Origin of the sequence: Devosia yakushimensis (genome assembly GCF_030159855.1) — a bacterium.
GTDB lineage: Bacteria > Pseudomonadota > Alphaproteobacteria > Rhizobiales > Devosiaceae > Devosia > Devosia yakushimensis.
Genome location: NZ_BSNG01000001.1, coordinates 799,903 through 856,759, shown reverse-complemented (window position 1 = coordinate 856,759; position 56,857 = coordinate 799,903). Strand labels below are relative to the sequence as shown.

The window sequence follows — 56,857 nt, the reverse complement described above, 5'->3', positions numbered from 1 at the left end:
GGCGCAAGCGGCGAATGGCCCTCGGGTCGAGCCCGAGGGAGGCGATTGTGGGTGGGAGAAATTTTCCCGCCTCGCAACTACCCCTGCCGTCCCGGCCACCTACGATCGATACCGCAGCGCCTCGACCAGGGCGGCCAGGGCGGGCGTTCGCTGTCGCCTTGCCGGATAATAGAGGTGATAGCCCGGTGAGGGCGGGCACCAGTCCTCAAGGCACCGGATCAGCCGGCCGCTGCGCAAATGCTGCTCCACCTGGTCCTCGAACATATAGGCCAGCCCCTGGCCGGCCAGCGCTGCTTGCTCGACAACAATGCCGTCATTGACCGTCAGCGCGCCATCGACCTTAACATCGAGCGGCTGGCCGTTTTCCCAGAAGCGCCAGCGGAAAATATTGCCCGCGCTGGCCATGCGAAAATTGATGCAATCGTGCTGGACCAGATCGCGCGGGTTCTTCGGCTTGGGATAGCGGTCGAAATAGTCCGGCGTGGCCACCACGGCGGCGCGCGATGGCGGGCCGATGGGCACGGCGACCATATCTTTTTCGACTTGCTCGCCGAACCGGATGCCTGCATCAAACCCGCCGGCGACAATATCGACAAAGGCATGGTCGACGAAAATCTCCACCCTGACGCGCGGATAGGCCAGGCGGAAGCCAGTCAGCGCCGGCAACAGCATGGCCAGGGCCGGATGGAGAATCGTGGTGAGGCGGATGGAGCCCGATGGCGTATCGCTTGTTTCGGCAAGCATGCGCATTTCGGCGTCGATATCGGCAAAGGCCGGTTGCAGCTTGTCCAGCAGGCGCTGCCCCGCTTCCGTGGTCCGCACGCTCCGCGTGGTGCGCGCGAGCAGTTTATAGCCCAGGCGCTGCTCGAAATTGCTGATCGTCTGGCTGAGCGTTGCCTGCGACAGACCGAGCCGGATCGCTCCACGCGTAAAGCTCTGCTCCTCGGCTACCGCGAGGAATGCCGCCAGGTCGCTCAGGTCATCGCGCCGCATTCATAGATCCTGCCTATAAGCCAAATCACATTATTCAGTCTAATGGAAAACCGGGCCGCCTCCTATCTCCCTTTCATCATCGTTAGGAGAGCTGACATGCCCAATCGCACCCCTTCCACCGCGCTTATCACCGGCGCGTCCTCCGGCATCGGCGCTGCCTATGCCCGGCGCCTGGCCGCCCGCGGCTATGATCTTGTTCTCGTCGCCCGCCGTGCCGACCGGCTTGAAACCCTGGCGGTCGAGCTGACCAAGGAATTTGGCATAGAGGTTCGGCCTGTTATCGCCGATCTGGCTACCCATGCCGGCACCGCCCAGGTCGCAGAAATCCTCGCCTCGGATACATCGATCGACATGCTGGTCAATAATGCGGGCATCTCGCGCCTCGGCGCGACCATGGACCTGTCCCCCGCGGCCCTTGATGACATGGTCGCCCTCAACATCACCGCCCTTACCCGGCTGTCTCGCGCCGCCCTGCCCGGCTTTGTCGCGCGCAATCGCGGCACCATCGTCAATATCGGGTCGGTTCTGGCGTTTCGCGCCATGCCCATCGCGTCGGTCTATAGCGGCACCAAGTCCTATGTCCTGCTGTTCACAAGCGGGTTGCAGGAGGAGCTGAAGGACACCGCTATCCGGGTACAGGCCGTGCTGCCTGCCGGTGTCGCCACCGAAATCTACGACGGCACAATCCTGCCGCTCGACCAGATTCCACCCGAACTGGTGATGCAGGTCGATGCAATGGTCGATGCCGCCCTTGCCGGACTCGATAGCGGGGAACTCGTCACCCTGCCCTCGGTGAGCGACCTTGAGCTGCTGTCGCGCTACACGTCCGCCCAGGCCGACCTCTTCTCAGCCAGCCAAACCGGACGGCCCGCAGCGCGCTATGGCGTTTGAAGAGGCGCCTTGGCTCAATATCCGTATGGATCGGCGGTGAGGGCCCAGCTCAGCAGCCAATGGTCTTCGCTGCCCATGGAGGCGACGTCGTCGACCAGCCAATTGCCGTCCTGACGCACCATGGCGATGCTGAGCAGGCGCGGGTGATCGAAATTATGGTAGCTGACATTGATGACGGAGCGGTCGTCGAGCGTCGCCGGCTCACCGATCGAGAGATCGAACAACAGGGCGCTGGCATCGGGCAGGAAGGGATTGAACACCGCAGCGGGCGTGAATTCCTGCCCCGCCATGGCCTGGTCATTGCTGAAAACCTTGTTTTCGACGGCCTGATCGAACAGCAACTTGAGGCGCGGCGAATAATATGCGGTCGGATCGCCGGCCTGCTGGCCGGGGCCATAGCCGGCGAAAATAGCAGTGACCAGCGCCTTTGGGTCGCTGAACGTATCCGCTGCCTGCCCTGCCGCCATGGGTAGCAGCAGCCCCAATGCCAGAACACCAATCGCCAACCGCATCGTCTTTGCCTCTTCGTCTCGATGTTCCAGGGCTAGCGGCCGGTCGCGGCGCAGTCGTGATCGAGCCGTGGCCGATTTGCGGCGGCGAGATTAACTTTTGGCAAGGCGCGCAACCCGATTAATCGCCCTAGTTGGCGATGCTCGCCGCTTCGGTGAAAATTTCGCTCAGGCGGTATTGGTTTTCCGGATTGGTGGAAACGACATCGTCGATCCGCCAGCCGCCATTTTCGAACACCAGATCATAGACCAGGTGCTGGGGCTGATCGAAATTGCGGAAATTAACGTCGACAATGGCAGTGTCGCCATCGATCTGCGGTTCGCTGAATGTGAGGTCGGTCAGGTCGAAATCCTGGCCATCGATATAGGGATCAAAGCTGAGCGCGCCCATCTCCCCGGCCGGCGTCGAGGCGGCGTCGGCATCGTAGAGCGCCTGCAGCGCCGAGGAGCGGAACGAAGACTCGTCCTCATAGAATTCGCCCGAAAAATAGGGCTCGTAGAACGCCTCGAGCAAATCCTGTGGCGTGTCATAGGTCTGCGCGGCAGCCAGGCTGCCGAGGGCGAGGAAAAGGCTCGCGGCCAAGGGGACAAGACGCATGAACATTCTCCGGGGGCTCAGTTGAACCAGAAGGCATAGTTGAACCAATTGGTGCCCAGCACGCGATTGGCCTCCGCAAAGCTCGCGGCATCGGCAATCGGCCCCTCCTTGAGATAGGGCAAGGCGCCCGAACCGGTGAGGATCATGACCAGGTCGGTGCGCGTCGCCGTCTCAAAATAGGCTTTGACATCAAAGCCCTGCTTGAAACGCCAATGGGGCACCAGCAGCTTGCCGTCGAGCACTTCGTCCACGGTGTCGAGCGTGGCCATCCAGGCATCGACAACCTCCTGGGTGACAGGCATGCCGGGGAACAGCGAGGTTTGCTTGGGCGACGGAACCAGTTCGCGATTGTCGTCGGTCTCGGCCAGGATCGCCTCCCAATTCTTGCGGGAGAGCGCGGTGATGGATTTGAGCCGGACCAGCACGCCCGCCAGGCGCTCGACATCGGTCACCGGGAAGTTCAGCGTGTGGATGGCGGCGATGATATCGGCAATGCCGGTATCGCTTTCCGGGTCCATGAACAGCATGCCGCCGCTCGAATAATCCTGCATGGGCAGGCCGGATTTGGGGAAGACGCGGTGCAGGTAGGCGTTAAAGAAGTCAGAGAAATCATGGGCCAGCAGCAAATCCACCGGCGCCGCCACGACCTGCGAATAGCCGGCGAACCAGATGGCGTCGGCGTGATCGAACCCGATCGTGGTATCGAGGGGTGCCGGCGCATCGCCCTTGGTCTTGCCGCCGGGCGGCGGGCCATCGGGGGCAGGAATATCGGTGAATTCGCCCATCGAGCCGATCAGCGCACCGAGCGTCTCACCCTCGCCGGCTTGTCCGTCGCCGTTGAAATCGATCCGCACCTTGAACGGGTCGATGGCGATGACATAGTCGCCTTCCCCGCCGGCGAGTTCGAAAGCGGTTCGCGCTCGATCGAGATCATCCAGGAAATCGGTAAGGACGGTGCGCAGCCCCTCATAGGTCAGCGGCTCGGGGTTGGGATTGGCCGGGATGCTTTCGACGCCCATGTTCAACCCGAGCAGCATGGCTGCGGGAGAGGTGCCGGGCGTGGTCGCGCCATACCGATAGAGATCCTGCGCCAGACCTTCATAAGCCGTGACGAATTTCAGCAGGCCAAGCGCGAAACACCCCTCCTGATCGGGGGCATCGCAGGCGCGGCCCGCATCGGCGAGACCTTCGGCCGCCGTGCCGGCATAGAGATGCTCGATCAGCGCATCGCCCGCTTCCCCCGCCACGGCCGGAGCAGCCAGGGCCAATAGTGCAACTGCCGCCAGAATATTGCGCTTCATCGTCTCTCCCTTCGATGAGCCGCGCTATCTGGCGACCCGCTCGAACCACTCGTCTTCGCTGATCACCTCGACGCCCAGCTCTTCAGCTTTCTTGAGCTTGGAGCCGGCGCCGGGACCGGCCACCAGAATATCGGTCTGCGCCGATATCGACCCGGCAACCTTGGCGCCCAGCCGTTCGGCCATAGCCTTGGCTTCCGATCGTGTCATTTTTTCGAGAGAGCCGGTGAACACCACCGTCTTGCCGGCAATGACACTGTCGGCCGATACGTTCACCACATAGGGCTTGGGATGAACCTGGCGCAAAAGCGCCTCGATCACATCGTCATTGCGCTCATTGCCGAAGAAATCGACCAGCGCCTCGATGACCGTGCCCCCGATGCCGTCAACCGAAGGAAAGACGCTGTGCGGGTCGGCGGCCGCTGCCGTTTCCTTGCCGACCCGGATCAGTTCCTCCATCGTCGAAAACGTCCGCGCCAGCACGGCCGCGGTGGTTTCTCCGATATGGCGGATGCCCAGGGCGAAGATGAAGCGATCGAGTTCGGGCTCGCGCCGCGCATCGATCGCGGCAAAGAGTTTGTCGAGCCCCTCATAATTGCGGTCCTCGACGCCGCGGACATTCTTGCGCGTCTTGCCCGAAGCCGCCTCGCGCTGGCGCGCCTGTTCCTCGCGGCGCGCGGCCAGCGCGCGCTGCACATCGCTCCGGCGGTCCTTGAGGGTGAAGATATCGGCGGCGGTCTTGACCAGCCCGGCATTGAAGAACAGGTCAATATTCTCGGCGCCCAGCCCCTCGATATCCATGGCGCCACGCGACACGAAATGGCGAAGCCGTTCCACGGCCTGTGCCGGGCAGATCAGCTCTCCGGTACAGCGCCGACGCGAATCTTCCTTGCCGGTCTTTTCGTTGATTTCCCGCGTGGCGGGCGAACCGCAGACCGGGCATTCGTGCGGGAATTCATAGGGAACCGCGTCGGCGGGCCGCTTTTCCCGCACCACGCGAACGATCTGGGGAATAACGTCCCCTGCCCGCTGGATGACGACGGTATCGCCAATGCGGATATCGATGCCTTCGCGGATCGGCAGCCCATTGCTGTCGAAGCCCTTGATATAATCTTCGTTGTGCAGCGTGACGTTTTCCACCACCACGCCGCCCACCGTTACCGGCTCCAGCCGCGCCACGGGCGCCAGCGTGCCGGTGCGGCCGACCTGGATGTCGATCTTCTTGACCACGGTGCTGGCCTGTTCGGCCGGGAATTTGTGGGCTACCGCCCAACGCGGCTCGCCGGTCACGAAGCCCCAGCGGCGCTGCAATTCGAGCTGGTCGACCTTGTAGACCACCCCGTCAATGTCATAGCCCAGTGACGACCGCTGCTCCTCGATAAGGCGATACTGCGCGATAAGCTCGTCCACCGATTTGGCGCGCACCATCAGCGGGCTGACCTTGAACCCCCATTCGGCGAATTTCTGCACGGCATCATACTGGGTCGGCGCCGGGTCCTGGGTGGTGGCGCCCCAGGCATAGGCGAAGAACTTGAGATTGCGGCTGGCGGTAACCGAGGCATCCTTCTGGCGCAGCGAGCCGGCAGCGGTATTGCGCGGATTGACATAATCCTGCCCGCCCGCAGCCGCCGAGCGCGCCTTGAGCGCCTGGAACTCGGCATAGGTCATGTAGACCTCGCCGCGAATTTCGATGCTTTGCGGCCAATCCGAGCCGTTGAGCTTTTGCGGAATATCCGAAATGGTCTTGAGATTGGCGGTAATATCCTCACCCACAGCGCCATCGCCGCGGGTCGCGCCCTGCACGAACACGCCATCCTCGTAGCGCAGCGAAGCCGAGAGGCCATCGATCTTGGGCTCGGCGGTGAAGGCGATTTCCAGACCCTCGTCGCGCTGGAAGAACCGGCGGCCCCGCTCCAGAAAATCGACCACATCCTCGTCCGTATAGGCCTTGGCCAGGCTCAGCATCGGCACGGCATGGCGCACCTTGGCAAACCCCTCGGCGGGCGGCGCGCCGACCGACATGGAAGGGCTGTCCTCACGCACCAGATGGGGAAAGGCTTCCTCGATGGCGTCATTGCGCCGGCGCATCGCATCATAATCGGCGTCGGTGATCTCCGGCGCGTCCTTCTGGTGATAGGCGATGTCGGCTTGGGCAATAGCCGCGGCAAGGCGAGCCAGCTCGGCATCGGCCTCCGGCTCGGTGAGTTCGTCGACGGGTTTGATGGACAGGTCGGTCATAGCATCACTCAGAATACACGGCACCACTACTTTAGCGCGGAGTCATTCCCGCGAAAGCGGGAACCTCCGTTTTACAGCAGCAAGAAACAGAGGTTCCCGCTTTCGCGGGAATGACACTGTGGGAAACAACTCTCAGCAGCCGGGAGGAAGCGGATCCCTACCCCACTTCGCTCAACAGTTTGCTGGCGGCAGCTCTGGCTTCGTCGGTAATGCTGGCGCCGGCCAGCATGCGGGCGACTTCTTCCTTGCGGGCGGGTGTGTCGAGCGGTTTGACATGGGTGCGCACGAAAGCGCCCTCCTCCACGGCCTGCTTTTCGATGAGCAGATGACGCTGGGCGCGGGCGGCAACCTGGGGAGCGTGGGTGACGGCCAGCACCTGCACCTTGCCGGCAAGACGCGAGAGGCGCCGGCCGATGGCATCGGCAACGGCGCCACCAACGCCCGTGTCGATTTCGTCGAAGATCAGGACAGGGGCGGAACCGCGATCGGCAAGCACCACCTTGAGGGCCAACAGGAACCGGCTGAGTTCGCCACCCGAGGCCACCTTGAGCAAGGGACCGGCGGCGGTGCCGGGATTGGTCTGCACATGGAAGGCGATCTGATCGAACCCGGCGGCTGCGATGCGGTGCTTGTCGACCTGGTGATCGACAATGAATTTGGCCGAACCCAGCTTGAGATCGGGCAATTCGGCGCCGACCGCCTTGCCCAGCGCCGTGGCGGCCTTGGTGCGCCCCGCGCTCAGCGTTTCGGCGGCCTTGCGATAGGCTTCCATCGCCTTGGCCTCGGCCGCCGTCAGGGCCACTAGCTTGGCCTCGCCATTCTGCAGGGTTTCAAGATCGGCAGTGTATTTGGCCAGCACGTCGACCAGCCCTTCAGGCGTCGTCTGGTGCTTGCGGGCGGCGGCGCGCAGGGAGAACAGGCGCTCCTCCACGGCCTCAAGCTCGCCCGGATCATAGGCCATTTCGCGCTTGAGCTCTTCAAGCGCCTCCCCGGTGCGGTCCAACGCGATCAGCGATTGATCGAGGGCATCGACAATGGGCTGGAACTGGGCCGCGCCGCCATCGATCTTGCGCAGGAGCCGGCGCATCAGGGCCGCCAGAGCCGGCGCCGGGGCCGAGGGCCCATTGAGGATTTCATCGGTCTCGGTGACGTCGGCAGCCGACTTCTCGGCCTGCTGCAATTGCTGGCGGCGCTCGGCCAGCTCATCTTCCTCGCCGGCCACCAGCTTGAGCTTGCTCAATTCGTCGACCGTGTGACGGGCATATTCCTCGGCGGCGAGGGCTTCGGCCACCAGAGCCTTCTGTTCGGCAACGGCTTCCTGGGCCTCGGTCAGCGCCTGCCAGGCGTCGCGAACGGCCATAACCGGCCTTTCCAGCTCGCCAAAGGCATCGAGGGCCGCACGATGGGTCGCCACATCGACCAGCGCCCGGTCGTCATGCTGGCCATGGATTTCAACAATCTGGCTACCCACGCGCTGCAGCAGCGCGGCCGACACCGGCTGGTCGTTGATGAAGGCGCGAGTGCGGCCATCGGCAAATTGCACGCGGCGCAGGATGATGTCTTCATCATCGGGGATGGCATTGTCGCGCAGGGCGGCGCGGGCCGGATGATCCTGCGCCAATTGCAGCACGGCCACCACCTGCCCGCTCTCGCAACCGGTGCGGACCAGGGACGCATCGCCACGCCCACCCAGGGCCAGGGTCAGCGAATCGAGGAGAATGGACTTGCCGGCGCCGGTCTCGCCGGTCAGCACGGTCATGCCGCCATCCAACGCGAGATCGAGCTGATCGATCAGGACGATGTTGCGAACCGAAAGCGCGTTCAGCATGCGCGGGACTTCCCAAAGTGCACATCGGTCGGGCGCCCGGTGGACAACCCCGTCTAGTTTACTCCCGCCACATCGTTCCCGCGAAGGCGCGAATCCCTGTTTCACACAGGAAGCAGAACGAGGCAGTGGATATTTGCCACGTGTTCGACGTCACAAATAGAACGGGGCGCACCTTAGCGCGCCCCGGAACAAAATAGCAACATCTATTGTCTAGCGGCGGGCAGCGGCCAGCCAGCTACCAGTGTTCATCTCGGGCGCAAGGCCCTGTTTGCCCAGCAGCGCGAAGGCTTCCTTATACCAGGAACTGGTCGGGTAATTGTGGCCCAGAACCGCAGCGGCCGTCTTGGCTTCGTTGACCAGGCCCAGCAGCAGATAGCCCTCGGTCAGGCGGTACAGCGCCTCTTCGATATGGGTCGAGGTCTGATACTGCTCGACAACCGTGCGGAAGCGATTGATGCCGGCCAGATACTGGCCATTGCCGAGATAGTAGCGGCCGACCGACATTTCCTTGCCGGCGAGCTGATCGAAGGCAACCAGCAGCTTTTCCTTGGCGTCCTGGGCATATTCGGACTTGGGATAGTTCGAGATGATCAGGTTGTAGGTGTCGATGGCGTCACGCGACAATTGCTGGTCGCGGGTGATGTCCTTGATCTGGCCGAAATAGGAATTGCCCTTGAGATAGAGCACATAGGCCACGTCCTTGCCGTTCGGATAGACGGCCAGGAACCGGTCGGCGGCCAGAATGGCTTCCGAGAAGCGGCCGATTCGGTAATTGGCATAGACCTGCATCAGCTTGCCCTTCTCGCTCAGGGCGGAAGTGGGATGCTGACGCTCCAGCTTTTCGAGATGGCCGATGGCCGTGACGTAGCGCTGCTGGTCCATGTTATCCAGCGCCTGCTGATAGAGCGCCTCGGCCGGAATGATCGGCTCTTCCCGGTTCTTGGGCGGCCCGAACAGGTTAAAGCCCGAACAGCCGGCCAGCACCAGGACCAGAAAGCCAACCGTCAGGAACCGCGCGGCCCGGCTGGTGAAACCACCAATAGCATCAACTGTCACGAACTGCCCCGTCTCTCTCAGGTAACCGCTGTCTGCGGCGTAGTTAGCAAATGGTTCAAAACTGTGGCGCGCGCCAGAACCCGGCAGGGATCAGCGCACGGACCGCAGGTAATGATTGATCTCTAACCCATCGGGCTGGTCGTCGAAAGCCTCGAATTCGAGCGGAAGATCTTCCGCATTGACGATTTCATAATTGGCTTCGCTGGAAAACAGCCCTGTCAACACATGTGCGTTAAGCGCGTGGCCGCCCTTATAGGAGCGGAAACGGCCCCAGATCGGCAGGCCGCCCAGCGACAGATCGCCGATGGCATCGAGCAGCTTGTGGCGCACGAACTCGTCTTCGTAGCGCAGCCCGCCCGGATTGAGGATGCGATCCTCATGCAGGGTGATGGAATTATCGAGGCTGGAGCCAAGGGCATAGCCGGCCTGGCGCAGGATCTTGGCATCGCGCACGAAACCGAAAGTGCGGGCGCGCGAAATATCCTCGTAATAGCGGCGCGGCGTCCAATCGAAGATCATCCGCTGGCGGCCGATGACCTTGGAGTCGAAATCGATCTCGAGGTCGAACGAGCGGCCATTATAGGGCTCGAGCGCGGCAAAGGCATCATTATTGCGCACGGTGACGGCGCGCATGATCTTGAGGAATTTGCGCTGTGCCGGCTGGATTTCGAGCCCGACCCGCAGGATCGCCTCGGCAAAGGGGCGCGCGCTGCCATCGAGAATGGGGCATTCCCCCCCATCCAGCGTGATGAGTGCATTGTCGACGCCCATGCCCGACAGGGCCGAGGTGACGTGTTCGATGGTCGCAACGCTGAGGCTGTCGCCCAGATCGAGCGTGGTGCAGAGCGTGGTGCGGGCCACGCGCGAAAAATGCACCGGAACGGGGGGCGTGGTGCGGCCTTCGCCAAGCTCGCGGCAGATCAGCAAGCCGCTATCGGCCGCAGCCGGGCTCAGCGTCAATGTGACGGGCTGGGCGCTGTGAACGCCGTAGCCCGCGAACGAGATCGGCGCCGCTAGGGTACGCTGGCGCGTCGTTAGTTTTTGCATACTAGAAATTACTCCGACCCCAGCCCGGGACGACCGGCGACACCATTATCCAAAAAAAACTCGGTGCGGAAGCCGCACCGAGTCACGTTTCACAAATCCGTCAGCAGGGCATTAACCGTGCTTGCGAAGGAATGCTGGAATCTCAAGATGTTCTTTTTGAGGCGCCGGGGCCGGCTGGCGGCCATGCAGGTCGAGATTGCCCTGGGCTCCACCAGCCTGGGGCGCAACCCGCGAAGTCCTTGCCGGACCGGCCTCAATCGCGCTGCGAGCCGCGGCATCGTCGGCGTTGGAATAGGCCGGCTCGTCGCGTTCGGCAGGCTGGGACTGGCCCAGATTAAGCCCGACATTGGAGGCCAGGCGCTTGAACAGGGCCCGGGCATTGCGCGGCTCGGCATCCGGACGTTCCTGCTCCTGCTGTGACCGGCGAGCAACAACCGGAAGCTCCTCGGTGCGCGGCATGCGGCGCTGTCCATCAGGACGGGCGGCATGGGACGGCACGTAAACGCTGGGCACGGGCTCGTCCTGAACCATGGACGGCTCATCGGCATCGTGGATCGAGTCGGCGGCCGGGATATAGGGCTCGACGAAGACACCGTCGTCTTCATGGCCATAGCTCGGGGCAGGATTGTCGAAGGTGATGGCTTCGGCAACGGCGGCCTCGACCTGATGCTCGATAGCCTGGCTCACGGCCGGGGTGGCAATGGCAGCGCGCTCGGCGGCAGTGCGGGTCGGCTCAACAGGCACATGGCGGCGCACTTCGAGCGGTGTGCGCGAAGCATGCGGCTTGGCCGGCTCAAGCGCCTGAACCATGGTGGCATCGGTGCCGGTGGCAACCACCGAGACGCGGATCGTGCCGGTCAGGCCCGGATCATAGGTCGCGCCCAGGATGATGTTGCAATCGGGATCGACTTCCTCGCGGATGCGGCTGGCTGCTTCATCGACTTCATAAAGGGTCAGGTCCGGGCCGCCGGTGATGGAGATCAGCAGGCCACGGGCGCCTTGCATCGAGACATCGTCAAGCAGCGGATTGGCAATGGCGGCCTCGGCGGCGTGGCGGGCACGATCTTCGCCCGAAGCTTCGCCCGTCCCCATCATCGCCTTGCCCATGCCGCGCATCACGGCGCGCACGTCGGCGAAGTCGAGGTTGATCAGGCCTTCCTTGACCATCAGATCGGTGATGCAGGCAACGCCCGAGAACAGCACCTGGTCGGCCATGGAGAAGGCGTCGGCAAACGTCGTCTTTTCATTGGCGACGCGGAACAGGTTCTGGTTGGGGATGACGATCAGCGTATCGACATGGCGATGCAGCTCATCAATGCCATCTTCGGCCAGGCGAGCGCGGCGATTGCCTTCGAAATTGAACGGCTTGGTGACCACGCCAACGGTGAGAATACCCTGCTCGCGAGCAGCGCGGGCCACGACGGGGGCAGCGCCGGTGCCAGTACCACCACCCATGCCGGCGGTGATGAACACCATATGGGAGCCGGAGAGGTGATCGTTGATCTCGTCCCAGCTTTCCTCGGCCGCAGCGCGACCGACTTCCGGGTGCGAACCGGCGCCGAGGCCCTCGGTAACACCGACGCCGAGCTGAATGATGCGCTGCGCCTTGGAGAGCGCGAGAGCCTGCGCATCGGTATTGGCGACCACGAAGTCCACACCATCGAGGCCGGATTCGATCATATTGTTAACGGCGTTACCGCCGGCGCCACCGCAACCGAATACGGTGATGCGGGGCTTGAGTTCCTGAATATCCGGGATGGTGAGGTTGATGGTCATGAATGGCCCCATACTGGCTTGATTGGTTAAGGTTTACCCCCCAATTCGTTAACCGCGTCCTAACAATTGTCTCACCGGTGTTAACGTGAACGCAAAATGCGACACCAACCAAACCGGCATTGGCGGGTTGTTAACCAAGCCGGCTGCGCGGCCGGTTGACATATATAACCAAACACGCTTATAACAAAATGGTTATGCAAAACCGAGGAGACCTGACATGACTTCCATTATGCCCTGCCTATGGTTCGACAACCGCATCGACGAGGCCATCGAATTCTACACGACCACCTTCAAGTCGGCCAAAGTGCACGAGGTAACCCACCAGGACCCCAATGGCCCTGCCTTCACCGCCGTCATCGAGCTTGAGGGGCATAAATTCATGCTGCTCAACGGCGGACCGGAATTCAAGTTTACCGAAGCGGTATCCTTCATGATCGATTGCGCCGACCAGGCCGAAGTGGACTATTTCTGGAACCGGTTCACTGCCGATGGCGGCGCGGAAAGCCAATGCGGCTGGTGCAAGGACAAGTTTGGCCTGTCCTGGCAGGTTGTGCCCAAGCAGATTTACGAGACGGTGATGGGCAAGGACCCGGCGGGCTCGCAACGGGCAATGCAGGCCATGCTCAAGATGGGCAAGCTGGTGGTCGCCGATCTGCAGAAGGCCTATGCGGGCTAGGTTTGCAGTGTCGTCTCGTCCAGCGGCTCCCACCCACGATGTCATTCCCGCGCAGGCGGGAATCCATGCTTTCTTCTGCAACGGTTGAAGAGTGGATTCCCGCCTGCGCGGGAATGACGTTGTGGGTGGATGGCAGGCAGGCCGATTGATCCTAGCTGCTTTCCGCTCGATATGGTTCTCTCCCGCCAGCAAGGGAGAGGAATATGGACCAGCACGAGCTGATTGCCGCTGTCAAAGAGAAAATGGCAAACAAGGAAGCCGTTCGCGGCCTCTTTTTAGCAGGCAGCTTCGGCCGCGGGACGGACGACGAATGGAGCGACGTCGATCTGGTCGCCCTGGCCGCACCAGAGGATCATGCGGCCATCGCTGCCGATTGGCGGCAGACGCTGGACAGCATTATCCCCATCGTCTTCTGGCAGGAGTTGAACCGCGGCGGCACACTGCTCAACGCGGTTTCGGAAGACTGGCTGCGTTGCGACCTCAACATCGTCACGCCTGAAAATTTCGGCCGCCGCGCGAGGAACACGGTCAAGCCACTGGTGGATCGCGATGGGGTCTACGAGACCTTGCCCGATACACTGCCGTCCCGGCAGCCCGACAAGGGCACGGTCAGCTATCTCATTCACGAATTCATCCGCATGCTGGGATTGATGCCCGTAGCACTGGGGCGCCAGGAATATGTCACCATGGTCCTGGGCGTCGCCATGTTGCGCGGACATCTCGAAACTCTGCTGATGCAGGATGTGAGCAATCCCGATCCCGGCGGGATACTGCATCAGTCCAAGCTTCTGCCGCCCGAGCAGATGGATTTGCTCCGCTCCCTGCCCTATCCCGGACCGGAACGCGAAGCCCTGATTGCAGCCAACTTCGCCATTGCCCGCGAATTCATGCCGCGCGCCCGCGCCATGGCTCAGCGGCTTGATATTGTCTGGCCAGAGGTGTTTGAGGCGGCGACGCGGAAGCGTTTGGCGGCGATGCTGGGTGAAGAGGCCGGCCGGGCCTGGTGAGCGACATAAAGCAAAGCGCCAGGCGCTGATGGAGGAGACTATGCTGCAAGCATTCTTTATTGCCTGGCTCGGCGTCTGCGCGGCGCAGGCCTCCCCCGGGCCTAATTTGATGGCCGTTGCCGACGCGGCTCTAGGCCAGGGACGGCGACCGGCTTTGCTCGTTGTCACGGGCATCGCCACGGGGTGCCTAGCCTGGTCGTTGCTTACGGCACTGGGCCTTGGCGCTCTGTTCGAGGCCTATCCTTTCCTGCTGACCGTACTGAAATTCGCCGGTGGCGGCTATCTGCTCTATATGGGCATCCGCGCCTTGTGGTCGATCCGCAAGGGCCAGGGCATGACGATAACGACAGGCGCCGGCCAGCTTTCCAGCCTTGCGGCATGGCGGCGCGGCTTTGTAGTGGTGATGACCAATCCCAAGGCCGCGCTGATGTGGTCGGCAATCGCCACATTCCTGCTTGGTGCGGGCCTGTCGCAATGGCAGGTGCTGGCCTTCGGCCCCGTTGTCGCCATCACGGCGCTGACCATCTACGGCACCTACGGATTGCTGTTTTCGACCGGCATGGCGATGAGCGCCTATAATCGCTTCGCCCGCATCATCCAGGGCGTGTTCGGCCTGGCATTCGGCGCGCTGGGCGGCACGCTGGTATGGTCGGGCCTGCGCGATTTGCGGAGCTAGAGAGGGGCGGCAGCAGACCCGCCCCTCAGTCGTGCTAGGCGGCACGCGCCGTTCGCAGGGCCCGCGACCACCAGACGATATCGTCGAGAACCGGACCCGCCGTCTGGTCGAGATAGGGGAAATCGGCAAAGGTCTTGCCGTGCATGAGAAAGCCCATCATCTCGGTCATGCCGATATGGACCGCCTGCTTGAGCGTCGCCACATGCAATTCGGCCAATATGCCGCGCAGATGCTCCACGGCTCGTGAACCGCCCGTTGCGCCATAGCCGACAAAGCTCGCTGGCTTGCGGCCGAACTCGGGATAGATGGAGTCGAGCGCATTCTTGAGCGCGGCCGATATGCTGTGGTTATATTCGGCGGTCACGAAGATATAGCCGTCGAGGCTGGCGATCTTGTCGGACCAGCGCCGCACTTCCGGGTTTTCGGATGGGGCGAAGATCGGCGAGCGGTCTTCGGCGAATAGCGGCAAATCATAGTCCCGCAGGTCCACGATTTCAAAATCGGCGTCGTCGCGCTGGCGGGCGATATCGTAAAACCATTGGGCCGGCTTGTGGCCAAAACGCGCCGGGCGCGTCGTCCCGATAATGATCCCGATCCGGGGCTTGTCAGTCATGTCCATCCACTTTCATTCAAGACCTGGACGAGCGCCAGGACAGGTGAACGAAAGATAGGGACGTGCCTAAACCACGGACAAGGCGGCACATTTTGTAGCCAAGCGAACAAATTTGTTCGCCAGGCCGGCCTATTCGGCGGCGTCGAACCGCTGCCGCGACCGCTCGATGTCTTCGTGGTTCTTGAACCCCCAGCTGGCGAAATCCTTGACGGCCAGCAAGAGACTGCGACCGCGCTCGGTCAGCTCATATTCCACGCGCGGCGGCACGGCGGGATAGATTTCGCGCTGCACCAGCCCATCCCGCTCCAGCCGCCGCAGCGTCAAGGTCAGCATGCGCTGCGACAGAGCAGGCAAGGCCTTCTCGATGTCACTGAAGCGTTGCCGCCCGTCGCGCGAGAGGGTGCCCAATACGGGGCCGGTCCACTTGTCGCCCAGCGTGAACAAAATGTCCCAGCCCGGCCGGCAATTATCCGGCAGATGCGCGCCGCTACGCTTGTAGATCTGCTTGCTCATGCCACCAATGTAGGGCGAACAATCCGGTTTTAGAAGCTGGTGCGCAGCCAATTGCCGACGCGGGCAAAATAGCCGTCGGTGCCGGTCAGCCGGCCGCGGCCGCGGGGCTCGGCATATTCCTGGGCGCAAACCTGCGGATAGATCAGCATACCGGCGACGGTGGCGAAGGCGGCGCCCTTGGCCATCTCAGGCAGGCCGGCGATACCCATGGGGCGGCCATTGCGCACATTGCGCGCCAGCGTGCGGCGGGCGACTTCGGGCAGGCCGGTCATTTCGCTGGCGCCACCGGTGAGTACGAAGCGGCGGCCACAGACATCCATCATGCCGGTCGCCTGCATGCGGTCACGAATGGCGGTGAGAATTTCCTCGATGCGGGGACGCATGATGCGGGTGAGCACCGAACGGGCCACCTGCCCCGGCGCCTCGTCATGGGTGGCGCCCACGGGCTGGATGGCGATCATGTCGCGCTCGTCGGCCTGGCCGGGCAGCACCGAGCCATAGAAGGTCTTGAGGCGCTCGGCATCGGCCACGCTGACCGAAAGCTGGCGGGCGATATCGAGCGTCAGGTGATGGCCGCCAATGGCGATGGCGTCGGCATAGACCAGATGGCCGTCGTTGAAGACGGAAACCGTGGTGGTCGCGCCGCCAAAATCGATGCAGGCGACGCCAAGCTGGGCTTCGTCATCGACCAGGGTAGCAAGACCCGACGCATAGGGCGTGGCGATAAGGGCTTCGATCTGCAGGTGGCAGCGATGCAGCACCAGTTCGAGATTGCGCATGGCCAGCGTCTCGGAGCTGATCACGGCGACGTCGACGCCCAGCTTTTCGCCCACCATGCCCTTGGGATCGCGGATGCCCTTCTGGCCATCCAATGCGTAACCGATGGGTAACGCATGAATGATCGAGCGTTCCGGGCGAACCGAGCGTTCATTGACGGCGCGCAGCACGCGATGAATGTCGGCCTTTTCGACTTCCAGGCCATCGAGCGAGACCGCAGCGGAGAAGGTTTCCGAACCCAGGCGGCCGGCGGTGACATTGACGATGACGCTTTCGAGCGTCAGGCCTGCCGCACGCTCGGCCATGCCGACCACGGAGCGAATGGCATGCTCGGCCTTTTCGATATCGGTGACGACGCCGCTCTTGACCCCGGTCGAGGGGCCATAGCCGAAGCCGATGACTTCGGCCTGGTGCGAGCGGCCGCGCAGAGCCTTGCCCTCGGCGCGAGGGGTGAGGCGGGCAATGACACAGCAAATTTTGGTCGAGCCGATATCGAGGACCGCAACCAGAGTGGTTTTGCCGGGCTGGACGGGGCGCAGCCGAGAGGTCATGGCGTCGGTCATCATCGCGTTTTGGTTTCTTCTACGGCAGGTTTGGTCGGGCGCAGCGCAACGAGATTGTCGACGCGCAGATCGATCACGGTGATATCGCGATCCAGGAGGCGATAGTCCGCCTCATACATGGCGAGCTTGCGCAGCGCCTGGGCCACGCCCAGCTCGGGCAATTGCACGCGCAGGCCCGTGTCATAGATCATGTCCCAGCGGCGGTCGGCGATGCGCGACAGGGCCAGAAGGCCATTCTTGAGGCCGGGAAACTGTTCGAGCGCCCGGATCATCACCAAGGCATCGTCGGCCGCGCCATCGCCGATGACCAGCGGCAGGTCGCTATAGGCGCCCTGGTCTTCCCCGATCTGCTCGCCCTGCCCGTCAACGACGAAGGTCACGCCATCGATGCGCCAGCGGGCAATGGGGGTCTTCTCGGTGATGGTAACAAGCACGTCGCCGGGATAATTCTTGCGCACATTGACCGTCTCGACCGAAGCCAGCTCGGCAATGCGCTGGCGGGCGGCCTCGACATCGAAGCTGACCGTGGAGGTCTTGGGCTGAATGCCCAGCGCGTCGAAAATATCCTGCTCGCTGGTCAGCGACTGGCCGGTGATGGAGATTTCGCCAATGGCAAAGCCGGCATCGGCGAATTCGCCCTGCGCGATGCCACCAAGGGCGGAGAGGCCCGCGCCCAGTGGTTCACGGACCTGATAGACGACGCCGACAACGGCGAGAAGGGCAATGACCGAACAGGTGCGCACGATGGCCTTGCGGTGCAGCACCCAGGCCCGGCCGACATTATTGATGAGTTTGCGCCGCGGGGAGCGGACAGGAACAGGCAATGCACGGGGATTTACGATCCGCGCGCCAGCGAGAAATGCCTCGCTTTTTACCTGTTGCAACTCGCGTCCTCCACCATCCAGGAGACAAGATCTTCGTAGCTATGGCCCGCGTGAGCCGCCTGCTCGGGCGCCAGGGAAACCGCAGTCATTCCCGGCTGGGTATTGATTTCGAGGCAGACCAGTTCACCATCCTCGCCCACCGCGTCGTTGTAGCGGAAATCGCACCGCGTCACGCCCCGGCAACCAAGAGCCGCATGCGCGGCCAGACTCAGTTTTTGCACTTTGTCGTAAATTTTAGGTTGAAGCGGTGCGGGAAGGAGATGGCGCGCACCGCCTTTGGTGTATTTGGCTTCATAGTTGAAGAAGGTGAGATCGGTGACCACCTCGGTCACACCCAGCGCCACATCGCCCATGACGGCGCAGGTGAGTTCGCGGCCGGGCACGTAACGCTCCACCATCACCTCTTCGCCCGAAGTCCAGTCCTCACGCAAAATCTCCTGTGGCGGATGGCTGGTGCCGGCCTTGACGATGAAAACCCCTAAACTCGAGCCGTCCGCGATGGGCTTGATGACATAGGGGGGCGGCATGACATGGGCCCGCGCGGCTTCGGCGCGGGAGACGATGACGTGATCGGTCACCGGCACACCGGCCGCCTTGAACATGATCTTGGCCTGGTGCTTGTTCATGGCCAGCGCCGAGGCCAGTACGCCCGAATGAGTATAGGGAATCTGCATCAATTCGAGCAGGCCCTGGATCATGCCGCTTTCGCCGAACATGCCGTGCAGGGCATTGAACGCCACATCGGGCTTCAGCTCGGCCAGGACATTGGCAATGTCGCGGCCGACATCGACCTCGCTCACCTTGTAGCCGGCATTGCGCAAAGCGGCGGCGCAACCGGCGCCCGACATGAGCGACACCGGCCGCTCATTGGACCAGCCACCCATCAGGACGGCGACGTGTTTGGTCATGGCGTGATCCCTTACTGTACTTCTTTGCCCAGCAGCGCGGCCAGTTCGCCTGGCAAGGCGGCGGCCCATTGGGTGATATTGCCGGCGCCCAGGCACACGACATAGTCGCCATCCTCGGCCCGCCCGGCAATCAGCGCGGCCAGGTCTTCGGGGCGATCGAGCACGCGGGCGTCGCGATGGCCACGGGCGCGGATGCGGTTGACCAGCTCTTCATTGGTCACGCCCGCGATCGGCTGCTCGCCGGCGGCATAGACCGGGGAGACGATGACGGTGTCGGCATCGTTGAAGCAGGCTGCGAAATCGTCGAACAGATCATGCAGCCGGCTATAGCGATGCGGCTGCACCACGGCGATCACGTCGCGCCTGGTGGACTGGCGGGCAGCGCGCAGCACGGCGGCGATCTCGACCGGGTGATGGCCGTAATCGTCGATGACGGTGATGCCGCCAACGGTGCCGGTGCGGGTAAAGCGACGCTTGACGCCGGTAAAGCCCTTGAGCCCCTTGCGGATGGCCTCGGCCGGAACATGCAGCTGATCGGCCACGGCAATGGCGGCGGTGGCGTTGAGCGCATTGTGGACGCCCGGCATGGGCAATTCGAGCCCATCGATGCGCAATTGCGTCATGCGGATGCGGTCGCGGATCTCGACGGCGAAATGACTGACGCCATCGACGGTTTCGAGATCGACCAGGCGCACATCGGCCTGCGGATTGCGGCCATAGGTGATGACACGGCGATCGCGGATTTCGCCCACCAGGGCCTGCACTTCGGGGTGATCGAGACACATCACGGCAAAGCCGTAGAAGGGCACGTTCTCGACGAATTGGTGGAAGGCGCGCTTGACCCCCTCGAAGTCTCGATAGTGATCGAGATGCTCGGGATCGATATTGGTGACGACAGCCACATCGGCCGGCAACTTGACAAAGGTGCCATCGCTTTCGTCGGCCTCGGCCACCATCCATTCGCCGCTGCCCAGCCGCGCATTGGTGCCATAGGCATTGATGATGCCGCCATTGATGACGGTGGGATCGAGATCGCCGGCATCGAGCAGGGTCGCGACCAGGGTGGTGGTCGTGGTCTTGCCATGCGTGCCGCCAATGGCGATGGCATTCTTGAACCGCATGATCTCGGCCAGCATTTCGGCGCGGCGCACCACGGGAAGCGCCCGGGCGCGAGCGGCGACCAGCTCGGGATTATCCTTCTTGATGGCCGAGGAAACGACGACAACAGCCGCTTCGCCAAGATTTTCGGCCTTCTGGCCGATCTCGATGCGAATACCCATGTCGCGCAGGCGCTGCACATTGGGATTGGCAGCGGCATCGGACCCCTGCACCACATAGCCCTGATTGTGCAGGATTTCGGCAATGCCGCTCATGCCGATGCCACCAATGCCCACGAAGTGAACGGGGCCGATATTGTGGGGCATTTTCATGAGTTGCGTTCCATTTCGGTAGTGCCCTTCCCGGCAAGCCGCTCGGCTATGTCGGCCAGCTTCTCGACGGCGCGGGGCTGGCCCAGCGCGCGGGCAGCGGCGGCGGCCTTGGTCAGCGTCGCCGGGTCGGTGATGAGGTCAGTAAGGCGAGTGCCTAGCGATTGCGGCGACAGCGTGGCTTGCTCGGCGATCCAGCCGGCGCCCGCTGTATCGACCACCAGGGCATTGTTCTTCTGGTCGGCATCGAGCGCGCCGGGCAGCGGCACCAGGATCGATGGCCGGCCGATGACGCAGAGTTCGGTAATGGTGGAGGCGCCGGAGCGGCCGATGACCAGATGGCTCCGGGAGATCTTTTCCGGCAGGTCGGTGAAGAAGGGAGCCAGCTCAACATTGACCTTGGCACGGCGATAGACCTCGGCCACGCGGTCCAGGTCCTCGGCGCGGCATTGCTGAACGATGCGCAGGCGCTGCCGCAAATGCTCGGGAATGAGCGCGACGGCCTCGGGCACGATGTCGGAAAGCGCCTTGGCGCCCTGGCTGCCGCCGAACACTACCAGATTCACCGGACTATCGGCCTCGAGCGGCGGATAGGGCATGCCGGCCAGCACCCGCACACGATCGCGCACGGGATTGCCGGTAACGACTTTTTCGATTCTGAGGCCGTCGGCAAATTTGGTTTCGGCAAAGCTCATGGCCAGCACATCGGCAAAGCGGCCCAGCGCCCGGTTGGCGCGGCCCATCACCGCATTCTGCTCATGCAGGATGCCGGGAATACCCAATAGGCTGGCCGCGACGAAAGGCGGGAATGTGGGATAGCCGCCAAAGCCGATCACCGCATCGGGCTTGCTCTGGCGGAGCTTGCCGAAAGCGACGCCGATGCCGCCCAATATCTTGAGCCCGCCTGCGACGAATTTGAGCGGATTGCTGAGCGATGGCGTGGCCGAGGGCACGATATGGATTTGCGTGGCCGGAAAGTCCGAGCCGTAGCTTTCCACGCGATGATCGGTCATCAGCTCGACCAGATGACCGCGCCGCACCAATTCCTGGGCCAGCGACATGGCCGGGAAGAGATGCCCCCCCGTGCCACCCGCCATGAGGATGAACTTCTTCATTCAGCTGGTGCCAATGCGCTCTTGTAGGTGGGAATACCGGTGACCATGCGTTCCTCGGGCTTGGTGCGTGTCAGGGCCAGCATCAGCCCCATGCCGAAGGCAATCGCGATCATCGAGGTACCGCCATAGCTGACGAATGGCAATGTCATGCCCTTGGGCGGAACCAGGTTGAGATTGACCGCCAGGTTGATGCCCGATTGCACGGCAAACTGGATGGCCAGGGTAGAGGCAGCCAGCCGGGCGAAGAGGCTGGTCTGGCGCTGCGCACCCATCATGGCGCGGATGACGATGAAGGCGATGAGCGCCACCAGCACCATGCAGAAAATGATGCCGAATTCCCCGGCGGCAGCCGAAAACACATAGTCGGCATGCGCATCGGGGATGAGCTTTTTGGCGATGGATTCACCCGGGCCCCGGCCGAACCAGCCGCCTTCGAGCAGGGACTGCAAGGCGCGGTCGATCTGATAGGTATTGCCGCCCCCTTCGGGGTTGAGGAAGGTATCGATGCGGCGGGACACGTGCGGGAACATCAGATAGGCCCCGGCAATCAGCCCGCCGGCAGCACCGGCCAGCCCGAAAATGATCCACCACGAAATGCCCGAGATGAACAGCATGGTCGCCCAGGTGGCGAGCACCAGCGCGGTCTGCCCGATATCGGGTTGCAGCAACAGCGCGCCAACAATGGAGAACATGATCAGCGTAGCAATGATTTTGCCGGGCACATTCCTGTGCACCATGGATTCCGAGAACAGCCAGGCGCCCAGCACGGCAAAGGCCGGCTTGACGAATTCGGATGGCTGCACCGACTGCCCCAGAAAGGAAATCCAGCGGCGTGCGCCCTTGACCTCGGTGCCGAAGCGCAGCGTTGCCCAGAGCAGGGCAAGGCTGACAACCAGCGTGACCAGCGCCGCGACGCGCGCCTGGCGGTGGTTCATCAATGACGCGCCGATCAACACCGGCAGCGCCAAGAGGCAGAACAGGGCGTGGCGGATGATAAAAAACCAGGGCGAGAGCCCGATGCGCTCGGCCACCGGAGGGCTTGCCGCAAAGCTGAGCACCATGCCGCAGGTCATCAGCAGGATCAGTGCACCGAGCAGCTCACGGTCGATCGACCACCACCATTCGGCCAAGGGTGTCTTTTCTGCGCGGGAAAACATCATGGGCGAGCCGGTTCAGCCGGCCTCCTGACAGATAAAATTCGTTTCGAATTGTATCTCGTCGATGGTTACCGATTTCCCACCGGGTTTGCGTTTTGCGAATCGAATAGCAGAAGGCCAGGGCGACGCCCCGGCCTTCTCTCGTCATCCCGAATTACTGCAGGATCGCGATATCGCTCAGCGAGCCCTCGACACCTTCAATGGCGCCAACTGACGTAGCGGCGCCGGTTTCGAGATCGACGGTGTAGAGCGTGTTGTCCACCGCGAGATAGGCGGTGTTGACCAGGTCTGCCGTCGCGGCAATGTCGAAGGCGTAGCTTGTACCGCCTTCGATACCGAGCTTGCCGATTGCGGCCAGGGTGCCATCATTGGGCTTGGTCTGCTGGATCAGCGCAACAATGGTCGCGTCGATATCGAACATCTTGGTGGCTTCGGGCTTGCCGACCGAATTGGTATAGGCGGCAGCAACAATTGCCGGGGTTTCACCGGCATGCATATCGGCGTCTTCATAGGCGAGCTTGCCATCAACCGTCACCACGCCATCGTCCGGATTGACGCGGAAATTGGTGCCGTCAGCGCCCATCAGGCGCAGGCGATCCGCCATCGGGTTGAAGTCGACAATGGCGCCCTCAAAGCTTGGCAGCTTTTCCGACAGCGCGAAGGTGACGGTGGCAGCGCCCGATGCAGGATCGATGGTGACGATCTCGCCAGCGCTTGAAACGCCATAGAGCTTCTTGTCGGCGGGGCGAACATCGATGCCTGCCAATCCGTCGACGCCGGTGACAGCTACGGTGCCGCTGACGGCCAGGGTCTCGGTGTCGAAGGCCACCAGCGTCTTGCCACCGACAAGGCCAATAGCGGGGGCAGCGGCAACAGCGGCGGCAGATGCGGTCAATAGAGCGGCGGCAAGCAGGCTGCGCAGGAAAATCTGGGACAGTACGGTCATGGGGACGTCTCCTCGTTTCTGGGCGCTCTGTGCGCCGGTTACGAAGGGCCTACCCGCCGGGAGACGCATCTGGATGCACCGGCACGAAATTTTCTTTGCCCGCATCCAAATGGATGTCCCGCGTGTAATCGACTTGGAAGGGGAATTCCCCCATGTTGCTGCTCATGGCCGATGTGACCAACACAGATGATCTGATGCGCCGGATCGCCAATGGCGACAAGGCAGCTCTGGCTGAACTGTTCGCCGCCGAATCCGGCCGGCTGATCGGCATCGCCTTGCGCATCCTGCGGCGGCGGGACCTGGCCGAAGAAGCCGTACAGGAAAGCTTTATCGCGGCGTGGCGGCGGGCCAACCAGTTCGACCCGGCACGCGGCTCGGCGCAAGGCTGGCTCACCACCATCACCCGCAACCGCGCGCTCAACATGCTGCGCGATGGCTCGCGTATGGAATATCACGATGGCGACGTATTGGCCGATATGGGTGACCGCAGTGGGGACGCCATGTCGGCATTTGAGGCGCTAGCCGACCGTGACGCGCTCAAGCATTGCCTGGGCCAACTCGACGAGCCCAAGCGCAAGGCGATCCTGTTGTGCTACGTCACCGGCCTCAACCATGGCGAGGCTGCCGCGACCATGAAGGCGCCGCTGGGCACGATCAAAGCCTGGATACGCCGGGGCACAATCGCCTTGCAGGAGTGCCTGTCATGACCCAGGACCAGATGGCCCAGGCTGGCCAATATGTGCTGGGGCTGCTCGAAGGCGCCGAATTGGCGGCGTTCGAGGCCGAGCTGGCGCAGGATGCAGAATTGCGGGCGGCCGTGGACCGGCTGCAAGGCAGTTTCCACACACTTGACGACACGGCTAGACCCGAAGTGGCGAGTGCCGGGCTCTGGTCGGCAATCGACCAGCGGCTGGATGAACCAGCGGCCGACAATGTCACACCCCTGCCCTTGCGCACCACGCGACCACCAATCGCTCAGTGGATGAGCATGGCCGCCGGCGTCGTGGTGGCCTTGGGGCTGGGATATTTTGCCGGCAATCTGGGATCGCGCCAGCCGCAACCTGTGGTGGTGGCAGTGTTGGTCAACCAGACCGATGCTGCGCCGGGGGCAATCGTCGAAGCCTTTGCCGATGACAGCGTGCGACTGGTGCCGCTCGAGGACTTCATGGTGGGCGACAATCAGGTCTTGCAGGTCTGGACCCTGCCGGACCCGGCAACCGGGCCGGTCTCACTGGGCACCTTCACCGATCCGCACACGATCTGGTTGACCGGACCGCAATTGCCCATACCCAAGGCCGGGCAGCTCTATGAGATCACGCTGGAACCGGCACCGGGCTCGCCCACCGGCAAGCCAACGGGGCCGATTTTGGTCAAGGGATTTGCCAAGACGCCGGTTTAGCGCAGCTTGAGCGAGCTCAGCCCGATCAGGGCGAGGACGAAGGAGATGATCCAGAAGCGGATCACCACCTGGCTTTCGGTCCAGCCGAGATGCTCGAAATGGTGGTGGATCGGCGCCATGCGGAACACGCGCTTGCCGGTAAGCCGGAACGAAGCGACCTGCACGATCACCGAAACGGTTTCGAGCACGAAGAGCCCGCCAATGATCGCCAACACGATTTCGTGCTTGGTGGCGACGGCGATGGAGCCGAGCGCGCCACCCAGGGCGAGCGAACCGGTATCGCCCATGAAGATCTGTGCCGGCGGAGCGTTGAACCAGAGGAAGCCCAGGCCCGCGCCGATCAGCGCGCCGCAGACCACCGAGAGCTCGCCGGTGCCCGGGACATAGTTCAGCAGCAGATAATCGGAGAAATTCACGCTACCGACCAGATAGGCAATCAACGCGAAACAGGCGGCGGCGACCATGACGGGGACGATGGCGAGACCATCGAGGCCATCGGTGAGGTTCACCGAATTGCCGGCCGCCATGATGACGAAGCCGCCGAACAGAATGAAGAAATAGCCCAGATCGACCGCCAGCCCTTTGACGAAGGGGAAAAGGAGCGAACTGGCATAGGGCTCGGGGCCAAGCTGGGAAATGGCGTAGCAGGCAATGGCGCCGATCAGGGCTTCAAGGGCCAGGCGCTGCTTGCCGCCAAACCCCTTGTGGCTCATGCGCTTGACCTTGAGATAGTCGTCGTAAAAGCCGATGGCGCCGAAGCCCACGGTGACGAACAGCACCACCCAGACATAGCCATTGGTGAGATTGGACCAGAGCAGGGTCGAAAACACCGCGCCCGAAAGGATCATCAGCCCGCCCATGGTGGGCGTGCCCTTTTTGGTCAGGAGGTGCCCCTGCGGCCCATCTTCGCGGATCGGCTGGCCCTTGCCCTGGCGCAGGCGCAGCCCGTTGATCATGGCCGGGCCAAACAGGAAGACGAAGAACAGCGCGGTGACCACCGCCCCCGCCGTGCGGAAGGTGATGTAGCGGAAGACGTTGAAGGCCGAGACCGCGTCACCCAGCTGACCAAGAAAATAGAGCATGAAGGAAGGGTCCTTGTTGGCTGGGTTTACGTTCCGGAGAACTTGCTGCGGATCTTTTCCACGATGCCCGACAGCCCCACGCCGTTGGACCCTTTGACCATAACCGCGTCGCCATAGGCAAGATCGTTGAGCACGATGTCCGCGATATCCGCAGTGGTTTTTGCGTGGGCGGCAACCCGGTCCGCACCCAGCGCCTCGGCCAGGGCCGTCATATTGCCGCCGACAAGATAGATGCGTTCGGCGCCGGAGCTGATCACGGCGTTCTTGAGGCTGGCATGAAGGGCCGGCCCCTGTTCGCCCAGCTCGAGCATATCGCCCAGGATCAGCACCTTGCGGCCGCCCGGGGCGGTTTGCATGGCAAAGACATCGAGGGCCGCGGTCATGGCTGCCGTATTGGCATTGTAGCTTTCATCGGTCAGCACCAGCGGCTTCTCGGAGGGGCCCAGCACGAGGCGCTGCCCCCTGCCCGGCTGGGCGCCAAAGCCGGCCAGGGCGCGCAGCGCCACAGCGGGCTCGACGCCGGCGATATAGCCCACGGCCATGGCTGCAACGGCATTGGCCAGCATGTGCCGGCCAGGCACGTTGAGCACCAGCGCATGGCGCTGGCCGCCATGCAGCACCGTGGCAAAGCTGTGATCGGCGGTCGATTGCACATCGATGATCTGCCAATCGCAGCCCCGCCCGAACCCATAGGTGACGATATTGGCGACACCCGCCGCTGCCGCATCGAGCAGGAACTGGGTCTGGGGATGATCGGCATTGAGGACGGCCGTGCCGCCCGGCTCCAGCCCCTCGAAAATCTCGGCCTTGGCGGCGGCAATGCCGTCAAGCGAGCCGAAGGCCTCGAGATGGGCGGCCGCGATCGTGGTGATGACGGCGATATGGGGCCGCACCAATTGGCTGAGCGGGCGGATTTCGTCGGGGGCGTTCATGCCCATTTCGAACACGCCGAACTGCGTCGCCTCGGGCATGCGGGCCAGCATCAGCGGCACGCCCCAGTGATTGTTGAAGCTCTTGATCGAGGCATGGGTCTGTCCGGCCGCTTCGAACACGGTGCGAATGGCTTCCTTGGTCGTGGTCTTGCCGACGCTGCCGGTGACACCCACGATCACCGCGCGGCTGCGTTCGCGGCTGGCAATGGCGATATCGCACAGGCCCTCCAGGGCATCGGGCACGATAATGCGGCCGGGGCCCTCGCCTTTCCCCTCGGAGACCAGCGCGGCGACCGCGCCATTGGCCAGCGCGGTTTCGACGAAGTCATGGCCATCGAACCGGTCGCCCTTGATGGCGACGAAGAGCGCGTCCGGGCCAAGCTCCCGGGAGTCGATGGAGATCGAGCCAATGGCCTCTCCGGTCACCGCTTCGGCGCGGCCGCCCGTGGCGGCCAGCAGGGCCTGGACCGAAAAGAGATGTGCCATCAGAGCCCCTTGATTGCCTCCGCCACCACTTCATGGTCGGAAAAATGATGCTTGGTCGTGCCGACGATCTGGTAGTCCTCGTGGCCCTTGCCCGCAACCAGCAGAACATCACCCGGCTGCAGCGATTTGACGGCAGCGATAATGGCTTCCCTGCGGTCGCCGATTTCCCGCGCCCCTTTTGCGGCGGCCATGATTTCCGAACGGATGGTCGCCGGGTCCTCGGTGCGCGGATTGTCGTCGGTGACAATGACATCATCGGCCATGCGCTGGGCGACCTCGCCCATCATCGGCCGCTTGCCCTTGTCCCGGTCGCCGCCGGCCCCGAAGACCACGCGCAACTTTCCCTTGGCATAGGGCCGAAGCGAGGCAAGCGCAGATTCCAGCGCTCCCGGCTTGTGGGAATAATCGACAAACACCGCCGCGCCATTGTGCTCGGCAACCAGTTCGAGCCGCCCCTTGGCGCCGACCAGTTCGGACAGCGCCGGGAAGGCCTGGGCCTTGTCGACGCCGCTCGACATGGCCAGGGCAGCCGCAATCAGGGCATTGGACACCTGGAACTCGCCGGTCAGCGGCAGGTGGAAGCTCAGCTTCTCCCCGACATGGCGCACTTGCACGCGCTGGCCATAGCCCTCCGGCTCGATGGAGAGGATTTCGATATAGGCGCCCTCGCGCCCGACCGTCAGCAGCGTCGCGCTGGCGCTGAGCGCGGCGAACATGAAGGGCTCGTGCTCGGGATCGTCGACATTGACCACGGCCGGGCCGCTATCGACCAGAAGGTCGGTAAAGAGACGCAGCTTGGCGTTGCGGTATTCGTCCATATCGGCGTGATAGTCGAGATGGTCGCGGCTGAGATTGGTGAAGGCCACGGCCTCGAAATGAATGCCATCGAGCCGGCGCTGGTCGAGCCCATGGCTGGAGGCTTCCAGCGCCACATGGTTGATGCCTTGCGCCTTGAGGGCCCGCATGGATTGATGCAGCGTGCGGGAATCGGGGGTGGTGAGGCCCCCCTCGATCAGACGATTGGCTGTTTCAACGCCGATCGTGCCGATGCTGGCGCCAGGAATGCCGGCATAGGTCCAGATCTGCCGCACGAAGGAAGCGACCGATGTCTTGCCATTGGTGCCGGTGACAGCGACGGTGATTTCCGGCTGCGGCTCGAAAATGCGCGAGGCGGCGCGGGCATAGGCGGCACGCACATCCTTGACCAGCACCACCGGCACGCCGGGATCGCCCACCGGGGCGATATCGCTGATAATGGCGAGCGCACCGCGCCGCACGGCTTCCTCGACATGGTCATTGCCATGCGAATGGGTGCCCGGCAGGGCAAAGAAGATATCGCCCGGTTCGATCCGCCGGCTATCGGAATTGAGACCGAAAACGGCGCCCAGGCCCTTTTTGGGGCGGGCGCCGGAGCCTTCAAGCAGCTGTGTTACGCTAAGCGACAAGCGATGAACCCTTCTGGATTTCAGCGATAAGCGGTAGGGACGAAGTCGTCGATGATCGGAGAGAAATCGGGCGCAATTCCGAGCATTGGCGCAACGCGCTGCACAATGCGGCCGGTAACGGTGCCGGCGTTCCAGCCCGCCGTTGTGCCCGATTGCGGATTTTCCGCCTTGGGCTCATCGACCATGATGACCATGGCATATTGCGGATTATCCAGCGGGAAGGCCGAGGCGAAAAAGTTGGTGACCTTGCTGGAAGAATAACGCCCGTCAACGACCTTTTCGGCCGTGCCGGTCTTGCCGCCGACGCGATAGCCGAGGGCCGCCTTATTCATCTGCGAACCCGAACCGCCCTGACCGATCGCGTTAAGGCGCATGAGGGCGCGGATATTGGCGCTGGTTTCGGGCTGGATCACCCGGCGATAGAGCAGTTCGGCTTCGGCTTCGCTGCGCTTGTACAGCGTGGGCGCGATGTAATTGCCGCCATTGACGAAGGCGGAATAGGCCGTGACCATGTGCAGCGGGGATACCGACAGACCATGCCCGAACGAGGCTGTGGCGGCACCGACTTCCGAGAAATCCTTGGGCACGCTAGGGAGCCGCATTTCGGGCAGTTCGAACGACACGCGCTGGTCGAACCCCATCCTGCTGAGAAAGGCCCGGAAGTTTTCCTTGCCCATGGCCTGCATAACGCGGATCGTGCCGATATTGGACGAGAATTTATAGACTTCCGGCAAGGCGAGAATGCGGTGCTTGCCGTGAAAATCGTCGATGGTGAAGCGGCCGAAGCGAACGCCGAAGCGAGCATCGAACTGGTCGGTCATCTTGACCGCGCCGCTGTCGAGCGCGCCGGCCATGGTGACAGTTTTGAAAATCGAGCCCGGCTCGAAAATGCCGGAGGTGATGCGGTTGAACGTGTCCTTGACCAGCGCGGTCTTGGGATCGTTGGGGTTGAAATCGGGCAACGAGGCCAGGGCGATGATTTCGCCGGTATGGATATCGACCATGACCCCGGCGGCAGCGATGGCCTGGTAGCGCGACATGGCATCCACCAATTGCTCATGCATGACATGCTGCACCCGCATGTCGACCGAGAGTTCGACCGGCGCAAGGGCATTGCCGCGGGCCAGGCCCAGCTCCTGCAACAGGGCAACGTTCTCGTCGTCCATATGTTTTTCGATGCCGGAAATGCCCTGATTGTCGATATTGGTCGATCCCAGAATATGGGAGGCCTCGGTCATGCCGGGGTAGAAACGCTTGGATTCGGTGAGGAATTCCACGCCCGGAATGCCCAGGCGCATGATGCGTTCCTGAATGGCAGGAGAAAGCTCGCGCTGCACCCAGACGAAGCCCTTGTCTCCGGTGAGACGATTGCGCAGCCAGGCCTCGTTGAGATTGGGCAGCACGCTGCGGATCTTGGTGACGGCCTCTTCGACATCGATAATGCGGCGCGGCTCGGCATAGAGCGAGGGCACGCGGATATCGACGGCCATTTCGAGACCGTTGCGATCAAGGATCGGCGGGCGGGTCGCGGTGATGACATCGCGCGCCTGTCCTTCAATGGTGGAATCGGGAACCACCATGCCCAATTGCACCAGCCGCCCGCCGACCGCGCCAAAGCCCAGCACCAGCGCCAGCACCATCCAGCGGATGCGCGCCTGGGTTAGGTTGCCGCGGATCTTGCGGCCGCCATCAAGGGCAATGGTTGGGGAAAGGTCTTCGGCGGTAACGGCCATTATTCGATCCCTTCAAGCTCAAGGATGGCATCGATGGGGTCGATGCCCGCTTCGAGCGACTGGAACAGAGCGTCCATCTCGGCATTGTTCGGCTTGACGGGGCGCATGGGAATATCCTGGAAAGCACCGAACTGCTTCTGCTGCACCGGCCCGATGGCCAGCGCCACCTGATGGCGCTTGACGATGGGATCGATGTGGCCGGGCTGGTTGAGCACCGCCCAATCAGCCTTGAGCAGGGACAGATCGCCCTCCTGGCTTTCGATCTGCGCGGCAAGGGCGGTGCGCTCGCTGGCGGTGTGCTCGATGGAGAATTTGAGCGTGTAGACGCCGGCCAGCATGATGACGCTGGTGAAAATCAGGATGATATTGAGATTGCGGATCATGCCGCGCCCCTCACCACCGGCACACCAAGGCCGGTGAATTTGACGGCGCGCGCGGGCGCATCGGAACGGGTGCCGGCGCGCAGAATGGACGAACGGGCGCGCGGATTGCGGCTCAGCTCGGCCTCGCCCGGCTTTCTGGCCTTGGCGACATCAATCCAGCGCAAGGCTTCGCCCTGGGTCTGCGGCAGATGACGCGATTGCGCCGGGCCGCCCTTTTCGGGATCGAAAAAGCGTTTGACGATGCGGTCTTCCAGCGAATGAAAGGTGATGACAGCAAGCCGCCCCCCCTCGCCCAGCAGGCGCTCGGCGGCGAACAGCCCCTCGACCAATTGGTCGAACTCGGCATTGACCGCAATGCGCAGCGCCTGGAAGGAGCGGGTCGCGGGGTGCGCATCACCGGGCTTGCGGCCAATGGCCTTTTCGATGATGCGGGCCAGTTCCAGTGTCGTCTCAATCGGTGCAGTTTCGCGCGCGGCGACGATGAACTGGGCGATGCGGCGCGATTTGCGCTCTTCGCCAAAAGCATAAAGCAGATTGGCCAGCGCCTCGGCCTCCAGCCCATTGACCAGATCGGCGGCGCTTTCGCCCTCCCCGCTCATCCGCATGTCGAGCGGCCCCTCGCGCATGAAGGAAAAGCCGCGCTCGGCTTCGTCCAGCTGCATGGAGGAAACGCCGATATCGAGCACGACGCCATCGATCGAGCCATGCTCGGCGGTCAGCGCATCCAGCTCGGAAAACGTACCAGCAACAAAGGTGAAGCGGCCGGAAAACTCGGCCAGCAGCGCATCGGCAAAGGGTTTGACGCTGGGGTCGCGATCGATGGCGATGACAGAGGCACCGGCCTGGAGCAGAGCGCGCGAATAGCCACCAGCCCCGAATGTGCCATCGACAATGCGCTTGCCCTCCAGCGGCGCGAAGGCAGCCAGCACCTCGTCCAACAGGACGGGGATATGCGGGCCAGCATTTGGGCTGGTTTCGGGCACGGAACGCTTGCCCATAAAGGCCACTACTCCACTGCCGGCCGGGACCGGTTCGTAAACTTCCCGCCACTTTGACCAAGGACGTTTAAGATTCTGTTTCCCATTTCGGGATGGCGGGAAATTTACCGGCATTTGGTGCCGGGATGACATGGTGCGTGAGGAAGCTCAAAACCTTGCCCATCACCATCGCCTCCCTCGGGCTCGACCCGAGGGTCACTCCTGGCAAGCACATGCGTTAGTGCGGAGGAGAATGGCCCTCGGGTCGAGCCCGAGGGAGGCGATTGTGGGGAGCTGGGATGGAGGCAAACGCTACCGCCACCCGGCGCGAGCGCGCATGTACGGCATTGGAGAGGTAAACGCCAGTTGACCTATAAGCCGGGTTCTGTAGGGCCGCGTTGCCGCGGCGTGGTGACCATTCATCTGCGACGCCTGTTGCCAGACGCCTGCTGCAACCAACCCGGATGATCTGGCCTCAAAACAGGCTGGGGCCGAAGCCCCGCGTCATCCCTATTTGGTCTTGCTCCCGGTGGGGTTTACCGTGCGGCTTCCATTGCTGGTCGCCCGGTGCGCTCTTACCGCACCCTTTCACCCTTACCCTGGCATGCCAGAGCGGTTTGCTTTCTGTGGCACTTTCCCTGAGGTCGCCCTCGCCGGACGTTATCCGGCACCGTGTTTCGAAGGAGCCCGGACTTTCCTCCAACGGACAGTTACCCGTCCGCCAGCGGTCACCCGGTCAACTGGCTGGCGCGTTTGTGATGGAGAGACGGGGTGCCGTCAAGCCAGCAAGGGCGCGGGCCTCGGTTTGATGATGGCCTGATAGGCAAGATTGATCGAGGCCATGCGCGCCGTCGCCACGTCGATCAGCTCCTCGGGAACGCCCTTGGCGATCAACCGGTCGGGGTGATGCTCGGACACCAGCAGGCGATAGACCCGACGCACTTCCTCGGGCGGCGCATTGGGCGCGAGGCCCAGCACGACATAGGGATCAACCCCTTCGGCCAACACGACATGCTGGCTGGCCATCTGCTCGAACCGCACATCGTCGAAGCCGAAAATGTCGCTCACCGACTTGAGGTAATCAAGCTCGGCCTCATGCACCATGCCATCGGCAGTGGCGATGAAGAACAGGCTATCGAGCACATGCTCAAGCGTGTCGGGGCTGCCGGAAAAAAAGCGTGCGATCTTGCGCGCATAGCTCTCGTAGCCGGCAACATCCTGCTTGGCGAGGTTGAACAGCCGCTCGACCTGCGATTCCTGGCCCTGAGCGACCTCGACAGTCGCATTGAAGGCGCGCATTTCCGAAGCAGTCACAATGCCGTCAGCCACCGCCATTTTTGCCGACAGCGCAATGAGGGCGAGCGTAAAGGCCGCATCCCGTCCACCCGGCAACCAGGTATCGGGATCAAGTATATTGGCGATGGAGCCGACCAGACCCGTTCTTTGGCTGAACGAGCCCAGGAACTGGGACAGCTTCTGGCAGATGTCTCGATTGTCTTCAGCTTTGCGCACGCAGCACAGCATGGTGACGTCTTTCACGAAGCGACCACCAATGGGGGAATCCAAGGGTGATATGCTGGACCAGCATATCCTCCCCATCGCGTCCGGTCCATTGCCGGGCGCGCATACCAGCTTACATCAATTGGTGAACGGCAGGAAAATCGGTTCGTCGATCGGACCGACATAACGGTCATAGGCCTGCGGCACCGGGACCTGGTCTAGAAAAAACCCACCCGGACGATAATCATCGCGCTGGACCCCGCCCTGTTGCTGGCGACGCTCCAGGAATTCGGACAGCGGGCCGCTTTCCCAATCTTCGAGATCGCGCGCTGTGACCGCGACAGGCGGCGCGGGCTGGCTGACGGAAGGTGGAATAATGACCTGCTCAGATGGTGAGGGGGCACGAGCGGCCATCGGCTTCGGCCGCATGGAAAGCGGCATGGGCACGGGCGCGATCTTCCCGGGCGGCAGGGACGCAACCTCTATCGGATCGGTCGCGACCGGTGCAGGAGCGGTGACCGGGGGACCCGCGGGCTCGGTAGCGGCCGTCGCAGGCGCGGGCGTTGCGGCCGGGGCCGTTTCCGCAGGCGCATCAGAAATATAGCTGGGCAGCTTGCGGCCCGATTGCACATAGGCATTGAGCGGGTCGGACGCGTTGGGAGCGGGCTTGGCGGCGGCTTCCGCCACCTGCACGGGCTTGGCCGGCGCTGTCTCAGCCACCTGCTCGGGACGCTGGGAAGCCGGCGCGGGAACCGGCGCAACCGGCTCGATGACGGCAACCTGCGCGGCCGTTTCCCGGCCGCCAAGCAATTGAGCAGACAACAAATCCGCTACCGGAATTCCGACGACGAGAAGGGCACCGGCCCAGGCCAGGCCATTGGTAATGCGGCGATCGATCTGCATGGTCTTCAACGTCCCGATTTGCTTCGCCCTCCGCAGAGGGAAAGAGCCGGAATTGATGGCGGTTTTATGGAACTGCCCGGCTCCGTCTCATTGCTACCCGCTGGCTGAATGGGACCTGAACGACGCTTTTTTCAGGCCACCGACACTCGGGCGGCGACCTGATGGCACCAGATCATGGTAAATGCAAGGTTAATCCGGCCGCCGGCCCAGAATGCGCGCCAGCGCCAAAGCCAGGTTCGAGCGGTTCATCGTATAGATGTGAAATTCGGTGACGCCCTCATCAAGCAGCTCGACAACCTGCTCCGCCGCGACGGCCGAAGCGACCAGCGCATGGGTCTCCGGATCCTCGTCGAGCCCGGCAAAACGCTCGGCCAGCCAATCGGGAATCGAGGCGCCGCAACGGGATGCGAAGTTCGAAATCTGCTTGAAGCTGTGGATCGGCTGGATGCCGGGCACGATCGGGGCATCAATGCCGGCCGCCCGGGCGCGCTCGACATAGCGGAGATAGTCGGCATTGGAGAAGAACATCTGCGTGATGGCGCGGCTGGCGCCGGCATCGAGCTTGCGCTTCAGATTGTCGATATCGGTCTGCCAATCCGCGCTTTGCGGGTGCTTTTCGGGATAGGCGGCAACCGAAATGTCGAAATCACCGATGCGACGGATGCCGGCAACGAGGTCGGCCGCGTTCTGGTAGCCTTCCGGATGCGGGGTGAAGGGCTGGCCAACCCCCTCCGGCGGATCGCCGCGCAGCGCCACGATGCGGTTGATACCGGCTTCGGCATAGCCGCGCACGACGGCGTCCACCTCGTCACGCGTGGCCCCGACACAGGTCAGATGCGCCGCGGCGTCGACACCGGTATCTCTTTTAACCGAGGACACCATGCGCAGGGTGCGCTCACGGGTCGAGCCGCCCGCACCATAGGTTACCGAGACGAAGCGCGGCTGCAGGGGCGCCAGCTTGTGGATGGAGTCCCAGAACCGCTCCTCCATGGCATCGGTCTTGGGCGGGAAGAATTCGAAGGAAAGCTGCAGGTCCGGGCGCTGCCCTGCGATTTTCCGGCTGGCACGCGCATTATCGTCGATCATCGTCATATCCGTTCAAGTCTTGTCGCTGAGGCGCCAGAGGCAGACCGTCAAGCCGTTGTCACCATTCTCGCCGGGAAACTCGCGAACCGCCTCGACCGAAAGGCCGGCAGCAGCGGCCCAGCCGCTCATTTGCGCCTGCGACAGGCCAAGCCGCCTATGGGCATGCTCGGTGCGCAGGAATTCCAGGTTATGCGGGGCAAAATCCACGATCAGCATTTCGCCACCCGCTTTCAGCAGGCGCCGCGCCTGCGCCAGCATTCGGCCCGGATCGTCGAAATAATGCAGCACCTGATGGATCACGATCACATCGGCCGAACCGGTTGCGGTATCGAGATCGGCAATATCGCCCAACCGCACCTGAGCATGACCAAGGCCGGCGGCGGCAAGGCGCGAGCGGGCCACGGCCAGCATTTCCCGGCTGGAATCGATGCCGATACCGCGCTTGTAGAAATCGGCGAGCAGCTCGAGCATGCGGCCAGTGCCCGTGCCCAGATCGATCAGCAGCCCTACCGAGCGCCCCGCCAATGCCTCGACAATGGCGGCCTCAATAGCTTCCTCGGGCACATGCAGCGTCTTGAGCAAGTCCCAGCTGCCCGCGACCTTCGCGAAATACTCGGCCGCCTGCGCCTGCTGGGCGGCACGCACCGCAGCCTGCCGCTCAATATCGCGGCGGCGCTCCGGATCGGCGCCATCGAGACGCTCGATGACCCATTGCGCCAGCGCCGAACCATCACCCGATTGCGCCAGACCATAATAGGCCCAGGCCCCCTCGGCATTGCGCTCGATCAGCCCGGCATCGGCAAGCAGCTTGAGATGGCGTGAGACACGGGGCTGGCTTTGCCGGAGAATTTCCGTCAAATCCTTGACCGAATGGTCGCCATCGGCCAGCAATGCCAACAGGCGCAACCGGGTCCCCTCACCCGCCGCCTTCAGCACCCCCACCAATGTCGCCAGCTCCGCCATCGCACCTCACGAGATATAAAGATGTCTTTATATCTATTTTGGAGCGGTGGTCTAGTGACTCATGGTGTTGGAGTATGAAAGTGGCTCTGCATTGATTATGTAGAGCAATAGGACTACATATGTATCATACAAAATATACATCAGGTGGCGTCATGGCATTGAACGTCAACAACAAGCAGGCGGACGAGCTGACGCGCAAATTTGCACAGATCGAAGGCGTGGGCTTGACCGAGGCAATCGTTATCGCAATGCGCGAGGCCATTGCCCGGCGACGGACGAACGAAACGCCGCGCCAGACGGTGCAGCGGGTGCTATCCAAGCACGGTATTTCTAACGACGCCGAGGCGCGTCGACCCCTGCCGAAATCGGCCTATGACGAGATGTGGGGCGATGGGGACGGCAAATGACCCTGTTCGTCGATGCTTCCGCGCTCGTCGCGTTGCTTTCCGAGGAGCCGGAGGCCGAGCGCGTCAGCAATGCCATTGCCGAGGCCGAAGCGCCATTCACCTCAGCTTTGGTCATTCTGGAAACGGCGTTGGCGCTATCACGGCCTGACAAGTGGAACCTGCCCATCGAGCAGGTGGAAGTCGTCGTGCTGGAGGTGTTGGAGGAGCGCGGTATCGTCCTCAAAGACCTGCCGGAACCACTTATAGCCACCCAGCTTTCAATCAATGCTGCCGCACGATTTCGCAGGGGCCGCCATGGTCTGAACCTAGCGGATTGCCTGCACTATGCTTGTGCCAAGCATTATGACGTACCGGTGCTTGCGACGGATGACGAGTTTCGTCAAACGGACTTGCAAGTAGCACCCTAGGTCCATGGATCACGGGCGCCGCGTGCAGAGCGCCCTAGAACCCTAAGCCACGTTGGCGCGGTCGTCGCCGGCGGTGCGCTTGCGGAAGGAGTGGGCGCGCCAGAGTTCGAAAATGCCGGAGGCTTCGTCTTTTTCGAGGGCTTCGAAGCGGCTTCTCACCATGGTCTTGTCGGCCTGGGACGGCAGGTCGCGCCAGGGCAAGGTAGCAACAATGGCCTCGAACAATTCCGGCGTCAGGCCAGCAGCCCGCAGGGCCACGGTGATCGCCACATAGTCCTGGCTGGCCAGCCATTTGACGAAAACCTCGGGGCTGACGCGCAGCACGACCGTCAATGCGGCGGCGGCGTGGTGGCCATAGCCGAAGCGGGCAAAGCGGGCCAGTGCACGGTCATCGAGCTGCTTGCGGTCGCTGAGTGCCTTGACCTGGTTATAGGCCACTTTCCACTCATTGGCCGAGAAGCCGGCGCGGTTGCGCATGCGGTTGTAAACGACGGCATTGACCTTGCCGGCGGCGACCGGATCGAGCGACTTGTCCTCGTCCAGGGTCTCGAGCACTTTGCTCGCAACGCTATCGATCTCGCCGCGCAGGGAACCCCAATCGATCTCGGGGCGGCCGCGCAGATCGGCGGCGATTTCAGCGTCGGCAGTGGCGCGGGCCACCAGCTTTTCCAGCGTGGCCTTGTCGAACTCGGCATTGGAATTGCGCACCAGCCGGGTGATCGAAGAGGCTTCGCCATGTTCGACAATGGCCTCGCCGACACGCTCGGCCACGCTGCTGCGGCCGGCAATGGCGATACGATGCTGTTCACCCTGCCGGGCGATGATGTCGATCAGATCGTCATCGGAAAGGACATTGGAGAATTCGAGCAGGGGCTTGGCCACCTCGATATCGTCATTGGCCAGCTTGACCACGACCGTACCCGGCGCGCGTTCCAGCGGCGCAAGAAGCTTGGCGACGTGAATGCGGGCCTCGACCTCGACGAGTTCTGCGAGCTGGCACAGCACTTCATCATATTGGGCGACCTGTTCGTCGTCGCAGCGGTCCGACACATAGCTGAAAAGCTGCGCCATATTGCGGAAGAGCTGTTCGCGTTCGCCGCGATCGTTCTCGCCATTGAGCACTCGAAAGCTCGAAAACGCGCGCTGGCCCTGGTCAAGTTCGGTCATCAAGTCCCCCGGCTCCTGCCGCGTAAAATCCCATCAGCGGCAAAGTGGACTGCCACCTTCTTGCACGGGCTGAAGGGAGCAGGCCGGATTTGATTCAAATTTTATGAGACGACGATACCAGGCGGTCACTTGCCCGTTACCGCTGCCGGTGCTTGGATCAAGAACCCCATTAATGGAGGATTTTCATGCGTATCATTGCTCTGACGACAATATTTGCCGCATTCAGCATCGCCCCGGTTCTGGCGGACGATGTTCCCGCCAACCTACATGGTCACTGGGCCATTGACGGCGCCTGCGAAAAGGCGGACGATTCCATCCACATCGAAGGCAATACACTGAGCCTGGGCGCGGCGGCCGCCGCCGATGTCGAGTTCTTCCCCGACGACAGCCCCGCGGGCAATGGCGCCATCCATTGGAGCGAGGAAGGCAATGTCGACAATTTCGAATATGCCCCCGATAGCGACGAGCTGCTCTACAATGGCGAAGGCTATGGCATGGGCGTAGCGGCCGTCGTCTACAAGCGCTGCAAGAGCTAATAGACAAAGGCCGGTCACAAGGACCGGCCTTTCTTCACTGTGTGGCGGCTTATTCGGCCGCCGCGCTTTCCTGATCGGAAATGCTGTCCTTGGCCTGCCCGGCCAGCGCCGCGCGGGCCGCCCTTATGCCCTGGGCATAGGCGGGGTCGATCAGATGGAAATGGGCCAGCTGGCGCTCGATGATCTCGTCGGGCACGCCATCCATTGCGGCGGCGAGATTGTCGAAGAGCCGCCCCTTCTGGGCATCGTCGAAGAGGTTGAACAGCGCCCGCGGCTGGCCGTAATCGTCATTGCCATCGCGATGGTTGTACCGGTCGGCATCGCCCACGATGCGCAGCGGTGGCTCCTTGACCGACTTGTCTTCTACCGGCCCGCCAAAGGAGTTGGGCTCGTAATAGGCGTCCGAATTGCCGGTTTTGATGCCGCCATAGACATTCATCTGGCCATCGCGGTGATAGTGCTGCACGGCAACCTTGGGCTGGTTGACCGGGATCGATTCATAATGCGTGCCCAGCCGGTAGCGATGGGCATCGGCATAGGAGAACACGCGGGCCTGCAGCATCTTGTCGGGCGAATAGCCGATGCCGGGAACCTTGTTGGACGGCGAAAAGGCCGCCTGTTCGATTTCGGCAAAGTAATTGTCGGCATTGCGGTTGAGCTCGACGACACCGACCTCGATCACCGGATAGTCGGCATGCGGCCAGACCTTGGTCAGATCGAAGGGATTGTACGGCGTCTTGTCCGCATCGGCCTCGGGCATGATCTGCACTTCCAGGCGCCAGCGCGGGAATTCGCCGCGGTCGATCGTACCGAAAAGATGGGCCTGATAGCTCTCGCGATCCTGGCCGATGATCTTCTCGGCCTCGGCATTGGTGTAATGCTTGTGGCCCTGCAGGGTCTTGAAGTGGAACTTGACCCAGAAGCGCTCGCCCTTTTCGTTCCAGAACGAATAGGTGTGGCTGCCATAGCCATTCATATACATCGGGGCGACCGGCAGGCCGCGATCGGAAAACAGCGTCGTGATCTGGTGCAGCGATTCCGGGCTCTGGCTCCAGAAATCCCACATGGCGGTCTTGGAGCGCATATTGGTGCGCGGATGACGCTTCTGGGTATGGATGAAATCGGGGAATTTCAGCGGATCGCGCACGAAGAAGACCGGGGTATTGTTGCCCACCAGGTCCCAATTGCCTTCATCGGTATAGAACTTGATGGCAAAGCCGCGCACGTCGCGCTCGGCATCGGCCGCGCCCATTTCGCCGGCGACGGTGGAGAAACGGATCAGCAGATCGGTCTTCTTGCCCACTGCGCCGAAGAGCTTGGCGATAGTGTATTGGGAAAGGTCCTTGGTGATGGTCAGTGTTCCATAGGCACCCCAGCCCTTGGCATGGACGACACGCTCGGGAATGCGCTCGCGATTCTGGTGCGCGAGCTTTTCGAGCAGCTGATAGTCCTGCAGCAGAACCGGGCCGCGGGCCCCGGCCGTCTCGCTATTCTGATTGTCCGATACCGGCGCGCCGGCGCTGGTTGTGAGGCGGGGTTTGTCGATCATTGCTGCAATCTCCCTGGAATAATTCCAAACTAACTTCGTTTTGCCTCTTCGCCCGCCATTAGGCAAATTGATTGATCCTCTTATTGTGATAGGCTGAGCCTATCATGAGCTTTACCCTCAAGCAGTTGCGCTATGCCATCGCAGTGGCCGAAGCCGGCCATTTCGGCCGGGCCGCGACGGCATCGAATATCAGCCAGCCCGCACTGAGCCAGCAGATCCAGGCGATCGAGGATTATTGCGGCACCCCGCTCTTTGACCGCCTGACGCGCGCCGTGCGGCCCACCCCGTTCGGGCGCGAATTCATCGAGCGGGCCCGGCGCGTGGTGGATGGCGCCGAGGCGCTGGCCGCCTTTGCCATGGGCCAGGCCGGTAACCCCGAAAGGCCGATCCGCTTTGGGCTTATCCCCACGGTCGCGCCCTATCTGCTGCCCGAGATTTTTCCGGCGCTGACCAAGGGCCTGCCGGGGCTGGATTTTGCAGTGAGCGAGAATCGCACCGAAGCCCTGATCGCCGGACTGGTCGATGGCAGCCTCGATATCGCGCTGATCGGCACCGACCCGCCGGACCAGGGCCCCAAGCTGACGCGCGCCCAATTGTTCGACGATCCCTTTGTGCTGGCCACCAGCCGCGACGAGGAGACCGCCGAGCCGGTGGCGCTATCGACCCTGTCGCCGGAGCGCATTCTGCTGCTCGACGAGGGTCATTGCTTCCGCGACCAGACCATTGCGGCCTGCCGGCTGGACAGCGACCCGTCCGCCCGCACCTTCGCGGCGACCTCGCTATCGACCATTGTGGAATTCGTGGCCAATGGACAGGGGGTGACGCTGCTGCCCCAGATTGCACTGCGCAAGGAGGCGACCGACCCGCGGATCGCCATTCACCAATTGGTATCGCCCGGGGCGGGGCGGCGCCTGTCGCTGGTGTGGCGCGAAGCGACACCCTTTGCCGACACCTTTGCGGAAATCGCGGCGATCATCCGCCACACAAGGCGCAAGTCCGGCTAGCTGCGCCCGCGCCTGCGGAAGCTGTCATAGCTGAACACGGCCAGCGACACCCAGATCAGCGCAAAGCTGAAAAGCCGCACCGCATTGAGATGTTCGTGGAACACGATGATAGCCACGAGGAATTGCAGCGACGGCGCCAGATACTGGAACATGCCGATCGTGGTGAGCCGCAGCCGGCGGATGGCATAGGCAAAGAGCAATAGCGGCACGGCCGTCGCCGGGCCGCTGAAGATCAGCAATAGCATGGTCTGCGGATCGGCATGGGCCCCTACCCCATTGCTGGTGAGATCGTAGATCACATAGGCCAGCGCGAAAGGCGCGATCATCAGCGTTTCGGCGAAGAGGCCCGCAGCGGGGCCAAGCGCGGCAGTCTTGCGGATGAAGCCGTAAAAGCCGAACGAAAACGCCAGCCCCAGCGCCACGAGGGGCACCCCGCCCAGCCCTGCCGCCTGAATGGCTATGGCAATGACGGCAATGAGGATCGCGATGGCCTGCATCCGGTTTTGCCGCTCGCCTAGGAAAATCATGCCGATGGCGACATTGACCAGCGGGTTGATGAAATAGCCGAAGCTGATTTCGAGCACCTGGCCGGTCTCGACCGCCCAGACGAAAAGCAGCCAATTGCCGGCCAGCAAGGCGGCCGAGAGCAGTAACGTTCCGGTCTTGCGCCAATCGGTCAACAGGGCCATGACCTCGCCCAGCTTGCCCATGACACCCAGGATCACGGCCATCAGCACCAGCGACCACAGCGTTCGCTCGGCCACGATCATGACGGAGCCGACGCCGCTGAGCAGCCCGAACAGGATGGGCAGGAAGCCCCAGAGCACATAGGCACCCAGGGCGGCGAAGACGCCATTGCGGGTTTCGCTGGCAGGTGAAATTGCCGCGCCAGGCGCAGCTTGAGGCAGGGACATCGGATACTCCACGCCTTTGGGGAGGCGTCTATATCCCGGTGTTAGCAGCCGATCGCCGCGGAAACCAATGACAGTTTGTGATCGCCAGCCAGCGCTTTGCTGATGGACGGGCAAACCTTTTTGGCTGCGGGGCGTTCTGAAAGACGGGCGGTCGTCGGGCTGCTCCGTTTCGATGCCACCCACAATAGGAGCAGACCATGAAGAAGACCGTCACCTGGATTCTGATCGCTGACGGCACGCAAGCGCGCGTGCTGGAGAACACGGGACCGGGCAAGGGACTGCGCCAGGTGGATGGGCTGGATTTTGCCATCGATCCGCTCATGGCGCAGGATATCGTGACCGACAAGCCGGGCCGCGGCCAATCGTCAGCCGGCGGCGGCCGCAGCGCCATGGAGCCCCGCACCGACCCCGTCGAACACCGCGAAATGGTCTTCGTCAAATCGCTGGCGCATATGCTCGACCGCAAGCAGCAGGAGGGCGAATTCGACCGCCTGGTGATCGCGGCATCGCCAATTGCGCTCGGGGAAATCCGGCGGGCCATGTCGCCGGCCGTGAAGAAGACCATCCTGGCCGAACTGGACAAGGACCTGACCAACCTGCCGACGCCGCAGCTCGACCGGCATCTCGATGGCATTATTGCCGTTTGAGATCAAAAGGTTGCGGATGCATGCGGAATCAGGCTGACAGCAGGCGGATTCCAGATGTGAGCGCGATGAATCACTGCATGAGGTGGCCGGGTTATCGCCCGGCCATCTTGATTCAAGGGATTAGGAAATCGTCCCAGCACCATCGCTGCGTAACACTCGCAGGGTCATTCCCGCGAAAGCGGGAAGATGAATCTCTCGGCGAAGAGGTCGTGGCACCCAACCTCGTAGTTCGACAGGCTCACTCCTCCTCATCTTCCTCATCATTCCCTTCCCCACCAATGGCATCGAGAAATTCCAGCAGCATGGAATTGACCAGTTCGGGCCGCTCGATACTGGGGATATGGGCGACGCCTTCCAGCACGGCGGCGAAGGCATTGGGCATTTCTTCGGACAGGTGTTCGTGCCGTTCGATCAGCGCCGTGAAGTCCTCGTCACCCACCAGCAGCAGGGTCGGCGCATTGACCTCGGCCACCCGGCGCCAGGCGTCCGGGCGCTCCTCTTCCTGGGTCAGCACGGGCTTGCTGAGGGCCAGCGCGTTCATGTCGAGAAAGAGCTCGCGCGCCGCGCCACCGACCCGTCCGCTCTGCACCCTTGGACCATCGAGCCATTCATGCGCCTGCACGCGGTTGAGCATCTCCCAATCGTGGCGCTCATAGGCATCCTCCTCGGCCGCCTCGATCATCCTCTCGACATCGGTGGCCGTCCAGGGCGAGCCGGTAACCGAGGTGCCGATCAGCACCAGCCCGATGATCCGGCCGGGATCGCGCAGGGCAAAATCCACCGCCAGCCCGCCGCCCATCGAACAGCCGACAAAGACCGCCGCGTGAATGCCGAGCGCATCGAGCACCGCTTCGAGATCATCGACATGGTTGAAAGCCTCGTCTTCCGAGACCGTCTCGCCATAGCCGCGCCGGTCATAGGCCACGGCATGCCAGCCGGCATCGGCAACCGCCTGCATCTGCTCGGACCACATGCGCTTGTCGCACACGCCCGCATGGAGGAACACGACGGCAAGCCCCTCACCCATTTCCACGCCGACAAGCTTGGCCCGACCGATATCGAGCTCGAATGGCTCCAGTGACACGGCTATTCTCCACTAAGTTTGACGGAGGCATAGCGCATTGGAGGCGCAAGGCAAATGGCGAGGATGATCGAAGTGGTGCCAACACCACTCCGGTGAAAATCAGAGGTCGAGCATGGCTCAGGCGGCTTCCGACTTGGCGGGAGCGGGCTGCGAAGGTTCCCATTCGCCGGTCTGGGCAGGGCTGAACTGCACATGCCATGGGCCAGGCTTGGCGGCGTCGGACTTGGCCGGGCGGGCCAGGAGGGCAACATATTGCTCACGGGTCACCAACACGCCGCCCAGGGTCTCGACCCAGGGCGTGAGACCCTGATGGTCGACCACATCGACGCCCCAGGCATCCAGATGATGATAGAGGCTGACAATGGCGACCTTGGACGCATTGTCCTCGGTATGGAACATGCTGAGCGCGGTGAAAACCGTGCCGAGCATCACCCCGAATACGCCGCCAACCAGTTCGCCCTGCTCATTCCAGACTTCGACCGAATGGGCATGGCCTTCCTCATAGAGCTTTTGCAGGCGCCGCTGGGTAGCCGGAAAAAGCCAGGTGAGCGGGGGGCGCCCCGGCCGGATGGCCGCGCAGCCGCGCAGCACGCCGGCAAAATCCTTGTCGATGGTGACGGTGAAGGGCGAGGATTTGAGCGAGCGCTTGAAGCGCTTGGCCACATGCACGCCCGAGATCATCATCACGCCACGCATGGGCGGGGACCACCATTTGAGCGGCGCTATGTGGCAAAGGAAATAAAACCCATTCTGCATGCCGGCCAGAAGACCCGCCGAAGACGTATCATAGACCGGCCCACCGTAATCATTGGGCCGCGACACGATGGAGGAAGCATTGGGAACCCGCGGACCACGCACCACCAGACGATAGGCGGTATGCGCAGTGAGATAGGCCGAATCCACAAGCCGCTTGGGCATCAGGCGCAAAGCCAAACCCAAAGCCTGACGCCGGACCCAGACCGGAAGACTTTCCGAGAACTGCGATTGTTCGGTCATGCGTCTCTCCAAGTTTATCAGCCTAGTCTCTACCACTATCCGCGCAGTTTGCGGCGAATAGTATTGCTTGGGGTAAACATTGGGAAAACATGACAAACTGGCGCGGTGCCAGGCATGTCCTCTCTCCACCTTCCTTGGGGAAGAGAGAGAACGATAGAGCGTTGAGCTAGACCATTCCGCGATTTCTCGGTTCATCGTCATCACCCGGCCCGTCCGGGTGATCCATCTCGCAGCGCACGCAGAAAGATGGATTGCCCGGACGAGCCGGGCAATGACGATGGAACTGAGTTTGGACGACCCGTGCTGCGTCCTACCGCGTCAGCGGCTTGTAAGTCGCGCGCTTGGGGTTGACCGCATCGGCGCCGAGGCGCCGGATCTTGTCGGCTTCGTAATCGGCGAAATTGCCTTCGAACCATTCCACATGGCTATCGCCCTCGAAGGCCAGCATGTGGGTCGCCAGGCGATCGAGGAACATGCGATCGTGGCTGATGATCACGGCGCAACCGGCGAATTCCTCCAGCGCCTCTTCGAGCGCGGCGAGGGTTTCGGTGTCCAGATCATTGGTCGGCTCGTCAAGCAGCAGGACGTTGGCGCCGCTCTTGAGCATCTTGGCCAGATGCACGCGATTGCGCTGCCCGCCCGAGAGATTGCCCACCTTCTGTTGTTGGTCGCCGCCCTTGAAGTTGAACGAGCTGGTATAGGCACGCGAATTGACCTCGCGCTTGCCCAGCATCAGCACTTCGTCGCCTTCCGAGATTTCTTCCCAGACGGTCTTGTTCGGGTTGAGGCTGTCGCGGCTCTGGTCGACATAGCCCAGATGCACACTCTCGGCCACGGTGACGCTGCCCGCATCGGGCTTTTCCTGGCCGGTCAGCATGCGGAACAGAGTGGTCTTGCCGGCGCCGTTCGGGCCGATAATGCCCACAATGCCGCCCGGGGGCAGCTTGAAGGTCAGATTGTCGATCAAAACGCGATCGCCATAGGACTTGGAGAGCCCCTCGATGTCGATGACGTTCTGCCCCAGCCGTTCGCCGGGCGGAATGATGATCTGGGCGGTCGAGGACTGGGTGCGGGCCTCGTTGATCTTGACCAGTTCGTCATAGGCCTTGAGGCGGGCCTTGGACTTGGACTGGCGCGCCTGCGGCGACTGCCCCATCCATTCGCGTTCGCGTTCCAGCACCTTGGCGCGAGCCGCATCTTCGCTCTTTTCCTGGGCGAAGCGCTTGGCCTTGGCGGCCAGATAGGCCGAGTAATTGCCCTCATAGGGCACGCCGCGGCCGCGATCGAGCTCGAGAATCCAGCCGGTGACATTGTCGAGGAAGTAGCGATCGTGGGTGATGATCAGCACCGCACCCTCGAACTCGCGCAGATGGCGCTCGAGCCAGGCCGTGGTTTCGGCATCCAGATGGTTGGTCGGTTCGTCGAGCAGCAGCAGGTCGGGCTTGGAGAGCAGCAGCGCGCAGAGCGCGACACGGCGGCGTTCGCCACCCGAAAGCTTGGTGACATCGGCATCGCCCGGGGGGCAGCCCAAGGCTTCCATGGCCACCTCGACCTGCGATTCGAGATCCCACAGATTCTCGGCGTCGATCTGGTCCTGCAGCTTGGCGGCCTCGTCGGCCGTCTCGTCGGAATATTCCATCATCAGCTCGTTGTAACGATCGATAATGGCCTTCTTTTCCTTGACCCCGGTCATGACATTGCCGAGCACGTTCAGCGCCGGATCAAGCTCGGGCTCCTGGCTGAGATAGCCGACCTTGGCACCCTGGGCGACCCAGGCTTCACCCTGGAATTCGGTGTCGATGCCGGCCATGATCTTGAGCAGGGTCGACTTGCCCGAGCCATTGGGACCGAGCACGCCGATCTTGGCGTCGGGGTAGAAGCTGAGATGGATATTGTCCAACACCTTCTTGCCGCCGGCATAGGCTTTGGACATTCCGTGCATGTGGTAGATGAACTGGCGAGCCATAGGCTTGCTGACCTCTTCGCGGTTCTCGAATTTGGCCGTCTATGTAGGGCAAGCCGGTCGGCGGGGCAACGGGGCTGGCGAGGCGCAATATGCTGGGTTAGGGTCCATCCCGCCTTTCCTCATTGCCCAGGGTGATCAACGTGACCTTCATCTTTCCGCGCCGCGGCCGCTCCCTGGCCGCCGGCCAGCGCTCTGATCTGACCGTCATCGACCTCGACGGCAATGCCGATGTCATCTTCAGCTCGACCGAAGTCATCGAAGCGCCCAATTGGTCCGCCGATGGGCAATGGCTGGTCTTCAATGCCGGCGGGCGGCTCTATCGTATCGCCGCCACGGGTGGCCAGCCCGAGCAGATCGATACCGGCGCGCTGGCCGATCTCAATAACGACCACGTGCTATCGCCCGACGGCACCAGCATTTACGTCAGCTCTGACGATGGACACCTCTATGCCGTGCCTGTCACAGGCGGCACTCCGCAGCGCGTTTCCAATACGCATCCCACTCCGTTCCACTATTATCTGCATGGCATCTCGCCCGACGGTGCCACGCTCTCCTACGTCGCCATCGAACAGCGCAATGGCGAGCGGCAGGTCAATGTTTTCACCATTCCCACCGCTGGCGGACCCGATACGCGGCTGACCGATCTCAGCGTTCCCAATGACGGGCCGGAATATTCGCCCGATGGCCGCTGGATCTATTTCAACTCCGAGCTGGCCGCGAGCCGGCCGGGCCATGCCCAGGTCTTCCGCATGAGCGCAGCCGATGGCAGCGGGCTCGAGCAGCTGACCTTCGACAGCTACGTCAACTGGTTTCCCCACCTCTCGCCCGATGGTTCGCTCGTGGCCCTCCTGAGTTATCCCCAAGGCACCACGGGACACCCCGCGGACAAGGACGTGTTGCTGCGCCTGATGTCGCCCGAGGGCGACGAATTGCGCACGCTGGCCAGCTTCTTCGGCGGTCAGGGCACGATCAATGTCAATTCCTGGGCCCCCGACAGCCGGCGCCTGGCCTATATGGCCTATCCGCGGGGGTGAATGGTGGCAGCAGCAGGATGATCATCCACCTCAATGGCTGGCCCGGCGTCGGCAAACTGACGATAGGGCGCCTGCTGGCCGCAGACCTGGGCGCCCGCTTCATCCACAATCACCTCCTGCACGATGTAGCCATCGGCTGAACTTCAATAAACGATCCTGCCCGATGGCCCCTCTATGAAGCCGTGCGCAGCGCCGTCTATCAGACGCTTGCCGAACGGCCGGCGAACGAAACATTCGTGATGACCAATGCGCTTTGCGTGGGCGCATCTCGCGAACGCGAGGCCTGGAACCAGGTCGTGGATTTGGCTATCGCCAGAAACGTCCCGCTCATACCGATCGTGCTCGCCGCCGATATCGAGGAGAACGCCCGGCGCGTGCAGCAGGCAGATCGAATTGGCCGCAAGCTTGCCGATAGCCAGGTACTCAAGGAAGCGATGGCGACCGACCGCATACAGGAGCCTGATGTCGCCGAATTGCTGGTGCTCGATGTTACCCGGCTGGAGCCCGATGCGGCAGCGGCAGCTATTCGCCAGCATTTGACGAGGCTTGACGCGTCGGACCTGGAACCGGCCGGTATTGGACACCGCCAGTTCCGCAACGAGCACCTGACTTTCCTCAACTGACAAACAATTGTTCCCGCGCATCGACGAACTCGTCTAGGCATGCCGGGTCGACCAACCGGGATTCTGCCGATGATGTTCAAAACCGCCATGGCCTTCGCCCTGACCGCGCTGCTTGCCGCGCCAGTTCTGGCCAAAGAACAGGTGCAGCCCGAGGCCGTGGCCGAGCAATTTGTGCTCGATAATGGCTTGGAGGTCGTGGTGATCCCCAATCGCCGCGCGCCCATCGTCACCCATATGGTCTGGTACAAGGTGGGCAGCGCCGACGAGCCGGCGGGGAAATCGGGCATCGCCCATTTTCTCGAGCACCTGATGTTCAAGGGCACGGCGCGCCACCCCGCGGGCGAACTCGATCGCGCCGTCACCGAAATCGGCGGGACCGGCAATGCCTTCACCACCAATGACGTCACCGCTTATTACCAGGTGGTGCCGCCCGATGCCCTCGCGTCCATGATGGATTTCGAGGCCGACCGCATGCGCGGGCTGATCCTCACCGAAGATGTCATCGGCTCCGAACGCGACGTGGTGCTGGAGGAGCGCCGCATGCGCACCGACAGCAATCCGCAGGCGCTGCTGCAGGAGGAAGTCTACGCCACCCTGTTCCAGAACCATCCCTATCGCATCCCCACCATCGGCTGGATGCATGAGATGGAACAGCTCAACCGGGCCGATGCCGTCGCTTTCTACAATCAGTATTATGCGCCTAACAACGCCGTGCTGGTGGTGGCGGGCGATGTCGATGTGGACGAAGTCCGCGCCCTTGCCGAGGCCAGTTATGGCGCGGTGCCGCGCGGCCCTGCCCTGCCGCCGCGTGTTCGGCCTGCCGAACCCCAGCATGACACCCAGCGCACCGTTACCCTCGCCGACCCGCGCGTGGGCATTGCCAGTTTCACCAAATCCTGGATCGTCCCCACTTACCGCTCCGCTGAAAATGGCGAGGCCGAAGCACTGGACCTGCTGTCGGAAATCCTGGGCGGAGGAAGCCGTAGCCGGCTTTATCAGCAGATTATCGTCAAGGACGGCATCGGCGCATCGGCGGGCACCCGCTACGATGGCGGCGCCTATGACGACAGCACCTTCATGCTCTATGGCGCCCCGCAACCCGAGCACACCCTGGCCGATGTCGAAGGCGCCATCAGCGAACAACTGGCCCTGCTGATCAAGGATGGCGTCACCGAGGCGGAACTGGAAAGCGCCAAGGCGCGCTATGTGCGCTCCATGATCTTTGCCCGCGATGTGCAATTCAGCATGGCCCATATCTATGGTGCCGAACTGGCCAATGGGGGCAACATCGAAACCCTGGCCGAGTGGCCCGACCGCATCCGCGACGTCACCGCCGAACAGGTACAGGCCGTGGCGGCGAAATATCTCGACCCTTCCCTTTCCGTGACCAGCTATCTGCTGCCCAGCGACGCCGGAGCCCAGTGATGACCAGACTTTTCCCGCTCCGCCATGCGCTGGCGCTGTTTGCCGCGCTATTCACATTGCTGCTGAGCCTGCCTGCACAGGCCGAGATTCAGTTCCAGGAGGTCACCTCGCCCCTGGGCATCAAGGCCTGGCTGATGGAAGACCATTCGCTGCCCCTGATCACCATCCGCTTCGCCTTCGAGGGCGGCACGACGCAGGACCCCGTGGGCAAGGAGGGCCTTGCCAACCTGATGACCGCCCTGTTCGACGAGGGCGCGGGCGATCTCGACAGCGAGGCTTTCCAGATCGAGCTGGACAATGTCGGGGCGGAGATGAGTTTCGTCGCCGACAATGACGCGGTCTATGGGGCGATGCGCCTACTGACCGAGCAGCGCGACGAGGCATTGGACCTGTTCAAGCTCGCCATCGAGGCGCCGCGCTTCGACCAGAACCCGATCGACCGCATGCGCGCCCAGATCGTCGCCGGCATTGTCGCCGCTGCCCAGGACCCCAGCACGGCGGCGCAAAATCTCTGGGCCCAGACGCTTTATGGCGACCATCCCTATGCCCGCCGCCGCGAGGGAACGCCCGAAACCCTTGCGAGCATTACCGCGGACGACCTGCGGAGCCTGCACCAGGCCATTTTCGCGCGGGCAAACCTGCATGTCGGCATTGTCGGCGATATCGATGCCGAAGCAGCCGGCGCGATGCTGGACATGGTGTTCGGCACATTGCCCGAGCAGCCGGACCTGACGCCGATCGCCGATGTCGAACCCGTGCTCGGCCAGGAGCTGGAGGTCAACTATCCTCTGCCGCAGACCGCCATCTACCTGGCCTATCCCGGCATCAGGCGCGATGCGCCCGACTATTTCGCCGCCTATCTGATGAACGAAATCCTCGGCGGCGGCAGCATCCTGTCCCGGCTTACCGCCGAAGTGCGCGAAAAGCGTGGATTGGCCTATAACATCACCTCGGCGCTGCTCAATTTCCAGCACACCGAAATGCTCATCATCGGCACGGCCACGCGCGCCGACCGGGCCGAGGAAACCCTGGCCGTCGCCCAGGAGGTCATCGCCCGCCTCGCGGAAAATGGCCCCACCGAAGCCGAGCTGGCCTCGGCCAAGAAATATGTGATCGGCTCCTACCCCATCAACGAGCTGAACTCGTCGAGCGCCATCGCCAATACGCTGGTTGGTCCGGACCTGCGCAATCTGGGGATCGACCATCTGACGCGGCGCCAGGAACTGATCGAAGCGGTGAGCGTGGCGGACGTAAAGGCCGTCGCCGCCAAGCTGCTGGGCGTAAAACCGACAACCCTGCTGATCGGACCGGAAGCGCAACCAGCGCCTTAGGGTCTCGGATCACCTCGCCCCTGGAGAGGTCGGCGCGCAGCACCAAGGCCCGGCCTAATGGACCGGGCCTTGGGCATTGTGTGGAAACGAATTTAGTAAACGTAGACCGTCAGTTGCGAGCCCGAACGCTTGACCGCGAAGACCCGGTCAGCGTTGAAGCTGGCGCGGCTGAGCGAGGTGCTGATCAGCGCATCACTCATCACGGCCTGCTGCAGCACCGGACCAAGGCCCGAGCCATTGAGCTGGCCTTGCAACCAGACCCGGATTTCCGGGCACACGCCGACGCGCTGGATCTGGACGTTCGAAGCCCGTGCCCAGGAAGCATCGACCCGGGTCGATTGCACAAGGCGAACCAGCTGCGAGGGGGACTGGCCGGCACAGGCCGCATTGGCAAAGCCGCCGGCTCCGCCGCCGCCCGGAATCATGCCGGGTCCTCCTGGGCCGCCAGGCCCTCCCGGCCCTCCGGGACCTCCTGGTCCACCAGGGCCTCCGGGTCCGCCGGGACCTCCCGGCGAGCCCGGGTTGCCAATGCCGATGCCGATATCGATCAGGCTGTCGCCGCCGATATTGGCGGTGGCCCTCACCGTGCCATTGAGCAGGTTCGCATCGGCATCGACGAGACCGCCGCTGCCGCCCACGCCCACATTGGCGTTGGCGATCGAGCCGCCATTGCCGACATTGGCATCCACGCCGAGCAATCCGCTATCGCCGCCGCTGCTGACATTGGCAGTGGCCAGCGGATCGGAACCGCCGATATTGACGTCGAGCAGACTGTCATCGCCCCCAATCCCCACATTGACCAGGCCCGCATCGGATGCCGATCCAGAATCAATATTGATGAGACTGTTGTCGTCACCGCTTCCGAGAAGGCCCCCGAGCAAGTCCTGGGAATGTCCAGGAACTGCAGTACCGGCAAGCAAGATGCCGGCAAGAACTGTTGAAACAATTCTCTTCATCTTATCTCTCCTAAAGCACGGCCCCAACGGCCGTATAGAAGAGACGTAAAATCGTCATACTTGTTTCAAAGCGGAGAACATCACGTGTTCATATGCAAAACACTTTGCGAACACCGGGCGTTTATTTTCATAAACTCAAGCAAAATTTGAAAATTGATACGACAAAAAAGGACGCGAAACCGAAGTTTCGCGTCCCAACGGAGACACCACAAAGGAGCGTCAGCCTCTGTAGCAGTCCACCGAACGTTGACGCACCGAAACGGCGATACGCCAATCGTGGGCCCACCATCCAGCGGGCTCGCAAGATCAACGGGCGCCATGGGCGTGGGTTCCCCGCGCGCCGCAGATGTGATCGGGAATCAATCCTCCAGCGAGGACTGCAGGATATGGGTGGCGCGGATGGCCGCCGAGGCGCGGTTTTCCACGCCAAGCTTCGAATAGACCTGTTCGAGATGCTTGTTCACGGTGCGGGGGCTGAGGCCCAGAATATCGCCAATATCGCGATTGGACTTGCCGCGGGCGATCCACAGCAGCACTTCGCTTTCGCGCTGCGTCAGGCCAAATTGACGACGCAGGATGCCATCCTGGTTCTCGTCGCCCGGCGTGAGCAGGCGGAACAGATATTCGTCGGCCCCGATCATGCCCAGACACATGAGCTGGATACGCGCGCCATTGCCGGGCTCCAGCATCAGGCTGTCGCCGGCAATGGAATTGGCGCCGGCGCGAGCATCCAGCCAGGGCCGGACCTGATTGGCAATGAAACCCGAGGCGTCCATGCCGGGCATGGTGCGCTCCAATAGCTTACCCGCCTGCGGCGTCGCCCATAGCGTCACGCCACCGCTGGACAGCGCCATCAAATGCCGGCCGGCAGCGTCGAGCGCCACCCGCGCGCTCTGCGCCCGGCGGGCATTGGCCAGATGCACGCGGATGCGGGCGCGCAATTCATCGAGATTGATGGGCTTGGTGAGATAATCCACCCCGCCCACATCGAGCGCATGCACGATATGCTCAGTCTCGGTCAGCCCGGTCATGAAGATGACCGGCACCTGCGCGACGCTAGAAGTGGCTTTGAGCCGCTTGCAGGTTTCAAAGCCATCGAGCCCCGGCATGACGGCATCCATCAGGATGATATCGGGCACGATCTTGCCGGCAATACCAAGCGCCGCCTCACCGCTGCGGGCCAAGAGGACCGTGACGCCCTCCGCCTCCAGAGCCGTGGTGAGGAAGCTCAACGATTCGATGGAATCGTCGACCACCAGGGCGATATATTGTTTCTCAACTTCGCTCATTTTCGCCCACGCGGTTGAGGATCGCGGCATAGCCGTCGAAATCGTAGGTCTCGATCTGCTGGCGCAAAGCCGCGACCAGCGGACCATGACGCGGATCATCGGCTAGCGCCGCGAGCCGGGCATCGATGCCCCGGACATGACCGATCTCGCCCAAAGCCAGCAATTCACCCACCACATCGGCACCGGGTGAAACAATGTTCGCTGGTGGGGCCACCGGTGCATCCATCCCCGGTTGATCCTCGACCCAGCTAATACCCAGATGCGCCCCGAGCTTGTCGAGCAGCTGGCCGTAATTCAGCGGTTTGGCCATGCTGTCATTGTGGCCGGTATCGCTGGTGGGCTGGCCCAGGCCATCGCCGATATTGGCCGAGAGCATGATGATGGGAGCGCCCTGCCCGCCATCACGCAGCTTTTCCACCAGCTCCCAGCCATTCATTCCGGGCATCAGAATATCCACGAAGAACAGGTCCGGCTTGATGGCCTCGACCAGGGTGAGGCAATGCGGACCATCGACCGCCGTCAGCACGGTAAAGTCGAGCGGCACCAGCAATTCGCGCATCATTTCGCGGTGTTCGGCATTGTCGTCAACCACCATGATGGTGCGGCGCGGCCCGCTATAGGTGCGGATGCGCAGTTCCTCATGCGGCTTGGCGGCGGGGCGTTCCACGCGAGCGAGCATGAGCCGCACCTTGAAGGTAGAGCCCTTGCCCGGCGTACTCTGCACCTGGATTTCCCCGCCCAGCGTTTCCGCCAGCAGCTTGGTGATGGTGAGCCCCAAGCCCAACCCCGGCGTCAGCCGATTGCGCTCGGCCTCGCCGCGCACAAAGGGCTCGAACACCCGGCCCAGATCCGCCTCGCCAATGCCATGGCCGCTATCGGTGACGGTGAAGGTCGCCACCTGCGAGCGATAGGCGACCTCGAACGAAACAAAGCCCGTATCGGTGAATTTGATGGCGTTGGACAGCAGATTGACCAGAATCTGCCGCAACCGCTTTTCATCGGTGCGCACGAATTGCGGCAGGTTGGGCGCGACCTTGTAGCGGAATTCCAGCCCCTTGGCCTCGCCCTGCAGCCGGAACATTTCGCGTATCTGGCTGAGGAAATCGTGGATATTGATCTCGTTGGAATAGACCTGCAGCCGCCCCGCCTCGATGCGGGAAATGTCGAGCAGCCCATCGATCAGGCCGGACAGATGCTCGGCGCTGCGGCGGATGACCTTGACCGAGGAACGGCGCGGCGCGGGCACGGTCTCGTCGCGTTCCAGGATTTGCGCATAGCCCAGCACGGCATTGAGCGGGGTGCGCAATTCGTGGCTGAGACCCACCACATAACGGCTCTTGGCCTGATTGGCGGCTTCGGCCACTTCCTTGGCCTTTTGCAGGGCCGCGTCGGTGCGATTATGGGCGGCGATTTCCTTCATCAGCAGGGTGTTCTGGCGCGAGCTTTCTTCCTCGGCCACGAGGCGACTGTCATGCGCCAGCACCAGGAACCAGGCGACAATGCCCGCCACCACCGCAAAGACGAAGAAGACGACGAGGATCGTGCCACCCACCACCTCTTCGGTATCGGGCGCCGCCCCCGCGGCGAAATAATAGATCAGGCCCAAAATGGAGCCGATCAGCGCCAGCGAAATGCAGAACGACACACCATAGCGGCCCAGCCTTGTCTGCAGCTTGTCCACGGCCCAATCAGGCAGGACGCTCGCGGCGACGGCGCGGGTCTGCGCGCGGAAATGCGCATTGGGCTTGCACATGTCATGGCAGCGCGCATCAAGCGAACAGCACAGCGAGCAGATCGGAGCGGCATAGGCGGGGCACCACGCCATGTCTTCGGGCTCGAAGGGATGTTCGCAGATCGAGCAGGTGACTGATTTGAGGTTCTGCCACTGCTTGCGCGGTTTGCGGGCCAGATAATATTTGCCCTTGGTCGCCCAGGCGATGGTGGGCGAGGCGATGAAAGCCACGACCAGCGCGATATAGGGCGCCAAAGCCGCAGCCATTTCGCCAAAGGCGCCGAAATGAGCCACCAGCGCCACCACGGCCGACAGCAGCATGGAGCCCAGGCCCACCGGGTTGATGTCATAGAGATGGGCGCGCTTGAACTCGATGCCGGGCGGTGCGAGGCCCAGCGGCTTGTTGATGAAGAGGTCAGCCGAAATCGAGCACAGCCAGGCCATGGCGATGATCGAGAAAATGCCCAGGGTTTCCTCTAGCAGCCGGTAAATGCCCAGCTCCATCAGCAGCAGGGCAATGCCGACATTGAACAGCAGCCAGACCACGCGGCCGGGATGGCTATGGGTCAGGCGCGAGAAGAAGTTCGACCAGGCGAGCGAGCCCGCATAGGCGTTCATCACATTGATCTTGAGCTGGCTGACCACCACGAACACGGCCATCAGCAGCAGCGCCACCACCTCATTGGGGATCATGTAGCCAAAGGCGATGGCATACATATAGCCGGGCTCGGAGGCGTGTTCGGGCGACACGCCCGACGAGAGCGCCAGATAAGCGAGGAACGAACCCGCCAAAAGCTTGGGCGCGCCGACCACGACCCACCCCGCCCCGGCCAAAAATATCCCCAGCTTGTGACGAAGCTTGGAACTGCCCTCCGCAGGCAAAAAACGCAAAAAGTCGACCTGCTCGCCGATCTGGGTCATCAGCGCCAGAATCACTGCCGAGGCCGCGCCGAACTTGGCGACATCGAAGGGCGCAATACTGCCTGCCGCGCCTTCGGGTTGGCCCAGGCCCGCAAAGGCGCGCCAGAGGTCGAACTTTTCCCAATCCATGAAGGCGATGAAAAAGAACGGCGCGATATTGAGAATGATCCAGACCGGCTGGGTCCAGATCTGGAACCGGCTGATCATGCGCACGCCATGCGTCACCAGCGGAATAACGATGATGGCGCTGATGATATGGCCGATCCACAGCGGAATGCCGAACGCCAATTGCAGGGCGCTCGACATGATCGAGGCCTCGATGGCGAAGAGGATGAAGGTGAAGCTGGCATAGATCAGCGAGGTAATGGTCGAGCCGATATAGCCAAAGCTGGCGCCCCGGGTCAGCAGGTCGATATCGACGCCGTGCCGCCGCGCATAGCGGGAGATGGGCACCCCGACCAGCAGGATGGCGATGGAGGCGATG

At 62.6% G+C, this 56,857-nt stretch carries 53 protein-coding genes and 1 other RNA gene (1 of these 54 cut by a window edge); 16 read left to right on the top strand and 38 right to left on the bottom strand.

Annotated elements, in window-relative coordinates:
* Positions 1–99 precede the first annotated feature (99 nt).
* Complete coding sequence (locus QQL79_RS04070; RefSeq protein WP_284388164.1) at positions 100–993, bottom strand: LysR family transcriptional regulator; 894 nt, start codon at positions 991–993, stop codon at positions 100–102.
* Positions 994–1,089: 96 nt separating this feature from the next.
* Between QQL79_RS04070 and QQL79_RS04065 the strand changes: the two genes are divergently transcribed.
* A complete protein-coding gene (locus tag QQL79_RS04065) occupies positions 1,090–1,884 on the top strand; it encodes an SDR family NAD(P)-dependent oxidoreductase (RefSeq protein WP_284388162.1) in 795 nt (264 codons plus the stop codon).
* A gap of 14 nt (positions 1,885–1,898) precedes the next feature.
* Here the strand turns inward: QQL79_RS04065 and QQL79_RS04060 are convergent, their stop codons facing one another.
* From QQL79_RS04060 to ftsZ, 8 genes are all read right to left on the bottom strand, one after another.
* A complete protein-coding gene (locus QQL79_RS04060; RefSeq protein WP_284388160.1) occupies positions 1,899–2,396 on the bottom strand; it encodes a hypothetical protein in 498 nt (165 codons plus the stop codon).
* Between the two features lie 127 nt (positions 2,397–2,523).
* Positions 2,524–2,991, bottom strand: a complete 468-nt coding sequence (locus tag QQL79_RS04055; RefSeq protein WP_284388158.1) for a DUF3828 domain-containing protein — start codon at positions 2,989–2,991, stop codon at positions 2,524–2,526.
* A 17-nt stretch (positions 2,992–3,008) separates the two neighbouring features.
* Entirely contained in the window at positions 3,009–4,292 is a 1,284-nt protein-coding gene (locus QQL79_RS04050) for a hypothetical protein (protein WP_284388156.1), read from the bottom strand.
* Positions 4,293–4,316: 24 nt separating this feature from the next.
* Positions 4,317–6,518: an NAD-dependent DNA ligase LigA gene (gene ligA, locus QQL79_RS04045; RefSeq protein ID WP_284392815.1), complete on the bottom strand. Its 2,202-nt coding sequence runs from the start codon at positions 6,516–6,518 to the stop codon at positions 4,317–4,319.
* A 166-nt stretch (positions 6,519–6,684) separates the two neighbouring features.
* A complete protein-coding gene (gene recN / locus QQL79_RS04040) occupies positions 6,685–8,355 on the bottom strand; it encodes a DNA repair protein RecN (protein WP_284388153.1) in 1,671 nt (556 codons plus the stop codon).
* Between the two features lie 210 nt (positions 8,356–8,565).
* Positions 8,566–9,411 carry an outer membrane protein assembly factor BamD gene (locus tag QQL79_RS04035; protein ID WP_284388152.1) on the bottom strand — a complete coding sequence of 282 codons (846 nt, stop codon included), beginning with the start codon at positions 9,409–9,411 and terminating at the stop codon, positions 8,566–8,568.
* A 90-nt stretch (positions 9,412–9,501) separates the two neighbouring features.
* Complete coding sequence (gene lpxC / locus QQL79_RS04030) at positions 9,502–10,458, bottom strand: UDP-3-O-acyl-N-acetylglucosamine deacetylase (protein ID WP_284388151.1); 957 nt, start codon at positions 10,456–10,458, stop codon at positions 9,502–9,504.
* Positions 10,459–10,569: 111 nt separating this feature from the next.
* Positions 10,570–12,234, bottom strand: coding sequence for a cell division protein FtsZ (gene ftsZ, locus QQL79_RS04025; RefSeq protein ID WP_284388149.1), 1,665 nt, complete (start codon positions 12,232–12,234; stop codon positions 10,570–10,572).
* A 217-nt stretch (positions 12,235–12,451) separates the two neighbouring features.
* Between ftsZ and QQL79_RS04020 the strand changes: the two genes are divergently transcribed.
* The 3 genes from QQL79_RS04020 (at position 12,452) to QQL79_RS04010 (ending at position 14,593) form a co-directional block, all read left to right on the top strand.
* Positions 12,452–12,910, top strand: coding sequence for a VOC family protein (locus tag QQL79_RS04020; protein ID WP_284388147.1), 459 nt, complete (start codon positions 12,452–12,454; stop codon positions 12,908–12,910).
* A 203-nt stretch (positions 12,911–13,113) separates the two neighbouring features.
* Positions 13,114–13,917 (top strand): nucleotidyltransferase domain-containing protein, encoded by an 804-nt coding sequence (locus tag QQL79_RS04015; RefSeq protein ID WP_284388144.1) that lies wholly within the window; start codon positions 13,114–13,116, stop codon positions 13,915–13,917.
* Positions 13,918–13,957: 40 nt separating this feature from the next.
* Positions 13,958–14,593 (top strand): LysE family translocator, encoded by a 636-nt coding sequence (locus QQL79_RS04010; RefSeq protein WP_284388143.1) that lies wholly within the window; start codon positions 13,958–13,960, stop codon positions 14,591–14,593.
* Positions 14,594–14,627: 34 nt separating this feature from the next.
* Here QQL79_RS04010 and QQL79_RS04005 read toward each other — a convergent pair whose 3' ends face one another.
* The 9 genes from QQL79_RS04005 to QQL79_RS03965 all read right to left on the bottom strand — a co-directional run bounded on the left by QQL79_RS04005 (position 14,628) and on the right by QQL79_RS03965 (position 23,496).
* Complete coding sequence (locus tag QQL79_RS04005; RefSeq protein WP_284388141.1) at positions 14,628–15,206, bottom strand: NADPH-dependent FMN reductase; 579 nt, start codon at positions 15,204–15,206, stop codon at positions 14,628–14,630.
* A gap of 129 nt (positions 15,207–15,335) precedes the next feature.
* Positions 15,336–15,719 carry a winged helix-turn-helix transcriptional regulator gene (locus QQL79_RS04000; RefSeq protein WP_284388139.1) on the bottom strand — a complete coding sequence of 128 codons (384 nt, stop codon included), beginning with the start codon at positions 15,717–15,719 and terminating at the stop codon, positions 15,336–15,338.
* Positions 15,720–15,748: 29 nt separating this feature from the next.
* Positions 15,749–17,047, bottom strand: a complete 1,299-nt coding sequence (gene ftsA / locus QQL79_RS03995; protein WP_284388136.1) for a cell division protein FtsA — start codon at positions 17,045–17,047, stop codon at positions 15,749–15,751.
* Positions 17,048–17,058: 11 nt separating this feature from the next.
* Positions 17,059–17,943: a cell division protein FtsQ/DivIB gene (locus QQL79_RS03990; protein ID WP_284388134.1), complete on the bottom strand. Its 885-nt coding sequence runs from the start codon at positions 17,941–17,943 to the stop codon at positions 17,059–17,061.
* Positions 17,931–18,851: a D-alanine--D-alanine ligase gene (locus QQL79_RS03985; protein WP_284388132.1), complete on the bottom strand. Its 921-nt coding sequence runs from the start codon at positions 18,849–18,851 to the stop codon at positions 17,931–17,933. The genes QQL79_RS03990 and QQL79_RS03985 overlap by 13 nt, the downstream gene beginning before the upstream one ends.
* Positions 18,852–18,862: 11 nt before the next feature.
* A complete protein-coding gene (murC, locus tag QQL79_RS03980) occupies positions 18,863–20,281 on the bottom strand; it encodes a UDP-N-acetylmuramate--L-alanine ligase (RefSeq protein WP_284388130.1) in 1,419 nt (472 codons plus the stop codon).
* Positions 20,278–21,393: an undecaprenyldiphospho-muramoylpentapeptide beta-N-acetylglucosaminyltransferase gene (murG, locus tag QQL79_RS03975; RefSeq protein WP_284388129.1), complete on the bottom strand. Its 1,116-nt coding sequence runs from the start codon at positions 21,391–21,393 to the stop codon at positions 20,278–20,280. Before murG ends, murC begins: the two co-directional genes overlap by 4 nt.
* Positions 21,390–22,550, bottom strand: coding sequence for an FtsW/RodA/SpoVE family cell cycle protein (locus tag QQL79_RS03970; RefSeq protein WP_284392814.1), 1,161 nt, complete (start codon positions 22,548–22,550; stop codon positions 21,390–21,392). The genes murG and QQL79_RS03970 overlap by 4 nt, the downstream gene beginning before the upstream one ends.
* A 154-nt stretch (positions 22,551–22,704) precedes the next feature.
* The gene (locus tag QQL79_RS03965; protein WP_284388127.1) at positions 22,705–23,496 is read right to left on the bottom strand and encodes a DUF4394 domain-containing protein; all 792 of its coding nucleotides are present in this window, start codon (positions 23,494–23,496) and stop codon (positions 22,705–22,707) included.
* A gap of 152 nt (positions 23,497–23,648) precedes the next feature.
* Here QQL79_RS03965 and QQL79_RS03960 point away from each other — a divergent pair, with 152 nt between their 5' ends.
* Positions 23,649–24,203 carry a sigma-70 family RNA polymerase sigma factor gene (locus tag QQL79_RS03960; RefSeq protein ID WP_284388125.1) on the top strand — a complete coding sequence of 185 codons (555 nt, stop codon included), beginning with the start codon at positions 23,649–23,651 and terminating at the stop codon, positions 24,201–24,203.
* Positions 24,200–24,895 carry an anti-sigma factor gene (locus QQL79_RS03955; RefSeq protein WP_284388123.1) on the top strand — a complete coding sequence of 232 codons (696 nt, stop codon included), beginning with the start codon at positions 24,200–24,202 and terminating at the stop codon, positions 24,893–24,895. The genes QQL79_RS03960 and QQL79_RS03955 overlap by 4 nt, the downstream gene beginning before the upstream one ends.
* Here QQL79_RS03955 and mraY read toward each other — a convergent pair.
* The 11 genes from mraY to QQL79_RS03900 form a co-directional block, all read right to left on the bottom strand.
* Positions 24,892–25,977, bottom strand: coding sequence for a phospho-N-acetylmuramoyl-pentapeptide-transferase (gene mraY / locus QQL79_RS03950; RefSeq protein WP_284388120.1), 1,086 nt, complete (start codon positions 25,975–25,977; stop codon positions 24,892–24,894). The two genes, QQL79_RS03955 and mraY, sit on opposite strands and share 4 nt — an antisense overlap.
* Positions 25,978–26,003: 26 nt before the next feature.
* Positions 26,004–27,395 (bottom strand): UDP-N-acetylmuramoyl-tripeptide--D-alanyl-D-alanine ligase, encoded by a 1,392-nt coding sequence (locus QQL79_RS03945; RefSeq protein ID WP_284388118.1) that lies wholly within the window; start codon positions 27,393–27,395, stop codon positions 26,004–26,006.
* Entirely contained in the window at positions 27,395–28,840 is a 1,446-nt protein-coding gene (locus tag QQL79_RS03940; RefSeq protein WP_284388116.1) for a UDP-N-acetylmuramoyl-L-alanyl-D-glutamate--2,6-diaminopimelate ligase, read from the bottom strand. The genes QQL79_RS03945 and QQL79_RS03940 overlap by 1 nt, the downstream gene beginning before the upstream one ends.
* Before the next feature lie 20 nt (positions 28,841–28,860).
* On the bottom strand, positions 28,861–30,573 hold the full coding sequence (locus tag QQL79_RS03935) for a peptidoglycan D,D-transpeptidase FtsI family protein (RefSeq protein WP_284388114.1): 1,713 nt from the start codon (positions 30,571–30,573) through the stop codon (positions 28,861–28,863).
* The gene (ftsL, locus tag QQL79_RS03930) at positions 30,573–30,956 is read right to left on the bottom strand and encodes a cell division protein FtsL (protein WP_284388112.1); all 384 of its coding nucleotides are present in this window, start codon (positions 30,954–30,956) and stop codon (positions 30,573–30,575) included. The genes QQL79_RS03935 and ftsL overlap by 1 nt, the downstream gene beginning before the upstream one ends.
* The gene (gene rsmH, locus QQL79_RS03925) at positions 30,953–31,954 is read right to left on the bottom strand and encodes a 16S rRNA (cytosine(1402)-N(4))-methyltransferase RsmH (protein ID WP_284388109.1); all 1,002 of its coding nucleotides are present in this window, start codon (positions 31,952–31,954) and stop codon (positions 30,953–30,955) included. Before rsmH ends, ftsL begins: the two co-directional genes overlap by 4 nt.
* Positions 31,955–32,291: 337 nt before the next feature.
* An RNA gene (gene rnpB / locus QQL79_RS03920) (RNase P RNA component class A) lies at positions 32,292–32,677 on the bottom strand.
* A gap of 33 nt (positions 32,678–32,710) precedes the next feature.
* Complete coding sequence (locus QQL79_RS03915) at positions 32,711–33,472, bottom strand: J domain-containing protein (RefSeq protein WP_284388107.1); 762 nt, start codon at positions 33,470–33,472, stop codon at positions 32,711–32,713.
* Between the two features lie 99 nt (positions 33,473–33,571).
* Positions 33,572–34,336, bottom strand: coding sequence for a hypothetical protein (locus QQL79_RS03910; protein ID WP_284388105.1), 765 nt, complete (start codon positions 34,334–34,336; stop codon positions 33,572–33,574).
* Between the two features lie 189 nt (positions 34,337–34,525).
* Positions 34,526–35,422, bottom strand: a complete 897-nt coding sequence (gene metF, locus QQL79_RS03905) for a methylenetetrahydrofolate reductase [NAD(P)H] (protein WP_284388103.1) — start codon at positions 35,420–35,422, stop codon at positions 34,526–34,528.
* A 12-nt stretch (positions 35,423–35,434) separates the two neighbouring features.
* Entirely contained in the window at positions 35,435–36,385 is a 951-nt protein-coding gene (locus tag QQL79_RS03900; protein WP_284388101.1) for an ArsR/SmtB family transcription factor, read from the bottom strand.
* A gap of 152 nt (positions 36,386–36,537) precedes the next feature.
* On the opposite strand from QQL79_RS03900, the gene QQL79_RS03895 reads away from it, so the two are divergent.
* Together QQL79_RS03895 and QQL79_RS03890 are read left to right on the top strand one after the other, a co-directional pair.
* Positions 36,538–36,792: a type II toxin-antitoxin system VapB family antitoxin gene (locus QQL79_RS03895; RefSeq protein ID WP_284388099.1), complete on the top strand. Its 255-nt coding sequence runs from the start codon at positions 36,538–36,540 to the stop codon at positions 36,790–36,792.
* Positions 36,789–37,199 carry a type II toxin-antitoxin system VapC family toxin gene (locus QQL79_RS03890; RefSeq protein WP_348523168.1) on the top strand — a complete coding sequence of 137 codons (411 nt, stop codon included), beginning with the start codon at positions 36,789–36,791 and terminating at the stop codon, positions 37,197–37,199. Before QQL79_RS03895 ends, QQL79_RS03890 begins: the two co-directional genes overlap by 4 nt.
* Before the next feature lie 42 nt (positions 37,200–37,241).
* Here QQL79_RS03890 and QQL79_RS03885 read toward each other — a convergent pair whose 3' ends face one another.
* On the bottom strand, positions 37,242–38,366 hold the full coding sequence (locus QQL79_RS03885) for a DUF2336 domain-containing protein (protein ID WP_284388097.1): 1,125 nt from the start codon (positions 38,364–38,366) through the stop codon (positions 37,242–37,244).
* A gap of 185 nt (positions 38,367–38,551) precedes the next feature.
* Between QQL79_RS03885 and QQL79_RS03880 the strand changes: the two genes are divergently transcribed.
* A complete protein-coding gene (locus QQL79_RS03880) occupies positions 38,552–38,902 on the top strand; it encodes a hypothetical protein (protein ID WP_284388095.1) in 351 nt (116 codons plus the stop codon).
* 49 nt (positions 38,903–38,951) lie between these two features.
* On the opposite strand, the gene QQL79_RS03875 is transcribed toward QQL79_RS03880, so the two are convergent.
* Positions 38,952–40,451 (bottom strand): catalase, encoded by a 1,500-nt coding sequence (locus tag QQL79_RS03875; RefSeq protein ID WP_284388093.1) that lies wholly within the window; start codon positions 40,449–40,451, stop codon positions 38,952–38,954.
* A gap of 104 nt (positions 40,452–40,555) precedes the next feature.
* Between QQL79_RS03875 and QQL79_RS03870 the strand changes: the two genes are divergently transcribed.
* Complete coding sequence (locus tag QQL79_RS03870) at positions 40,556–41,455, top strand: hydrogen peroxide-inducible genes activator (RefSeq protein ID WP_284388091.1); 900 nt, start codon at positions 40,556–40,558, stop codon at positions 41,453–41,455.
* Here the strand turns inward: QQL79_RS03870 and rarD are convergent.
* The gene (rarD, locus tag QQL79_RS03865; protein WP_284388090.1) at positions 41,452–42,369 is read right to left on the bottom strand and encodes an EamA family transporter RarD; all 918 of its coding nucleotides are present in this window, start codon (positions 42,367–42,369) and stop codon (positions 41,452–41,454) included. The two genes, QQL79_RS03870 and rarD, sit on opposite strands and share 4 nt — an antisense overlap.
* Positions 42,370–42,566: 197 nt before the next feature.
* Here rarD and QQL79_RS03860 point away from each other — a divergent pair, with 197 nt between their 5' ends.
* Positions 42,567–43,016: a host attachment protein gene (locus tag QQL79_RS03860; RefSeq protein ID WP_284388088.1), complete on the top strand. Its 450-nt coding sequence runs from the start codon at positions 42,567–42,569 to the stop codon at positions 43,014–43,016.
* 238 nt (positions 43,017–43,254) lie between these two features.
* Here QQL79_RS03860 and QQL79_RS03855 read toward each other — a convergent pair whose 3' ends face one another.
* The 3 genes from QQL79_RS03855 to ettA all read right to left on the bottom strand — a co-directional run bounded on the left by QQL79_RS03855 (position 43,255) and on the right by ettA (position 47,062).
* A complete protein-coding gene (locus tag QQL79_RS03855) occupies positions 43,255–44,100 on the bottom strand; it encodes an alpha/beta fold hydrolase (RefSeq protein ID WP_284388086.1) in 846 nt (281 codons plus the stop codon).
* Between the two features lie 117 nt (positions 44,101–44,217).
* Positions 44,218–45,096 carry a leucyl/phenylalanyl-tRNA--protein transferase gene (locus QQL79_RS03850; RefSeq protein ID WP_284388084.1) on the bottom strand — a complete coding sequence of 293 codons (879 nt, stop codon included), beginning with the start codon at positions 45,094–45,096 and terminating at the stop codon, positions 44,218–44,220.
* A gap of 310 nt (positions 45,097–45,406) precedes the next feature.
* On the bottom strand, positions 45,407–47,062 hold the full coding sequence (gene ettA / locus QQL79_RS03845; protein WP_284388082.1) for an energy-dependent translational throttle protein EttA: 1,656 nt from the start codon (positions 47,060–47,062) through the stop codon (positions 45,407–45,409).
* Between the two features lie 140 nt (positions 47,063–47,202).
* Here ettA and QQL79_RS03840 point away from each other — a divergent pair, with 140 nt between their 5' ends.
* The 5 genes from QQL79_RS03840 (at position 47,203) to QQL79_RS03820 (ending at position 51,475) form a co-directional block, all read left to right on the top strand.
* Positions 47,203–48,096 carry a TolB family protein gene (locus tag QQL79_RS03840; RefSeq protein ID WP_284388080.1) on the top strand — a complete coding sequence of 298 codons (894 nt, stop codon included), beginning with the start codon at positions 47,203–47,205 and terminating at the stop codon, positions 48,094–48,096.
* A 17-nt stretch (positions 48,097–48,113) separates the two neighbouring features.
* Positions 48,114–48,236: a hypothetical protein gene (locus QQL79_RS03835; protein ID WP_284388078.1), complete on the top strand. Its 123-nt coding sequence runs from the start codon at positions 48,114–48,116 to the stop codon at positions 48,234–48,236.
* Between the two features lie 42 nt (positions 48,237–48,278).
* Positions 48,279–48,719, top strand: a complete 441-nt coding sequence (locus QQL79_RS03830; RefSeq protein WP_284388076.1) for a hypothetical protein — start codon at positions 48,279–48,281, stop codon at positions 48,717–48,719.
* A 72-nt stretch (positions 48,720–48,791) separates the two neighbouring features.
* The gene (locus QQL79_RS03825; RefSeq protein WP_370461242.1) at positions 48,792–50,144 is read left to right on the top strand and encodes a M16 family metallopeptidase; all 1,353 of its coding nucleotides are present in this window, start codon (positions 48,792–48,794) and stop codon (positions 50,142–50,144) included.
* Entirely contained in the window at positions 50,144–51,475 is a 1,332-nt protein-coding gene (locus QQL79_RS03820) for a M16 family metallopeptidase (protein WP_284388072.1), read from the top strand. The genes QQL79_RS03825 and QQL79_RS03820 overlap by 1 nt, the downstream gene beginning before the upstream one ends.
* A 92-nt stretch (positions 51,476–51,567) precedes the next feature.
* Here QQL79_RS03820 and QQL79_RS03815 read toward each other — a convergent pair whose 3' ends face one another.
* From QQL79_RS03815 to QQL79_RS03805, 3 genes are all read right to left on the bottom strand, one after another.
* Positions 51,568–52,431: a hypothetical protein gene (locus tag QQL79_RS03815; RefSeq protein ID WP_284388071.1), complete on the bottom strand. Its 864-nt coding sequence runs from the start codon at positions 52,429–52,431 to the stop codon at positions 51,568–51,570.
* Positions 52,432–52,790: 359 nt separating this feature from the next.
* Positions 52,791–53,720, bottom strand: a complete 930-nt coding sequence (locus QQL79_RS03810) for a response regulator transcription factor (protein ID WP_284388068.1) — start codon at positions 53,718–53,720, stop codon at positions 52,791–52,793.
* On the bottom strand, positions 53,707–56,857 hold the 3' portion of the coding sequence (locus tag QQL79_RS03805; RefSeq protein ID WP_284388066.1) for a hybrid sensor histidine kinase/response regulator. It continues 227 nt past the right edge of the window; the window shows 3,151 of its 3,378 coding nt (coding positions 228–3,378); the start codon falls outside the window, past its right edge — the gene reads right to left on this strand; the stop codon is at positions 53,707–53,709. The genes QQL79_RS03810 and QQL79_RS03805 overlap by 14 nt, the downstream gene beginning before the upstream one ends.

Bases quoted from the DNA above. Each gene is read 5' to 3' on its own strand.
- QQL79_RS03880 (WP_284388095.1), top strand. From the start codon at position 38,552: ATGCGTATCATTGCTCTGACGACAATATTTGCCGCATTCAGCATCGCC.
- QQL79_RS03850 (WP_284388084.1), bottom strand. From the start codon at position 45,096: ATGACCGAACAATCGCAGTTCTCGGAAAGTCTTCCGGTCTGGGTCCGG.
- QQL79_RS04050 (WP_284388156.1), bottom strand. From the start codon at position 4,292: ATGAAGCGCAATATTCTGGCGGCAGTTGCACTATTGGCCCTGGCTGCT.
- QQL79_RS04055 (WP_284388158.1), bottom strand. From the start codon at position 2,991: ATGCGTCTTGTCCCCTTGGCCGCGAGCCTTTTCCTCGCCCTCGGCAGC.
- QQL79_RS03815 (WP_284388071.1), bottom strand. From the start codon at position 52,431: ATGAAGAGAATTGTTTCAACAGTTCTTGCCGGCATCTTGCTTGCCGGT.
- QQL79_RS03870 (WP_284388091.1), top strand. From the start codon at position 40,556: ATGAGCTTTACCCTCAAGCAGTTGCGCTATGCCATCGCAGTGGCCGAA.
- ftsL (WP_284388112.1), bottom strand. From the start codon at position 30,956: ATGATCCGCAATCTCAATATCATCCTGATTTTCACCAGCGTCATCATG.
- mraY (WP_284388120.1), bottom strand. From the start codon at position 25,977: ATGCTCTATTTTCTTGGTCAGCTGGGTGACGCGGTCTCGGCCTTCAAC.
- QQL79_RS03945 (WP_284388118.1), bottom strand. From the start codon at position 27,395: ATGGCACATCTCTTTTCGGTCCAGGCCCTGCTGGCCGCCACGGGCGGC.
- QQL79_RS03970 (WP_284392814.1), bottom strand. From the start codon at position 22,550: ATGTTTTCCCGCGCAGAAAAGACACCCTTGGCCGAATGGTGGTGGTCG.
- QQL79_RS03875 (WP_284388093.1), bottom strand. From the start codon at position 40,451: ATGATCGACAAACCCCGCCTCACAACCAGCGCCGGCGCGCCGGTATCG.
- QQL79_RS03810 (WP_284388068.1), bottom strand. From the start codon at position 53,720: ATGAGCGAAGTTGAGAAACAATATATCGCCCTGGTGGTCGACGATTCC.
- QQL79_RS04005 (WP_284388141.1), bottom strand. From the start codon at position 15,206: ATGACTGACAAGCCCCGGATCGGGATCATTATCGGGACGACGCGCCCG.
- QQL79_RS03820 (WP_284388072.1), top strand. From the start codon at position 50,144: ATGACCAGACTTTTCCCGCTCCGCCATGCGCTGGCGCTGTTTGCCGCG.
- QQL79_RS04020 (WP_284388147.1), top strand. From the start codon at position 12,452: ATGACTTCCATTATGCCCTGCCTATGGTTCGACAACCGCATCGACGAG.
- QQL79_RS03960 (WP_284388125.1), top strand. From the start codon at position 23,649: ATGTTGCTGCTCATGGCCGATGTGACCAACACAGATGATCTGATGCGC.
- ftsA (WP_284388136.1), bottom strand. From the start codon at position 17,047: ATGACCTCTCGGCTGCGCCCCGTCCAGCCCGGCAAAACCACTCTGGTT.
- recN (WP_284388153.1), bottom strand. From the start codon at position 8,355: ATGCTGAACGCGCTTTCGGTTCGCAACATCGTCCTGATCGATCAGCTC.
- lpxC (WP_284388151.1), bottom strand. From the start codon at position 10,458: ATGCAAAAACTAACGACGCGCCAGCGTACCCTAGCGGCGCCGATCTCG.
- rsmH (WP_284388109.1), bottom strand. From the start codon at position 31,954: ATGGGCAAGCGTTCCGTGCCCGAAACCAGCCCAAATGCTGGCCCGCAT.
- QQL79_RS03955 (WP_284388123.1), top strand. From the start codon at position 24,200: ATGACCCAGGACCAGATGGCCCAGGCTGGCCAATATGTGCTGGGGCTG.
- QQL79_RS04010 (WP_284388143.1), top strand. From the start codon at position 13,958: ATGCTGCAAGCATTCTTTATTGCCTGGCTCGGCGTCTGCGCGGCGCAG.
- ettA (WP_284388082.1), bottom strand. From the start codon at position 47,062: ATGGCTCGCCAGTTCATCTACCACATGCACGGAATGTCCAAAGCCTAT.
- QQL79_RS03965 (WP_284388127.1), bottom strand. From the start codon at position 23,496: ATGACCGTACTGTCCCAGATTTTCCTGCGCAGCCTGCTTGCCGCCGCT.
- QQL79_RS03900 (WP_284388101.1), bottom strand. From the start codon at position 36,385: ATGGCGGAGCTGGCGACATTGGTGGGGGTGCTGAAGGCGGCGGGTGAG.
- QQL79_RS03910 (WP_284388105.1), bottom strand. From the start codon at position 34,336: ATGCAGATCGATCGCCGCATTACCAATGGCCTGGCCTGGGCCGGTGCC.
- QQL79_RS04000 (WP_284388139.1), bottom strand. From the start codon at position 15,719: ATGAGCAAGCAGATCTACAAGCGTAGCGGCGCGCATCTGCCGGATAAT.
- QQL79_RS03895 (WP_284388099.1), top strand. From the start codon at position 36,538: ATGGCATTGAACGTCAACAACAAGCAGGCGGACGAGCTGACGCGCAAA.
- ftsZ (WP_284388149.1), bottom strand. From the start codon at position 12,234: ATGACCATCAACCTCACCATCCCGGATATTCAGGAACTCAAGCCCCGC.
- QQL79_RS04070 (WP_284388164.1), bottom strand. From the start codon at position 993: ATGCGGCGCGATGACCTGAGCGACCTGGCGGCATTCCTCGCGGTAGCC.
- QQL79_RS03890 (WP_348523168.1), top strand. From the start codon at position 36,789: ATGACCCTGTTCGTCGATGCTTCCGCGCTCGTCGCGTTGCTTTCCGAG.
- QQL79_RS04015 (WP_284388144.1), top strand. From the start codon at position 13,114: ATGGACCAGCACGAGCTGATTGCCGCTGTCAAAGAGAAAATGGCAAAC.
- rarD (WP_284388090.1), bottom strand. From the start codon at position 42,369: ATGTCCCTGCCTCAAGCTGCGCCTGGCGCGGCAATTTCACCTGCCAGC.
- QQL79_RS03835 (WP_284388078.1), top strand. From the start codon at position 48,114: ATGATCATCCACCTCAATGGCTGGCCCGGCGTCGGCAAACTGACGATA.
- metF (WP_284388103.1), bottom strand. From the start codon at position 35,422: ATGATCGACGATAATGCGCGTGCCAGCCGGAAAATCGCAGGGCAGCGC.
- QQL79_RS04065 (WP_284388162.1), top strand. From the start codon at position 1,090: ATGCCCAATCGCACCCCTTCCACCGCGCTTATCACCGGCGCGTCCTCC.
- QQL79_RS03885 (WP_284388097.1), bottom strand. From the start codon at position 38,366: ATGACCGAACTTGACCAGGGCCAGCGCGCGTTTTCGAGCTTTCGAGTG.
- murG (WP_284388129.1), bottom strand. From the start codon at position 21,393: ATGAAGAAGTTCATCCTCATGGCGGGTGGCACGGGGGGGCATCTCTTC.
- QQL79_RS03985 (WP_284388132.1), bottom strand. From the start codon at position 18,851: ATGACCAAACACGTCGCCGTCCTGATGGGTGGCTGGTCCAATGAGCGG.
- QQL79_RS03860 (WP_284388088.1), top strand. From the start codon at position 42,567: ATGAAGAAGACCGTCACCTGGATTCTGATCGCTGACGGCACGCAAGCG.
- murC (WP_284388130.1), bottom strand. From the start codon at position 20,281: ATGAAAATGCCCCACAATATCGGCCCCGTTCACTTCGTGGGCATTGGT.
- QQL79_RS03825 (WP_370461242.1), top strand. From the start codon at position 48,792: ATGTTCAAAACCGCCATGGCCTTCGCCCTGACCGCGCTGCTTGCCGCG.
- QQL79_RS04060 (WP_284388160.1), bottom strand. From the start codon at position 2,396: ATGCGGTTGGCGATTGGTGTTCTGGCATTGGGGCTGCTGCTACCCATG.
- QQL79_RS03935 (WP_284388114.1), bottom strand. From the start codon at position 30,573: ATGGCCGTTACCGCCGAAGACCTTTCCCCAACCATTGCCCTTGATGGC.